General features: G+C 56.8%; 37 protein-coding genes and 1 pseudogene. 12 read left to right on the plus strand and 26 right to left on the minus strand.

The features are described 5' to 3' along the window. Positions 1–91: pseudogene (locus tag BSF44_RS30835) on the plus strand (glutamine cyclotransferase); the annotation flags it as partial. Positions 92–764: 673 nt separating this feature from the next. Here the strand turns inward: BSF44_RS30835 and BSF44_RS24630 are convergent. From BSF44_RS24630 to BSF44_RS24660, 7 genes are all read right to left on the minus strand, one after another. Next, entirely contained in the window at positions 765–1,625 is an 861-nt protein-coding gene (locus BSF44_RS24630; RefSeq protein WP_095945724.1) for a CAP domain-containing protein, read from the minus strand. 268 nt (positions 1,626–1,893) lie between these two features. Continuing rightward, positions 1,894–2,268, minus strand: coding sequence for a RidA family protein (locus BSF44_RS24635; protein WP_095945725.1), 375 nt, complete (start codon positions 2,266–2,268; stop codon positions 1,894–1,896). 29 nt (positions 2,269–2,297) lie between these two features. Beyond that, positions 2,298–3,020: a DUF3726 domain-containing protein gene (locus BSF44_RS24640; RefSeq protein ID WP_095945726.1), complete on the minus strand. Its 723-nt coding sequence runs from the start codon at positions 3,018–3,020 to the stop codon at positions 2,298–2,300. A 1-nt stretch (position 3,021) separates the two neighbouring features. Continuing rightward, complete coding sequence (locus BSF44_RS24645; protein ID WP_095945727.1) at positions 3,022–4,734, minus strand: hypothetical protein; 1,713 nt, start codon at positions 4,732–4,734, stop codon at positions 3,022–3,024. Between the two features lie 25 nt (positions 4,735–4,759). Continuing rightward, a complete protein-coding gene (locus BSF44_RS24650) occupies positions 4,760–6,313 on the minus strand; it encodes a BCCT family transporter (protein WP_095945728.1) in 1,554 nt (517 codons plus the stop codon). A gap of 106 nt (positions 6,314–6,419) precedes the next feature. Beyond that, entirely contained in the window at positions 6,420–7,406 is a 987-nt protein-coding gene (locus tag BSF44_RS24655) for a dipeptidase (protein ID WP_095945729.1), read from the minus strand. Positions 7,407–7,419: 13 nt separating this feature from the next. Then, positions 7,420–8,862 (minus strand): aldehyde dehydrogenase family protein, encoded by a 1,443-nt coding sequence (locus BSF44_RS24660; RefSeq protein WP_095945730.1) that lies wholly within the window; start codon positions 8,860–8,862, stop codon positions 7,420–7,422. A gap of 91 nt (positions 8,863–8,953) precedes the next feature. Between BSF44_RS24660 and BSF44_RS24665 the strand changes: the two genes are divergently transcribed. Continuing rightward, a complete protein-coding gene (locus BSF44_RS24665) occupies positions 8,954–9,841 on the plus strand; it encodes a LysR family transcriptional regulator (RefSeq protein WP_095945731.1) in 888 nt (295 codons plus the stop codon). 2 nt (positions 9,842–9,843) lie between these two features. On the opposite strand, the gene BSF44_RS24670 is transcribed toward BSF44_RS24665, so the two are convergent. From BSF44_RS24670 to BSF44_RS24700, 8 genes are all read right to left on the minus strand, one after another. Beyond that, positions 9,844–10,482 carry a metalloregulator ArsR/SmtB family transcription factor gene (locus BSF44_RS24670; RefSeq protein ID WP_095945732.1) on the minus strand — a complete coding sequence of 213 codons (639 nt, stop codon included), beginning with the start codon at positions 10,480–10,482 and terminating at the stop codon, positions 9,844–9,846. 19 nt (positions 10,483–10,501) lie between these two features. Beyond that, complete coding sequence (locus BSF44_RS24675; protein WP_095945733.1) at positions 10,502–11,131, minus strand: hypothetical protein; 630 nt, start codon at positions 11,129–11,131, stop codon at positions 10,502–10,504. A gap of 200 nt (positions 11,132–11,331) precedes the next feature. Further along, positions 11,332–13,266, minus strand: coding sequence for a TniQ family protein (locus tag BSF44_RS24680; RefSeq protein ID WP_095945734.1), 1,935 nt, complete (start codon positions 13,264–13,266; stop codon positions 11,332–11,334). Further along, positions 13,259–14,191 carry a TniB family NTP-binding protein gene (locus tag BSF44_RS24685; RefSeq protein WP_095945735.1) on the minus strand — a complete coding sequence of 311 codons (933 nt, stop codon included), beginning with the start codon at positions 14,189–14,191 and terminating at the stop codon, positions 13,259–13,261. Before BSF44_RS24685 ends, BSF44_RS24680 begins: the two co-directional genes overlap by 8 nt. Before the next feature lie 4 nt (positions 14,192–14,195). After that, on the minus strand, positions 14,196–16,115 hold the full coding sequence (locus BSF44_RS24690) for a DDE-type integrase/transposase/recombinase (protein ID WP_172435397.1): 1,920 nt from the start codon (positions 16,113–16,115) through the stop codon (positions 14,196–14,198). Between the two features lie 296 nt (positions 16,116–16,411). Continuing rightward, the gene (locus BSF44_RS24695) at positions 16,412–17,131 is read right to left on the minus strand and encodes a TnsA endonuclease N-terminal domain-containing protein (protein ID WP_141250088.1); all 720 of its coding nucleotides are present in this window, start codon (positions 17,129–17,131) and stop codon (positions 16,412–16,414) included. Positions 17,132–17,790: 659 nt separating this feature from the next. Continuing rightward, on the minus strand, positions 17,791–18,048 hold the full coding sequence (locus BSF44_RS30080; RefSeq protein ID WP_141250089.1) for a hypothetical protein: 258 nt from the start codon (positions 18,046–18,048) through the stop codon (positions 17,791–17,793). Between the two features lie 68 nt (positions 18,049–18,116). Next, positions 18,117–18,797, minus strand: a complete 681-nt coding sequence (locus tag BSF44_RS24700) for a hypothetical protein (protein ID WP_095945738.1) — start codon at positions 18,795–18,797, stop codon at positions 18,117–18,119. A gap of 442 nt (positions 18,798–19,239) precedes the next feature. Between BSF44_RS24700 and BSF44_RS24705 the strand changes: the two genes are divergently transcribed. Next, positions 19,240–20,073 carry a hypothetical protein gene (locus BSF44_RS24705; protein ID WP_141250090.1) on the plus strand — a complete coding sequence of 278 codons (834 nt, stop codon included), beginning with the start codon at positions 19,240–19,242 and terminating at the stop codon, positions 20,071–20,073. Between the two features lie 910 nt (positions 20,074–20,983). On the opposite strand, the gene BSF44_RS24715 is transcribed toward BSF44_RS24705, so the two are convergent. Beyond that, positions 20,984–21,634, minus strand: coding sequence for a hypothetical protein (locus tag BSF44_RS24715; RefSeq protein WP_095945741.1), 651 nt, complete (start codon positions 21,632–21,634; stop codon positions 20,984–20,986). 809 nt (positions 21,635–22,443) lie between these two features. Here BSF44_RS24715 and BSF44_RS30085 point away from each other — a divergent pair. The 4 genes from BSF44_RS30085 (at position 22,444) to BSF44_RS24730 (ending at position 24,796) form a co-directional block, all read left to right on the plus strand. Further along, positions 22,444–22,593, plus strand: coding sequence for a type II toxin-antitoxin system Phd/YefM family antitoxin (locus tag BSF44_RS30085; protein ID WP_141250091.1), 150 nt, complete (start codon positions 22,444–22,446; stop codon positions 22,591–22,593). Positions 22,594–22,877: 284 nt separating this feature from the next. Beyond that, positions 22,878–23,702, plus strand: coding sequence for an inositol monophosphatase family protein (locus tag BSF44_RS24720; protein WP_095945742.1), 825 nt, complete (start codon positions 22,878–22,880; stop codon positions 23,700–23,702). Between the two features lie 296 nt (positions 23,703–23,998). Next, a complete protein-coding gene (locus BSF44_RS24725; protein ID WP_095945743.1) occupies positions 23,999–24,223 on the plus strand; it encodes a hypothetical protein in 225 nt (74 codons plus the stop codon). A 123-nt stretch (positions 24,224–24,346) separates the two neighbouring features. After that, the gene (locus BSF44_RS24730; RefSeq protein ID WP_095945744.1) at positions 24,347–24,796 is read left to right on the plus strand and encodes an antitoxin Xre/MbcA/ParS toxin-binding domain-containing protein; all 450 of its coding nucleotides are present in this window, start codon (positions 24,347–24,349) and stop codon (positions 24,794–24,796) included. A gap of 139 nt (positions 24,797–24,935) precedes the next feature. On the opposite strand, the gene BSF44_RS24735 is transcribed toward BSF44_RS24730, so the two are convergent. Then, positions 24,936–25,886 carry a DNA-binding protein gene (locus tag BSF44_RS24735; protein WP_095945745.1) on the minus strand — a complete coding sequence of 317 codons (951 nt, stop codon included), beginning with the start codon at positions 25,884–25,886 and terminating at the stop codon, positions 24,936–24,938. A gap of 109 nt (positions 25,887–25,995) precedes the next feature. Here BSF44_RS24735 and BSF44_RS24740 point away from each other — a divergent pair, with 109 nt between their 5' ends. The 4 genes from BSF44_RS24740 (at position 25,996) to BSF44_RS24755 (ending at position 30,907) form a co-directional block, all read left to right on the plus strand. After that, complete coding sequence (locus tag BSF44_RS24740) at positions 25,996–26,922, plus strand: site-specific integrase (protein ID WP_095945746.1); 927 nt, start codon at positions 25,996–25,998, stop codon at positions 26,920–26,922. A gap of 171 nt (positions 26,923–27,093) precedes the next feature. After that, complete coding sequence (locus tag BSF44_RS24745) at positions 27,094–28,002, plus strand: site-specific integrase (RefSeq protein ID WP_095945747.1); 909 nt, start codon at positions 27,094–27,096, stop codon at positions 28,000–28,002. A 738-nt stretch (positions 28,003–28,740) separates the two neighbouring features. Then, the gene (locus BSF44_RS24750; RefSeq protein ID WP_095945748.1) at positions 28,741–29,361 is read left to right on the plus strand and encodes a tyrosine-type recombinase/integrase; all 621 of its coding nucleotides are present in this window, start codon (positions 28,741–28,743) and stop codon (positions 29,359–29,361) included. A 109-nt stretch (positions 29,362–29,470) separates the two neighbouring features. Beyond that, on the plus strand, positions 29,471–30,907 hold the full coding sequence (locus BSF44_RS24755) for an IS1182 family transposase (protein WP_095945757.1): 1,437 nt from the start codon (positions 29,471–29,473) through the stop codon (positions 30,905–30,907). Positions 30,908–31,575: 668 nt separating this feature from the next. Here the strand turns inward: BSF44_RS24755 and BSF44_RS24760 are convergent. The 9 genes from BSF44_RS24760 to BSF44_RS24800 all read right to left on the minus strand — a co-directional run bounded on the left by BSF44_RS24760 (position 31,576) and on the right by BSF44_RS24800 (position 41,829). Next, complete coding sequence (locus tag BSF44_RS24760) at positions 31,576–32,172, minus strand: cytochrome c3 family protein (protein ID WP_095945749.1); 597 nt, start codon at positions 32,170–32,172, stop codon at positions 31,576–31,578. Positions 32,173–32,181: 9 nt separating this feature from the next. Further along, on the minus strand, positions 32,182–32,673 hold the full coding sequence (locus BSF44_RS24765; RefSeq protein ID WP_095945750.1) for a nitrate reductase cytochrome c-type subunit: 492 nt from the start codon (positions 32,671–32,673) through the stop codon (positions 32,182–32,184). Between the two features lie 11 nt (positions 32,674–32,684). Beyond that, positions 32,685–35,189, minus strand: coding sequence for a nitrate reductase catalytic subunit NapA (napA, locus tag BSF44_RS24770; protein ID WP_095945751.1), 2,505 nt, complete (start codon positions 35,187–35,189; stop codon positions 32,685–32,687). After that, a complete protein-coding gene (locus BSF44_RS24775; RefSeq protein ID WP_095945752.1) occupies positions 35,180–35,446 on the minus strand; it encodes a chaperone NapD in 267 nt (88 codons plus the stop codon). The genes napA and BSF44_RS24775 overlap by 10 nt, the downstream gene beginning before the upstream one ends. A gap of 39 nt (positions 35,447–35,485) precedes the next feature. Further along, complete coding sequence (locus tag BSF44_RS24780) at positions 35,486–35,653, minus strand: periplasmic nitrate reductase, NapE protein (protein ID WP_095945753.1); 168 nt, start codon at positions 35,651–35,653, stop codon at positions 35,486–35,488. 433 nt (positions 35,654–36,086) lie between these two features. After that, positions 36,087–37,043 carry an agmatinase gene (speB, locus tag BSF44_RS24785; RefSeq protein ID WP_095945754.1) on the minus strand — a complete coding sequence of 319 codons (957 nt, stop codon included), beginning with the start codon at positions 37,041–37,043 and terminating at the stop codon, positions 36,087–36,089. Between the two features lie 146 nt (positions 37,044–37,189). Next, entirely contained in the window at positions 37,190–38,899 is a 1,710-nt protein-coding gene (locus BSF44_RS24790; RefSeq protein WP_095945755.1) for an amidase, read from the minus strand. A gap of 118 nt (positions 38,900–39,017) precedes the next feature. Then, entirely contained in the window at positions 39,018–40,307 is a 1,290-nt protein-coding gene (locus tag BSF44_RS24795) for a polyamine ABC transporter substrate-binding protein (RefSeq protein WP_256589153.1), read from the minus strand. Between the two features lie 322 nt (positions 40,308–40,629). After that, on the minus strand, positions 40,630–41,829 hold the full coding sequence (locus BSF44_RS24800; RefSeq protein ID WP_256589154.1) for an agmatine deiminase family protein: 1,200 nt from the start codon (positions 41,827–41,829) through the stop codon (positions 40,630–40,632). A gap of 290 nt (positions 41,830–42,119) precedes the next feature. On the opposite strand from BSF44_RS24800, the gene BSF44_RS24805 reads away from it, so the two are divergent. Further along, positions 42,120–43,022 (plus strand): LysR substrate-binding domain-containing protein, encoded by a 903-nt coding sequence (locus BSF44_RS24805; RefSeq protein WP_095945756.1) that lies wholly within the window; start codon positions 42,120–42,122, stop codon positions 43,020–43,022. The last annotated feature ends 217 nt before the right edge of the window (positions 43,023–43,239 follow it).

Raw genomic sequence — 43,239 nt, forward strand, 5'->3', positions numbered from 1 at the left:
CGTGTCGGGACTGGAGTCCGATGGCGGCGAACGGTTGTTCTGCGGTGGCGGCGATAGCGGCAAGGTGAGGGTGGTGCGCCGGCCTTCGTGAGGCGCTGCTGCCAGGTCACCAGGTACAACCTTTGTGGGAGCGAGCTTGCTCGCGAATGCAGAGTGTCAGGCAACATTGATGTTGACTGATTTGACGCTATCGCGAGCAGGCTCGCTCCCACAGGGTTGGTGGGTGTACGCAAAAGCTGCGAGCAGCCGAAATCACTGTGGGAGCGAGCTTGCTCGCGATGGCGGTGGTTCAGTCGATATCAATGTTGAATGTGTTGGCCTCATCGCGAGCAGGCTCGCTCTCACAAAGGCAACTGCCTTGGCGAAATTCATCCATATACAGTCATCTGCACACCGATAGCATTTTTCCGTCCTGCCATGTTTTCTGCTGGTCAAAATCGGTCTAAAAGCCCGGTTGGCAATCGCTCCTGTTTTGCTATCCTCAACCCTGTAGGTGAAGACGCAGACTGATGCGCAAAAGGATAGCAAGGAGACGTGGGGCGCGTTCCGAAGGGTACACGGTTAGAAAGATCCCCGCGCTGGGATCCAGCCCTTATGCCGTGTGAAGCAGAAGAGTTCCATTACAGTTTCACGACTCTTTTGTGGGAGGCCTGATAAACCTTGTAAGCCGGAGACCAGCACCGGCCACCTACTTATTACATTCACCCACAAAGCCCGCTCAGTGCGGGCTTTTTAATGCCCGCAAAGTGAGTCCGGTCAGCGGCTCAAGGCGCGCCAAACAGCATCGTCCAGTAGACACCGTTGTCGCTGCGCGCGTTGGCGGCGTAAGCGGCACCGACCTGGGTGAACATCGGGTTCATCAGGTTGGCGCAGTGCCCGGGGCTGGCGAGCCAGCCGGCCATGGCCTTGCTGGGTGAACCTTGCCCGGCGGCGATGTTTTCACCGATCTGCCGGCCACGGTAGCCGGCGGCCTTGGCGCGGTCGGAGGGCATGTCACCGTCGGGGTCTTGGTGGGCGAAATAGTTGCCGTAGGCCATATCCTTGCTGTGGCTTTGTGCTGCGGAGCCCAAGGCTGCACTCCAGGACAGCGGCCGTGCGGCGGCGAACCGCTGGCGACCGCACAGGCGCGGCTTGGCCCGGGCTGCGTTGACCTGCGCCAGCAACGCCTGTGCGGCGCTGCGTGGATCGCCGGTTTTCCCGTCGAGCACCGGGCGTGCCAGCACCACTTGCCACTCACTCCCGGCACGGCTGACGCCGATGTCGGCGTATTGATTGTCGAGCAGTGCGGCGCAGTGCTCGTCCTGGAACATATCGAAAGCTTCTTCGGCATCCCGTGCACCCACCACGCGGATGGACCGCACCATGGTGGCCTGATAGCCGGAAGCCTTCAACCGGTCCCGCAACCCACCGCCATAGCCAACGGGCAGGGCCAGGTTCGACTTGAGCGTCAGGGGGGATAAGCGTTGCGTCGGCCGCCGGTCGCAGCGTTGCGGATGGGCGCGGTAGTCGTTGATGGCGTCTACCAGTTGCCGTTGCCCATCGGCGTGGGCGGGGCTTGCAAAAACGGGGAGTAGGGAAAACAGGCACAGCGAAGAAAAGCGCAAGGCAACGACAGTTTGGCGCATGGACGGACAACTCTGATGAGATGACAACGAGGAAAGTGGGGAAAAGCGCTGGGCTATGACTGGTGCCTTGAAACAAGGTTCACGGCGGGCGTGAACCTGTTTATTGCCGGAGCCGAATGTCCGACGAAGGGTATTGAAACGGGCGGGCAACGCGGACCCCTGTAGGAGCGAGCCTGCTCGCGATGGACGTTAACGATGACGCGTGCTTGCTGATTCAACGCGTTGTATTTGAGTTCATCGCGAGCAGGCTCGCTCTTACAGGGCCGGATCAGTCCATGCAGGCGTAAACCACCAGCTCCACCAGCATTTCTTCCCGGGCCAGGCCCGCCACGACCACGGCGGCGCGGTTAGGGTAGGGCGCCTGGAAGTACTCGGCGTAGACCGCATTCACGGTTGCCAGGTAGCTGCGGTCAGTGACGTAGATCAGCACCTGGGTGACTGCGTCCAGCGAGCTGCCGGCGGCTTGCAGGGTATGGCGCAGGTTGTCCAGGGTCTGCCGGGTTTGTGCTTCGATGCCGCCGCTCACCACCTGGCCCTGGCGGTCGATGGGGATTTGCGCGGTGTACAGCGTGCCGTTGCCGACAACGGCCCATTCCAATGGCGCGCGCGAGGCAAAGAGGTCGGTCTTGATCGCCTGTTTCATTGATGATTCCTGATGCGGGTTTGAGGGGATTACCGGGCGTCGCTGCCTTCACCGGCACCACGGCGACGGGATTCTTCGGTGCTTTCCACCAGCACCCGCTCACCCAGTTTTTTCAACTGGGCCCAGACTTCATCATTGACCTGCAGCCCGCCCGCGACTGCTGGCTGACTGAATTCAAGCGTCGGGGCCGCGTCTTCGGCACTCAGGCGTGGCAGCAGCGCGAAGTGTCTGGAAATCAGCACGTTGATGCTTTGCTCATCGCCCTGCGCCGGTTGCGGCAGGTCATACACCCGCAAGGCCGGGTGGGTGTTCCCGGCACTGAAGGTGGCCACCAGTTCCTGCCGGGCATCGCGCCAGTACACACAAAAATTCAGACCCTCTCCGGCACAGCGCGCCAGGTAGCCCAGCAGCAGGATGCGGTTGTGGCAATGGCGGACGCGGATCAGCGCGCTGCCGCCGCGCAAGGCCTTGCCTACCCCCAGTTCGATGGCCTGGGCGGCGCAGCGCAACACGCTCTGGCCATGGGCATCGAGGGTCAGTTGCGTGGCGTCTTCGTAGCAGGTTTCGATGGGGCGATCGACTTCATCGTGAAGGAAGTCCAACGCTTTTTTCAGCGCGCCGATACCGTCGAGGCCTTGCTGTTGCAGCCTGGCAATCATCTCGGCGGCGTCGTCGCAATCACCGGGCGCAAAACCGATGCCTTCGAAGGCCTTGCGGCAGATCACCTGGATTTCATTGAGCGATACACGCATTTCAGAGTGCTCCGGCAGCGTTGGTCAGTTCAGGCATGACCGCAAAATTCCAGTCGTCGGCGAACGGCTGGCCGATCTCGCTGACCAGCGGTGCCCCCTGAAACAGGGTGATGCGCACCCAGCGGCTGGACTTGGGGTCGAACTTGCCGGCGCCGAAGAACGCCAGCTTGCAGCGCAGCAAATGGATCGGCAGCATGCCGCGGTCCATCAGGTTGGCGCGGATCTCCCCGAAGGCGCAGCGGGCCATGCCTTGCAGGCGGCAGACCGTGCCTTTGAACTGCGGCTGCGCCAGCAGAAAGTGCGCGGTCAATTGCCGTGGGTATTGCTCGCGATAGGCCAGCAGGGCGCGATGACAGCGCTGAATGTTGTGCGCGATCCCCAACTGCATTTCCTTCTCGGCGCCTGGCTCCATGGCCCGTTCGCCCAGGCGTGGTTCTTCCTTTTCCGCCGAGCGATACCAGAAAAAGTGGTTGGCCTCGGCGCCGCTCAAGTCGTAGTCGAGCGCCCAGCGGTACTTGGTCTCGATGAGATCGCACAGCTCATCCAATGGCATCTCGGCGTTCAGGCGAAACCCCTCGTTGACCGACATCTGCTCGGCCAGCGGATCGACCTGTTCGGGGTACAACTCCAGCAGCAGGCTGACCAGCAGTTCCTGGCAACCGGCGCCGACGTTCACCTCGGCCCAGGCTTGCAGGCGCGACCACAAACCCGCGTTGACCGACTGGCCCGCGAACCACTCGGCCAGTTGTTCGAGGTCGGCCAGCGTCTGCTGGTCGATGGCGCTTTGCCGTGGGTCCTCGGTGCTGGTTTGCTGCAAGTGCCGACGGGCCCGTAGCAGCAACGCCTGAAAGCGTTGGGCATGAGGCAAGTCAGCCGCTTGCACCACAACCTGCGCCAGTGCGGTTTCCCTGGCCCACAGCCATTGGTTGACCAGTTGCGGGTGATTGATCAGGAACGGCGCCATCCCCAGCCCCGTGGAATTGCCGACCCCAAGGTAACGCTGCAGGGCAGGGTCCAGGCCCACCGCCCGCTGTGGGTTGCGCGCCCGGGCCATGTGTTCGATCTGCTCGATGCTGAAATGCCGCAGCAGGTACACGGTAAACATCTGGGCGCTGAAGGGTTGCGTGAAGTCCGCAGTGCCTTGCAGGCAACTGAAGTCGGCGATGCCGAACTTGCCGTTGCCGTACACCGCGGTGGTGCGATACAGGTAGCCGACCTCGGCCAGTTGCCGCGGGTCTGGCTGACAACCTTCGGCCAGCGCTTCGAGGAAGCGCTCGAAGTTGCGCAGGCTGCGGTTGGCCCGCGACAGCACCAGCACTCGTGAATCAAAACGCCCGGCTTCCTGCAACGGCACATTGCGCCGCAGGTCAGCCAATTGCTGCTCATCGACATCGCCGGCGAGCAGGACAAAAGTGACATCCCACTGATCGGCGATGACCCGGTCGCTGCGCTTCTCCGGCGGCAGGTACATGGAGAAAATCACGCAGTGATAGTGGGCATTGGTGGTGTCGATGCGGTAGATCGCCGTACCGAAGCCCTCGGCATCCAGGTCGAAGCAGGTGCGCTGGATGCGCCACTGCTCGTTCATCATCCGCCGCATGCTGCTGCGCACGAAACTCAAGCGGCTTTGAAAGTGGCTACCCAGCTGCTCCAGGTCCATGACCCGAGCGGCGGGTCGCAAGGCCGAAGCGGTGTTTGTGTCGGTGTGCGACATCGTTGCGATTCCTGAACGGTTCATATCAGACTGCCTGTTCGCGAGCCATCTGCCGGGCGATGCGCAGAGCATCCCAGAGCGACGGCAGGATCAGCAGTGAAACCGGTACGGCAGTGATCACGATAAAGGATTGCAGCGCCGTGACCCCGCCCGAACCAATGGTGATCAACACCACGGCGGCCAGGCCCATACCGATGGCCCAGAATGCACGCAGCCATGGTTTCGGCTTGTCATTGCGGGACATCGCCATCGCCACGGTGAACGCCATCGCATCGCCGTTGGTGGCCACGGAAATGAAACTCAGGAACAGGAACAGCGCTGAGATCAGTCCTCCCAGTGGCAGGTTCTGGGTCACGCCTAGCAGCAGGTCTTCGGGCTGCGCGCCGTGGGCGGTGACGATGCCCGGCGTCTGCAACTCCATGCCGATGCCGGCGCCGCCGACCACGGTGAACCAGAACATGGTCACCAGCGGGGCGATGATCGACAGGGTCATGATCACTTCGCGGATGGTCCGGCCACGGGAGATCTTCGCCACATACAGGGCGACCATCGGCGCGTAGCCAATGAACCAGCCCCAGTAGAACACCGTCCACCAGTCGAGCCATTTCGGGTCGGCGCGGAACAGGGTCATCGGAATGAACTGCTCCAGATGCAAAGCGAACGCGCTGGGAAAGCCGCCGAGAATGAACGCGGTGGGCCCCAGCAACACCATGAACACCGCCAGGCCGATCATCAGCCAGACGTTGATTTCACTGACGAAACGGATGCCCTTGAGCCCGACCAGGCAGGACGTGGTGTACATCACCGTGACCAGCACGATGGTGATGGACTGCACCATCAGGTCATTGGGAATGCCCCAGACCGAATGCAATGCACTGCTGATTTGCAGGCCGAGGAAACCGATCGGGCCGATGGTGCCGGCGACGACGGCGATGATCGAGGTGGCGTCCGCCAGGGTGCCGATCGGTCCCTTGAGCGCACGTTCACCGAACAACGGGTAGAGCAGGGTACGCGGTGCCAGTGGCAAGCCTTTGTCGTAGTGCAAATGCATCAGCACGATGGCCAGCAGACTGCCCAACACTGCCCAGGCCAGGAAGCCCCAGTGCACGAACGATTGCGCGAGCGCAGCGTGTGCGGCGGCTTCGGTGTGAGGCTGCACCCCCGCGAACAACGGTGGTGGGCTGGCGAAGTGCATCATCGGTTCCGCTGCCGCCCAGAATGCGCCGCCCCCGGCGAGCAGGGCGCACATGATCACGGCGATCCAGTTGAAGGTGCTGGAATCGGGCCTCTGGTCGACGCCGCCCAGCCTGACGCGTCCGCACTTGCTGAAGCAGATGATCAGGCTCATGGCAAAGGTCGCCAGCATCAGGATCTGCCAGTACAACCCGAAGAACTTCGTCGACCAGGCGAACAGCGTGTTCACCAACAGCGATACGCCATCGATGTCGATCAGTGCCGCGATCAGGAAGGCGCCGAGGAAGCCGCCACTGATTAAAAACAGCGGCCAGTCGATGTCTTTTTTCGGCGGTGCAAGGTCCAGTGGCTGGACGTCGGCTTGCAGGGAGTCGGATGTTTTCATGATGCCTCCAAAATACGCGCCTGGGGCTGTGCATCGCCGGTCGGGGAGATGAACGGGAGGCTATTGTTGTTATTTTTCATGCTGTCCTCACGGTGTCGATCAAGAGTCAGTCTTGCGCCGTCGAAGCGTTTTCCAGCAGGCGCAACCAGTTGAGTCCCATGATGTTGCGTACCTCGTCCTCGGCGAAGCCACGGTCGCGCAGGCCCTGGGCGATGATCGGGAAATCCCGGCTGTCGCGGAACCATTGCAGCGGTGTCGGCCAGTTGGCGTTGTCCTTTGATCCTTCGCCGTAATCCTTGTCTTTGCTCCAGCGCCCGTTGCGCATCCATTCGAGCACTTGCAGGGGTTGTTGCTGGCACAGGTCAGTGCCGATGCCGATGTGTTCGACGCCCATCAGCTCCGCCGTGCTGGCAACCATGTCGCAGAACGATTCCAGGGTGCAGCCCGACGCACCCTTGAGGTGGAACGGGTAAGTGCTGAAACCCAGCAGGCCGCCGGACTCGGCGATGCCGCGCAACACCGCGTTGGACTTGTTGCGTTTGGCCGCATGGAAACTCGATGGGTTGGCGTGGGAGACGATCACCGGCCGGCTCGACAACTCGATGGCTTCCAGGGTGCTGCGCTCGGCGCTGTGGGACATGTCGATCAGCATGCCGACGCGGTTCATCTCGCGGATCACCTGGCGGCCGAAACGGCTGATGCCATTGTCTTCGGTCTCGTAGCAACCGCTGGCCAGCAGGCTCTGGTTGTTGTAGGTGAGCTGCATGATCAGCACGCCGAGCTGGCGGAAAACCTCCACCAGGCTGATGTCGTCTTCAATCGGCGAGCAGTTCTGGAAGCCGAAGAAAATCCCGACGCGACCTTCCTGATGCGCCAGACGAATGTCCGAAGCCTCGCGCACCGGACGAATCAGCTCGGGCCAGGTTTCGAAGCGGCGGTACCATTCGCCGATGCGCGACAGGGTTTCCCGGGCGTTCTCGTGATAGGCGATGGTGGCGTGCACCGCGCTCAGGCCACCGGCCTGCATCTGGCGAAAGATCTCTTCGTTCCAGTGGGAATATTGCAGGCCGTCGATCATCAATAAATCGTGCATGGCGATCTCCTGTTCAAGGACGCACGTAGGTGGTCTTGACCACGGTGTAGAACTCGCGGGCGTATTGCCCTTGCTCGCGCGGCCCGAAGCTGGAGGCTTTGCGGCCGCCGAACGGCACGTGGTAATCGGTGCCGGCGGTGGGCAGGTTGACCATGACGCAACCGGTGCGGGCACGGCGCTTGAAGTCGCTGGCATAACGCAGCGATTGGGTGATGATCCCGGCGGTGAGGCCGTATTCGGTGTCGTTCAACACGGCGAGGGCTTCTTCGTAATCGCTGACCCGGATCACACAGGCAATCGGCCCGAAAACCTCTTCGCGATTGATGCGCATGGTGTTGTGGGTGTTGGTGAACAGGGCGGGTCGCATGTAGTACCCGGCCGGTTGCAGGTTCAGCAGTTCGCCGCCCTCGACCAGGGTTGCGCCTTCGTCTTTGGCCAGTTGCAGGTAATGCAGGTTCTGCTCCAGTTGCCGGGCTTCGGCCACCGGGCCGATCTGCACCCCTTGTCCGAGGGCATGACCGACCTTCAATTGACGCATGCGTGCCACCAGCGCCTCGACGAACCGGTCATGGATGCCGTCGCAGACGATCAATCGCGAAGAGGCCGTACACTTTTGCCCGGTACCGAAGAAGGCGCCGTTCAACGCGCATTCCACGGCGATTTCGAGGTCGGCGTCATCGAGCACCACCAAGGCGTTCTTGCTGCCCATTTCCAGTTGGCAACGCACCAGATTACTGGCGGTGGCGACCGCGACGCGGCGACCGGTCTGCAGGGAACCGGTGAAGGTCAACGCATCGATGTCGGCGGACTGGATCAGGCTTTCGCCGACCACAGCGCCGCTGCCCATGACCAGATTGAAGGTACCGGCGGGCAAGGCCTGGCGGCTGATGATTTCAGTCAGGGCCCAGGCGCTGGCCGGTACCAGGTTTGCCGGTTTGAACACCACGGCGTTGCCGAAGGCCAGGGCCGGGGCAATCTTCCACGCGGCGGTGGCCATGGGGAAATTCCACGGCGTGATGATGCCGATCACGCCGACCGGTTCACGCTGGACTTCGATCTCGATGCCGGGGCGTACCGAGGCGGCTGTCTCGCCCATCTGACGCAGCACTTCAGCCGCGTAGTAGTGGAAGAACTGCGCGCAGCGATTGACCTCGCCGATGCCCTCGGCCAGAGGCTTGCCTTCTTCCCGGGAGAGCAGTTCGCCGAGTTCTTCCTTGCGCGCCATCAACTCGTTGCCGATGGCCATCAATACGTGCTGGCGCTGTTCCAGGCCACTGGTCGCCCATTGCGGCTGGGCGTCGCGGGCGGCGGCGATGGCATCCAGTGTCTGTTCGGCGCTGGCCTGGTGGTAATGGCCAATGAGGTCTTGAACATCCGAAGGGCTGTGGTTGGCGATGACGCCCTGGCCTTCGCACCAGTTGCCGCCGATGTAGTTTTTGTAGGGTTGCAGTGCCATGGGAACCTCCGATTGCGTTGGTCCCATCTTGAGAGTATTAATCTGCAAATAAAAATTAATAATAAATATGAAATGATAAGGAAAACTTACCGTGCTTCCCGAGCTCAAGATTACCCAGCTGCGCTATTTCGTCCTGGTTGCCCAGCTGAAAAGCTTCCACGGCGCGGCAAGGCAGGCCTATCGCACGCAACCGGCGCTGTCCCTGGCTGTGCGCGAGCTGGAGCAGAAGCTCGGCCAGCCATTGTTCGAAAAGGGCGGCAAAACCGAACTGACGCCATTCGGCGAGCACTGTTTGCCGCTGTTCCAGGATTTGCTGGCGCATCACGACCGCATCGCCCGCGAAGTCAGTTTGCTGGCAAGGCATGAAATCGGTCAGGTGAGCATCGCTACGGTGCCGTCGGTGGCCAGTCGGTTGTTGCCGCATCTGCTCGCACGGTTTGTCAGCGAGCACCCGAAAATGCACATCAGCATGCAGGACGGCAATGCCGACAGCGTGCAGCAGCTGTTGGTCCAGGGGCAGGTGGATTTTGCGATCAGCAGCGTGTGGGCGGCGGACGAAAACATTGAGTTCGTGCCGATTCTGAGTGATCGGGTGGGGGTGGTCTGCCGCCACGATCATCCGTTGGTGGCCAAAGGCGAGGCATTGCATTGGTCGAGCCTGCAAGCCTGGCCGCTGGTGCGCAATGGCACCTCGCGCTTGCTTGCAGGCACGGAAGCGGCGGGGTTGCTGGACAGCAGTCTGCTGTTCGTCTCCAACATGATTTCGCTGATCGCGATGCTTGAAGAGGGCATTGGCATCACGACGCTGCCGTCCCTGGCGTTCCCACAGGGCAATGAGAAACTGACGTTCCTGCCGCTTTCAGAGCCGCGACTGGAACGCCAGATCGGCATTCTGTGCCGCAAGGGGCACAGCCTGTCGCCAGCGGCAGCCGAGCTGATGGGCTTTCTCAAAGCGAACATGCAGATGGTCGATCTGTAAGGTCAGTGTTCGAGTGGTGGTTCAGGGGCTTCTGTCGGTCGCAGCCTGAAGCGACAGACATGCCCGCCGCGCACCATGCACTCGCTGTGCTCGACTTCACCGCCGCCCAACGCGCCGATCAAGGCCAGGTCCAGTTCGCAGACCACCGGGTGCTCGGCGGCCAGGCGATGGAACACGCAGTTATGGGCGACGATTTCCGGGGTGCCGCCTGAGCGAAAAAACACCTCGGCTTCGTAGCCCGTCTGGGTCATGTGCTGCACGATCCTGGCTTCATCCACGACCTGTTGTTCCAGGTCCGAAGCCAGCTTGCGGCCCATGCTGCGCATCAGCGAGGCCAGGGCTTCGGGGCCGATGATGGTGGCGACTTCATCAATCAGTACGCTGGCCAGTAGCTGATAGTGGCGAGGGAACTGCTCCCGCGCGTGGTCGGTGAGCCGATACAGCTGCTCCGGACGACGGCCCGTCGGCCGGGTGTCGCCGCGCAGCACCAGGCCGTCACGCTCCAGCGCCGCCAGGTGTTGGCGGATCGCCGTGCGCGTGACTGCCAAGTGCTCAGCCAACTCGTCAATGCTCATGCCGCCCCCATGGTGCAGCAGTGCATTGAGCAGGTCCTGCTGTGTTCGGCCCAGTCCTTCCAGCATGGGATGCCCTCGCGCGGTATCAGAACTTGTCCGGGAATTGCTTGACCAGCGCACCGGTCAAGGCGTCGGCCAGGGCCAGGATGTGCGTGCGCATCATCGCCCAGGTGCGGGCTTCGCCAGCGTAATCGTGCGCGGCAAACTCGTCGATCTGGGCAACGTGGTGACCGCCATGGGCCGACAACATGTTGACCAGCGTGGCTTCAGGCAGATTGGGGTTCGCCGTAGCGAGAAACGCCGCAATCGCCTTGGCGTTGGCGGTCAACTCGGTGACGGCGGCCTGCTTGCCCTTGGCGTCCTTGGCCACAGTGGCATCACTGTAGTGTTTCACCGCGCCCCAGTGACCGGCAAGCAGCTTGAGCAGTTGATCCGCCGCCGGTTGACCGTAGAGCGGGGCGATGCTGTTGGCGATTTTGGTGGCGTTGTCGACGACCTGGTCCGCCGCGACTTTGGCTTGTTTTTTGTCGGCGGATTGATTGGCCAGCGCGTAGTTTCTGATCCAGAAAATGTGTTCGACCCAAAGGTCACGCTCGGCCAGGCGCGTGGTCAGCGCGGGGCTGTCGGCAGTGGCGGGTGAGGCGGCAGGCGTCTGGCTCCAGACCGGTTGCGCACACAACGCCAGCAGGAGCAAAGCCAGGGTTTTGATATTCATCGTTGAAAACCTTTAGATGTTGAACCCGATTAACTGGGTAGAGCCGCTGTAGTAAACAAAAAATCATACAGTTGAAAATTATAATCATCAGAAGGCGAATTTTTCGGATATAGAGTCAGCAGATAACGAACTCTGCAGCTTATCGGTTTCGACATGAGAGGGAGCGAATTTTTGGGGGAAGAAGTATGACGATGAACTGGTCAGGAAAGGCTGTCCGAAAGTGAAAGTATATCCGAAAGACAATATAGTTTTACTGACGGGCAATACGCGGGGTGGTCAGAGGGAATAGGCCTGATTATCTTTGTTTCAATTAGGCGTTTAAGGCCTCCAGAGGTCAGATTAGCCAATAGCCACGCTTTGTACTGCGGAATATACATTTTTAACTGACGCTCTATTTCCTTGGCAATACTGGTGCTATAAAATTTTTGATTGCCGATGAATAACGGTTTTGTATTGTCTTTAACCTCGAAGCGTCGTCTTATAATATAGGCGTTAGTGTCAAGTTTGGTGGCGAGTTCATAGTGGGTATAATGGTCTTTGCGCCATTCCATGAGTAGCTTAAGGGCTGCGTCCGGATCCGTGAAAGAATTGGTTTTAGCGTTGTATTGCGATGTAAGTTGTGGGATGACGTTTGACTGAATAAGCCGAATGATTGTTTTTCTTTTAATGTGTATTAGTGAGGCGAACTCCCAAATGGTGTGTTTTTTTCTTGCGCGTAAGATCTTCAAATCATCGTGTCGAGATTCTATGGATTTTTTTATGTCCGGTGTAATTTGTTTTCGGTAATAAAGATAGGGGAAGTTGTCGTGCGGCGGTATAATGTTATTTTTAATGAGGATGGACTTGATGGCTTTGCCGGATATTCCAAATTCTCTGGACAACGCCGGGGTGGTGGTGAATTTTTCAGCAAATAATTTAAGACAATCTATGTGTATGAATTTTGCGCGAGTTTTTCCTCGAGTAATTTTTCCCAGAATAATCTCTCCTGGAATGAATCCATTTGAAACGAGTTCCTCGACTTGGTGTGGCAAAATCCCCCAGTTAGATTGAATTTTATGTATCGATTCATAATCTTTGCGTGTATATCCGGTAGGGGTTTCTCCTCTAGTTCGTTCTTGTTTAAATTTGTTTATAACCTCGCACATTTGATCCTTGTGGTAAAAGATTCTGTTGGCGATGCATATTTTTTGAAAAGAATTATTTTTTATAATGGATCGTGTGGTTTCAAGTGCACCGACAGTGCCGAACGAGGATTTTAATTCAGCAAAGGTGAATGCGAGAGATTTACAGCAGTTTTGCACGGCGCAAGTGTGCGGTTGGAGTGAATTGTATTTAAAGTAATCCAATGCTGTGCTACTGATCCATTGGTCATGACTGTGAATCCATGGAGTTAGCAATGTTTGTGTTGGGAAGTTTGGATAGGTGTTGGCTAAATGCGAGAGGTAAGTCTTAAAAAAAATTTTATCCTTTATTCCTATGTTTACCGCTATGCTAATTGCGCAATTAGTGTCGGGATCGGAAAGTAGTTTAAATTGCATGCAATCAAATGCAGCGAACGTTCGAGTAATTGCATCTTGATTAATGTTCAGAAATAATTCTAATAATCTTATTGTGGCAGTGTCCTGGGTGGGTATGGCTAACGCGTTGCGTAGGTCAAATTGACATTTGCAAAACGGTCCATTGGTATATGACCATTGATAGAGCCTATCACATGAGGGGCAGTTGCTCAGGTAAAAGAGATGATGGTAGGGGCATACAGCCACATAGTCGATATCTTGGATAAATCGCCAGTAACCTTCGGCTAAGCAGGCCGGACAAAATCGGGAGTGATGCCGACATTTTCTGAAAGGGATCTCAATTTTTGCTATTATGGTGTTACGCAAGCCTGTCGCTAAAGGAGACGATCGCTTATAGAATACGCTTTGAGAGGCGAATGGATTATCGTCATTTTTTAAAAAAAAATCGCTAATGACTTCTCCTTCGAACAAGTTTTTAAAGCTTATAAAAGCATCTACTCCAAGTGCGCGCGAAAAGCTCCTGACGTTGGTATATCCATTAAGGAAAGCCGTCCGTGAAACCAGGCTAGACGGACTTTCATGCGGGTAGGGCCTTGGCCAAAAAGGTAATTCACGCATCTTTCAGTTGCTCCATAAGTGTTTGAATTGTTCCAGCAGATACTTCAAAGGGATTTGTGTAGGGTTCGATCCCATCGTTTAGTAGTCGCGCCGCCGTTGCACAATCCGAAACTGTGACTTCGTCGCCTTCACGGGTTAATACGATGTGCATGATTTCATAAAGTAGTGTTCGTAAAGACCGCATATTCCCAAGTGTGTGCAAGTAGAACGCACATGAAATTTTGCTATCGGTAATGTGTAACGGTTTAGAGAAGTTTCCGATTCTGCTCATTTCAGTATTCAATTTGAGCAATACCGCCATGAAAATTGAATCGTACTTCAAGTTACTCAGTCTGGCGCGATATGGATAGCGACCAGCCAGTTCTTCGTGCTTGTCTATCAGTGACTCTGTGCTGGTTTTTCCTGAAAGAATAATCGGGATAGCAGTGCTGTTAGCCACGTATTTTATCCACTTGCATACATTTTGCCACGTCTTTACAGCACTTGGATTCAGCAGGTCGTGCACCTCGTCGATAATAATGAGTTTGGTTCCACATGTTTTCAGCAAACGGAAAAGCCGATTTTGTAATGTGGCGAGTTTGGCTACAGGAGGGTCGTCTCCAAGCGCCTTGAGCATTTCGGTGCACAAGTCTATAATTGAGTACGTGGCAGGTACAGGACAATCAAAGGCGAGAACTTGTTTGAATTGCCCACCTTCAAGTAAGACTGTGCGCTGTCCACCGACCATATTGATTAGCTGCGTACAGGCGGTACTTTTCCCCGTTCCTGGGTCACCCAATAAGAGTGCGCAGCAGGGTTCCTTTCTCAACCGCGTGGCTTCCATGCCGTGAAGCAGTTTTTCGATGGCCGCCGCATATTGAGGGTGCATAATAATAGTATTTGAGAACTCGATCATCTTCGATTCCATGGCAGTGGATAGTGGCATGAGATTAACTCCTGATCACGTAGGTAGGCAGATTCTGTAAGGGAAGGCTGGCGGAATCGGTCGGTAACTTGGCTGACGGGGGTGCGCCGTTTTTGCCTGTGGATCGCGAAGTGTTCGATGAAAGGCCGAGTTTTTCCGCGGCCACCAACAGTCGTTTGTTTTTCCGCAGATTATGGCGAGACTGAGGTGTTGAGTTGTGTTTAATTTCCCAAAGTTCGTTATAGATTTTTAACAGTGCTTGACGTGCTGCGCTTTCATCGAACTTGATTTTGTGTTCTTTGAGTTCATCCAAAACACGCTGATGCGCGTACATGGTCAACTTGTTTTGGTAGGGGGCTGTTGCCACCGCTTCAACTAGTTCAGTGGGTTTATCCGGGTGACAAACCCACACACGTGAGAGGTCGGTAATGTCTATGTAGACTCTAGCTTTTCGGCTCTTGCCTAGTGCGGCTGCAATCGCGGGCAGGGTGGGACCGGTCCATGAGAGAGATTTGTGTGTAACCCTCCCGCCGTTTATTCTTTTGTATACAATCTGCCGACATACGCTCTTCAGCGCATCTTGGGTGTAACGTTCCGGTGGTAGCTGATCTAATGTCTCTGTCAGCCACGCTTGATGCGGTGATGTATGAATGGATTGGTGGTACTCATGGTGATAAACGCCATGGATGAACCAATCAAAAAGCTCATTCAGCTTGCTCATCTGTATGCAGGCGCCATCTTCGGCCTTGTAATGTTTGCCAATGACGGGGTTTGATCCGGTAGAGCCTTCCATTGCGTGGATGAGTTGACTGTTAAGCGTACCAAAAAAGCGTTCAATAATTGCTTTGGCGTTCGGCGTGCGGGGTGGTGCATAATGTATTTTTATACAAAGCAAATCACCAGCATTTTTAACCGTTTCATTAGCGGCTTCTGCACCATTATCAACGGTAATTTCGACCGGGCGACCACCGAAGTATTCGGGGTTTTCAGCCGATAATGCCATCCGTAACGACTTCAGGAATTTTTCGGCGCAGGGAGGGGTCAGGGAAAGTTCGTATCCGATGACATAGCGCGTGGAGGTTTCAATCAGCAAGTGTAACCATGGCCGCCCAAGCACTCGTCCCTTTTCATCAACCACGATAATATCCATCTCGTGTGAATCTCCTTCGACGAGTCTTAGTAATAGTCGCGAAATTTTTTGTTTCCTGCTGTAGTTGTTGACCCTTTGCGCCTCCTGTTTGCCGAGTTGTTGCACATCTTTATAATATTGACTGATGCGATTGATCTCCCGAGTCACGGTGGAGAGCGAGGGGGTACTGATCTTAATTACAGAGTAGCTGCTGCGGTCCGCATTTTCGTTATCAATGTGCGCCCTAATTAGCTTGTGAAGGGTTTTGATCGTAGGATGCTTGGGTTGTAAATAAAACTTATAAATAAACGTTGAGATAATGTCGCGTGTTTCATTTTTGAGTTGCTTGCCGCGAGGGAGAATGCTTTTTCGTTTGATCAGCGAAAATGGATTGAAATTTGACTCGCGGTAAGTTCTGGACCATGAGTAAACGCTGGTGTAGCAGGGGGGCTTGTCGTCCCCATAGCATTTCGCTAACCGCTCTAATTCTGCCTCAACGGCATCATGAGGCAGAGAACCTTGAAAGCGTTCCGTCAGTTCTCGAATATAGTATACTTTACGTAAATATGTTTTCTTCTGGGCCTGGGGTATGGTGTGTAAAATAGCCTCGTACGATGAATCAATTGTTGCGATTGCGTGCAGGCGCACTTCTCCTTTCAGTAGAAGGTTATTCAGCAAATCCGGCGTGAAGAATAGTATTTGTTTGTATTGGGTCGAGCGCATTGTAATCCGAGTGTCTTCTGTTGAAACCACCTCGTAAATTTTCCCGTAAATGTTGTATTGGCTACCGGGCTTGATTGTCTTGATGTTGTCCATAGATGGCAATCCACAGTTGGGACAAAATACTATAAGCATGGCGTCGCATTATTTTAATGCAGTATAAAGTTTCACTAAATTTGTCGGGATGCCTCTGCAGTGCGTTTGGGTTGTGTGCTCAGTTATTACTTTCCTGATTAAGTTATGCATCCTGTCTATGCAAGTACTAGGGGCGTGCCCGTCGGCACTGTCAGGCGGACGGTCTCTGGTTAATGGCGCATTGGCTTGGAATGTTGAATCTATCGCCACCTCGGGTAAGGCGGCTATACATAAATTTTGGGGGGGGCGACATTTCTTTAGATGTTGGGAGAGGAAAGCGATTGATTAAGGGAAACCAAGCTTGGCCAGGCAGGGTTGTGTTTTTCATGTTTCACCTCACTGTAAAGCGGGGTGTGCAAGTTGAGCATGGTAGTGAGATCACAATTCAGTTTTTGTTGAAAAATGGCAGCACACACCGCTCTCATTGAGGGCGATGGATTGTGCGCGAGCAATAGAGAGATTGTCAGTGGTCCGTTCCATGTGCTAAGGCATTGCATGAGTTGACGCTGCTCAAAGGCAGTGACCTGATGAGAGCGCGAATACAGGAGCCCGAGATTGTCCAGAGTTTCGTCAGTGGGGAAGTCGGAAAGGACGAAGACTTCAAATCCGTAACCTAACGCGCCGGCTGTGGCCGCGAAATTATCTAAAGTGTGCTGATAAGAACTGGTCTGATCCGAATACCCTCCTTTTATCTCGATAAAATAACTGCGCTCGTCGCGTTGGATAAAAAAATCAGGTGTATATGTATAAGGCTTGTTGCCGTCATTATAAGTGTGGCTGACTGGCTGGATGTAATACTGAATGACTGCAGGTAGATATTCCAGGATCAAGCACATATCGGCTTCATTATGACTTTCGCAGATAAGCTGGGTGTGATTTTTTCGTGATGGAAAATAGACTAGTGACTTTCCATAGCGGTTTTTACGCACGTCGCGCGCCGGTGAAAAATGTGACGGAACCCAGTTTTTATCCAGCATGATGGTAGCCCTTTAGCCTAGTTGTCATACGCTAACCCCAATGACGGGCAGCGTATGGGGAGTACGAACTTGACAAGGATTAGGTCGAACTGCTCGACTCGCTTGAGTGGTTTTTTGTGAACGTATCTAACTCCTGTGTTGATCGCGAGCATAGTGTGTCTCGGAACGAAACGTGTTCGCGGGTCACATTGATGACCTCATACAGCCGGCCGTCGTCCATCCGGTAGCGTCCGCCGACGCCAGGCGGCGGCACGCTAACCGCCTTCACAGGTCCCCTGCTGGATCAGTGAGCGCCGGTTCAGCGGCAGGCTCGGATCGGTACTCAGCTCGCCCCGCAACAGCCAGTGGTTCTGGCCCGCAAGCTCGGAGGGTGAGCACTGCTGAGCAATTCACCCAGGGTGAAAGACTTTTTGTAGCAGGACAGGAAATCCAGGAGATACGCTTGCTCAAAATCGTTAACGCCGAAGCCGTGAAAGTACCGGTACCGCCGGTTGGTGAAGACATGGGGGCATGAACTGTTGCTTTTCGGCGCGACGCCACTCGATTTGCCATGCCTGACACTGCACCACAAAGCTGTCGAGTTTGAACCGGGTGCGTGCCTTCAATTGTTGGAAATCCGGTTTGACCTCGGTGAAATGGTTGGCACGCTTGCGCGTGCATCACGTAAAAGTCCGGGGTGTAACGCATCGGCCCGCGTTCCGTTTCCCAGGTGAAGGTGTAGGGTGCGGGTAATAGGCAATGACATCGTTGTCCCATTCCAGCCACACGCAGTACGCCGCCTCCACCGACCCTTCGCAGAGCACGACTTTGTGGTTTTTCAGGGAAGGGAAAAAGATCATGTAGTAACCCGGCAACCCGCGATGAATGTCGCGCACCGGTGCACGATCGCCGGCCAGCCCCGCCTGTTCATTCCACATCACGCGCCTCTGCGTCCAGCGCGGAATTACGCCCGCGCTCAGCTGTGGCCCGTCGTAACCCGGGCCGTTCAACGGCGACGCCGCAACGTGATGAAGGTCCAGGCGGGCGTCTTCGGGCGACGGCCAGCCGGTGCTGTTGCCGCGGCCCAGCTTCGGCGCTCGGACAGCCAGCGATCCTCGCTCGGAGGATGGTCCCCGACTGGGGCTGGTTGGAGCATGGCGCGCCCGCTGCCACCGCTTTCCGGGCACAGCTTCAGCGCCTGCGTATCGACTTTAAGCCGTGCCAGCAATCGCGCCCGAGTCACCGCGTCAAGAGGCTGGTAACGATTGAACTCATCCTGGAGGATCGATCGCACGTGCGCCGTCTGGCGATCGACCAGGCGGGCCGAGCGCTCGTAAATCCCCTGCTGTCGCGTAGCGCAACGACAGTAACGCTGCTCCGTGCCTCTGCGCAGCGCATCCTCCGCCGCAGCGTGGTTTGGGCTTATGGTGGGCTGGCGGGCCGTCGGCTTCGGCGGATTGACCATTTCTGCCAGCATTTGAACGGAATGTTGCGACACCGGGGGGCTGATGATGATCAGGTCCTGCTGCACGAGCATTTGAAACGCTTCGTCTTGTGTGAAGGACAAACAGTGCCCGTCCTGCACGTCTTCCAGACGCACGTGCTTCTGGAAGAACGCCACCAGACGGTAGTGACGGCCCCCAACGCTGCACAACGCTGGCGCATAGCGAGTTTTTAACGTGCTCATCGTGTGTCTCCTCTGAATCGCAGAGCGGATCTGCCTGGGACTGAGACCGACCGACATCAATTGGGCCAAGTGTGTGGGCAAGATCGCGTTGCTGACGTGGACATGTTGAGGAAGGAAAGGCGCAGCTCCAAAGGGGGGAAGAAAATGCTGCCGTTCGTAAGTATGGAAATCATCCGCGTTGAGGGTTTCAGTATTCCCCCCGAAGCTTCTATTAGACAGTGCTACTGTTAATATTATTATCTCAATAATGGATCTTAATGTTATGGATTTTCAGGGATTTTCGTTTAAACGATTGTTTGTTTATGCGAAACGTTAATTATGTTTGCCGTCGTTGTTGCAGAAATGGATGTAATCTTTTGGGAGTGTGCAGAGTCATCAATAGCGGATCGCCGTCGTGGAGATAAACGTGATGGCTGTTTGTGAAGGCAAAATGTGTCGACACTTGAAAATGCAAGTGGCGTTGTTAGTGTTTTGCGAGGAGGTGGGAATTGCCGCGACTGGCAGTGCCTCAGCGCGTGCCTTCGAGGAGATGATGGATAGAGCACGGTTAAGTGAAAATAACGAACGCTGGTGGGCAGCCTTAACGGGCTACAGCTACTGCGAAGGCCACCTTCGTGCCATCGTGAACCGGGTGCCTGCGGTGCAGCGGCTAGTGGATCACCCCTTTTGGCGCGTATTGGAACTGAGTGTGATTGAGGGTCAGGTAAACGCGGACACCTTGCTGAACCGGTATTATCCGGATTTTCTACGCGTGGGCTTAATTAAGCAAAAACAATGGCTGTCACGGTGTAACAACCTTGAATGCCTGACCCTGTGTCTGTTATTGGTTGCGAGTTATCGTTGCTCAGCAGTGCATCTAGAGTCCATTGCCAGAGCATTAAATCGTCTTTGCGCCGAGAACATTTGGAGTCCCGCGCGGTATGCACTCGTAGGACTTGTTCGTTGCTGGCTGGAGTATTTTTCCGGGTTTAACCTGCTGCCTCGCATGCTTAGTAATAATGAGGAACTGAACTTTCGCATGATGTACTGGCAAGCTCTTCACGAACTCTGCTGGAGAACACCGCTAGTGCAAAACGAACAGCAATGGCGAGCGGTTTGTCATGTGTTGGAGAACGCAGATCAAGCCAGGCAAGAGAAAATTCTGCAGAGTTTGACGCAGCTGGACGCGGCGGGAGGCTCGATTTTTGGCGACGCTACGCTACATTCGTTGTATCGATGCCGCAGTGGCGTGTTGCGTGGGTGGGGTTGTGAACCTGACGATGTTAACTTGGCTTAATACTCTCTGGGCTGGGAGACGGCTTGAGTGACCAATCTTTGGTCTTGGCCAGTTGAACCCCAACTCGCAAGTTCTGTCTCCAGGTGCTTGCAGTGCAACGTGCGCAGCTGCAGCGAGTGCTGCGTGTCGCTCAATTGTTTGGACAGCCGCTGGTTGATGTCCTACTGCTGATCTTGCTGGGATCGGAGACTGTCATGGATTGCAGTTACGGCGCGCAACTGTTTGTCCCGCTGATGCTCCCATTGCTGTTGGGTCGTCAGTTGCTGGATCAATCGTCCAACCATCATCCTCCGAGCCCCTCTGGCGCCAATTGTGGTAGATCCCGTAATGTTCAGCGTTGTTCGGTTTGGCTGGCGGATCGCGGCGTGGGCTAATGGGGCGCGTGCAGTCAGTAACGAAAGGGAACTGGAAGGGGGGGTAGAGGCGTGCGGGACAGCGAAGACGCCCGTCGGGCGAGGGGGAGGGCAACGTGTCCGTGTTTAGCGGTGCTGTTGCACCGCCGACGTGTGGATTCGTCGACCACTTGACCCTGGCGGGCGGTGGCTGACGAAGCCGTTTATTAGAAATTATAGAGCGCACCTCACAGCGTACGGAATAGGCTATCAGGGCCTAGCCGAGCCATGTGTTTGTTGGTGTTTAGCGGCGCAACGCCGGCGCGCGCCGTCTCAATCGTGCCGGTCGAAGTGGCGGCACAGGGGCTCATGCGCTGCGGGGCGCGCTCCCGACTCGGCGCGAGGGCGCTTGCGGCCAGCGCCGCGGGCGGCGGGTCCCTACCAGTGATCGCGGGCGATTCGCGTTTTGCTTAAGCTCCGAGGCACGCCTGGTGCGGCGCGGATGTTCGATGATCTACCGACGGTGAGTCACCCTCTCAGCTATTTGCCTTACTGCTGCCGTGTACACGATTGCCGGTCTAACCATGCAGTATCCCCGCCACCTCTTCTTCCGCCGCGCGGCGCACACACTCCGATGACGATCGCAGCAGGTCTTTCGGACGTTTGCCACCCAAGTAGTGATTGCTCGAAGCAAACCAGAACGCCATTCCCCAGCCATCCTTTTTTTCTCTCAGCACGTTGATCACGGCGCCGAATTCGGCGGTGGGCCGCTGCATTGTTGCTTCGCCAAAGGCGAACGCTGGGAAGTACTCTTGGCTCCGGTCACTCACGCTGATGAGCGAGCCGTCGTTCAGCCACGCCCGGAGCCTTGCCGCGAGCGCTGCAGGCTCGAGTCCGGTGAGTTGGGACAAGCCCGCCGCAGTGATCCAGTCGCCGTCTTGCAGGATCAACTGTCGCGCCTCCGCCAACATGGCCGCCTCCCTGAACAAAATGCGCAGATGCAGCGTGCTGGGAGCGCTGCGGCTCGAGGCTGGCTCCTCTGAATCGGCTGCCTGAGGCAGGGCACCGAGAAACACATGGTTCAAGACGTCGAGGCAATCGAGGTACACGTTTATTGCGTGCCTGCTCATTGTGGGCAGTTCGATGCGCAAGTGAATGCCCGCTGCCTCTTCATACGTCTGTACGTGCCCGTCTGAACCGCTGTAGACCTCGATTTTCATTGCAGACATGCTGCCTCCTTGAAAGCTCGGCGATGAGGTTTACCAACCGTATTGAACGATAGGCGTTTTGCCGTGCAGGGTGCGTTGGCGCTGACGCAAGGTCGGCCAAGGCCAAAGCCGCTCGGGAAATTCGTCTATGGATGTTACTGCTTCAGTCGCGGTCATAACGCCCCTTTTGTCTCTGTCCGACTGACGCCGCTTATTATCAATCGGCGCGTACCTATCCGCTGACGCGGTCGCACTGATCCAAGCTGCATTGAACGTCCACACCATGGATGACGACCAAGTGGGCGTTGGGGGCGTATTTGCCTGTCGTGGGGCAGGGCCTTGAGGTTTTTGAGCACGAGGGCCAACGAAAAAAGGTGAGGGTGTTGAGTCTTACAAGTGTTGCACGCAGGCCTTTAAGCCTCGCCGCATCGAACTCCTGCCTCTTGGCCACTTTGCAGGCGCATGTGGTCAGAACAACAGGTGAAATAACACGTGAAGAGTGCGGCGCTTTCGAAGCGGTGTGTGCGTCGTAAATCACCGAGCGAGAGCGGTCGTTTCAGGGGCATGAACGTCCGAAATGTCTGCGGGCAGCCGCCCGTTTTGTTTTCGTGGCGATCCGACCATCGGGCAACCCAACACTTCGTCGAGCGAATGCCTAAGATTTTAGGCGCAGCGACAGGCTTATCCCTGTAGCGCCTAGAATCCCGGACGTTATTAACTCGCGAACTTGTTGTTGCCAACCCCAAGTGTTGGGGGGCGTGCATGCGTTGAGGTCGGAGCATGGAGTGAAAAGGCTACGCTATATCCAGATACAGTCAGGGGTATCTGCCATGCGTACCACCTACAGCAAAAGCCAGGCTCGCCGTCGGTTGCGTCGTCTGCTGGTGTTAATTGCGCAAGGACATGCTTTCGTCATCACCCGGCATGGCAAAGCGGCTTGCTTACTGGTACAGGTCGAGGCACAAGGGCGTACACATTGAACAGTGATTCGACAATCCTCAACTCTCGAAGAGGTTGTATCTTGATGTCAACGCAACCCTTTCACAGCGGTTACGTGATCAGGTAACAGCAGTCAGTTCAGGCGTAGATGGAGGGCGAGGCCCATTGTCGTCCTGCGGCAAGAGGCAGAGTGGCGCACACGAATTTTGAGCGATGCTGTTGCCCGTCTGGCTGACCGCTGATTAGACGGCTGAGGGGCGACTCGCTGCGCGCCTCAGTCGAGTACCCTCGTATTACCCCACCCAACTTCAAGGCATCCCATTTCGTGCAAAAGACCAACCTTGAACCGCTGCTCACTCAGACTATTGAGGTCGTTATTCGCGCCGGCCAGTTGCTGATTGCCGAGTGGGCGAGAGTTGACGGACCACGAGGTGAAGGTGACAAGGCCGCTGTAGACGAAGAAATCGAACAGTTTTTGCGCCAGCACCTGCTACAGCTTTACCCTTGCGACTTCTGGGGAGAGGAAACCGGACATCGTCTAACCGGCCATCCATGGTGCTGGGTCGTTGACCCGAACGACGGGACCACGGACTTCCTCAAAGGGCTCAAAGGCTCAGCCCTGTCCATCGGTCTGTTGCACAAACAAACGCCGGTATTAGGTGTGGTATATGCCCCCGTCACCGTTGAGGGCGCGCCTGATTGCATTGCTTGGGCAGAAGGCATGGTCGAGGTGAGCCGCAATGGACAATCGGTGCTGTCACAGCTTTCTACCAAGACCTTGTCGAGCGACGAGTTCGTGATGGTCAGTGCCGCTGCGATCAACAAGCCTGAACTTAACAGCGCCCTCTGCCAACCCAGCACCTTTGTCGCAATGCCATCCATTGCCTACAGGCTCGCCAAAGTCGCCGCCGGTGAGGGGGTCTGTGGCATCTCGCTTTACCCAGTTTCTGCACATGACGTTGTCGCAGGCCACGCACTTTTGAGAGGAGCAGGCGGCGTTTTAGTCGATGAGCGTGGGCAAACGATTACCTATGTAACTGAAGCCAATATGCAAACGGTTTCACAACGCTGCTTCGGTGGTTCAGTGTCGGCGTGCCGGATCCTGCTCGCCCGAGAATGGGGCCGCATTTTCACGGACGTCTCCAACTGAGACCAGTCGTCGGACTCAATTCGAGCGACCAGCATCGTCATCTCTTTGGCCGCTAACTGCGCACAGTCCGACGGGCGCTAAATTGGCAACTTCTGGACTTGCATTTTTCATCCTGTTTTCAAGCATGGAGCTTCAGGTCCGAAGCCTGCGTCTAAGAGCTGCGCGGCCCACCCTGAGCAGATAGTGCGTGGTATCTTTTGGACGACGAGAGTAGAGACTGCAGGAATCCAAGGCACTCTGCTCATTGCTCACGTCTGCCAGGGCATAGACATGCGTGACTCACTACGAGAGCCGTGATGAAAGGTAAGCGCAAAGTCAAAATTAACCAATGGCTGCTCGCTGAGCAGTTTCAGGTCGAAGCACAGGCAGTGCTCAGGGCGCGCACGGCCCGTGCAAGTCGATTCTTGGACATCGCACTGGTGGCGGGTAGAGACGTGGAGCCGGTCGGATTGCTGGCAGGTAGCCGGACGGCCACATCGGCCTGCATTCACCAGCGTAGGCAGCCAGCAAAAGACGTTTAACAATTAAAAAGGGGCCCCGGTCTGAGCATTAGAAAGGGTGACCACCGTGGATTTCCGACCACCCCAACTTCACACTGAGTGAAGATAGCCAAAGAGCCCGATGCCAAACCCAAAAGGCGACTCATGTTTGCTGAAGTCATGCGCAATGATGTTTACCGAGCCTACCGGGTCCGGCTGGAAATGTTTTTGCCTATTCCCACCGATGCCTCTGACCTGGACATCCATGCGTTGATCGAGGCGGGGTTCTCGCCGGGGAGTATTAAGTCGCTCTGCGACTTGGGGGTATTCAACCTCGACGCGTGCAACCACATCATTTCGCTCAAGACCCTTAAAACCCGCTTGACTCACGGTCAGCGCCTGAGCGTGGCTGAGAGTGATCACCTGTTTCGTCTTGCGCATATCACGGCCATGGCCGAGGCGGTCTTTGGGGACACCCACAAAGCCCAGCGATGGCTGAACAAATCCAAGGCGCGCTTTTCAGGTGAAAATCCCATTGCACTGCTCTCCACCAGCCCGGGCACTCGCTTGGTTGAAGAAATGTTGATTCAGGTCGCAGAGGGATTGGCGTTTTAACGGTGTTGCTTGTCAGCGTTTTTTCAGGGGGCCACAGAGCCCGCCTCGGTAGCAACACCGCATGCGCCTGATCTCCGGCGCCAACCAGTTTTTCGATAACGATCTTGTAGGCACCGGCTTCCGAGCGGAACCTCCGGTCCTAGCCGGGGGGCGTCAATTGGCGCAGTAGCGTTTGTAACGTTTCAATCTGGCGTGCCTGCTCCCGCATCTGCCGGCGGTTTTCGCGGTGTTGAAGCAGGTACGGTTTGACCCGTTCCCGTAATACGGCGTACTCGGTCTGCAATTGTTGCAGCTTTGTCGTCTGCGCGTCGTGGGCCTGCTGGGTATCGCGCAGGGTCTGGGATTGTTGACGCAATTGTGCGTGCAGCACCCGATGCTCGTTGCGCAAGCGTTCCTGCTCACGGTACACCGTGACCAATTCTTCCTGTTTGGCCAGTTGCGCATTTTGCAGGGACCGCAGTTCCTGGCGTAACTGATTAGTCTGCTCGTCATGCCGGTGCAGTTCCTGCCCGCGCTGAGCCAGTTGCTCTTGCCGATAGTGTTCGAGCCCCTCCCGAGCATGCTGATGTTTGTCCTCCAGTGATTGCAGTTGCTGGGCCCGTTCTTCGAGGATCTGTTGCTGGCCGGCCACTAGCTGTCGCAATTGCTGGCGTTCCCCCTCGCTGTCTTGTAACTGTTCGCGCAGCATACGTTCGCACTGCCGCTGCTGTTCTAGCTCGCCGGTGAGATGGGTGATGGTGGTTTGCGACTGCTCCAACCGCTCGCCTAGCTGCGCGTGCGCCTGCGCATAGCTGGCCTGTTGCCGCTCAAGCTGCTCTTGCTCGTCGGCTACGGCGTCCCGCGCCTCCTGCTTTAGTTGCTCGGCTAGACTACTCACCAAGGTGGTCAATTTTTCATTGAGGGTGGGCGGCGGCGCAGGATTGGCGGCCAGACTACCGTTAAGTTCTTTCAAGTAGCGCTGGATCGTACTCTTTGAACCGGTGTTGCCCAGCTCAACGCGGACCAGGTCGATGCTCGGATGCAGCCCACGCCCTAACAAGGCGTCACGCGCCGCGTGCACCAAGGCTTTGTTGATACCGCCACGGGCCATGTCAGGAGCTCCTGTAGGATTTCCGGATCTTAAGCAGTATGACGCATGCCATTTGACTTGCCTGGTTTCTGATCAGGACGACAAGCCCGCCGGGCGAGGAGGGTAGGGGATGACCACTGCCGCGGAGCGGTACCTGCAGGCGGCGCGGCGGGAAAGCACCACGCGCCGCTACCAGCAGGCCGTGGCGCATTTTGAGGTGGGCTGGGGTGGGTTTCTCCCCGCGTCGAGTGGCAGCATCGTGCGTTACCTGGCTGAGCACGCTGACGCCCTGTCGATCAGCACCTTGCGCGGTCATCTGGCGGCCTTGGCGCGTTGGCATCTGAAGCATGGTTTTGTCGACCCGACCAAAGCCCCGCAAGTGCGCGACGTGTTGCGCGGCATTCAGGCGCTGCACCCGCGGCAGGTCCGGCAAGCCGAACCGTTGCAACTGCGCGAACTGGAGCAGTGCGTGGCTGCATTACAAGTCGAGGCAGCATCGCCGGACCTGGCCGTGCGCCTGCGCGCCGGTCGCGATCAGGCCTTGCTGCTCCTGGGTTTTTGGCGTGCGTTTCGCAGTGATGACCTGTGCCGCCTGCGCATTGAAGCCAATCAGCTCGTGCCGGGCGAAGGGCTGAGTCTGTTCCTAGCCAGCAGCAAGTCCGACCGTGAGCATCAGGGCCGCAGCGTCAGTGTGCCGGCGTTAAAACGGCTGTGTCCGGTTCAGGCGTATGAGGAGTGGCTGAGCCTCAGTCAATTGCAGCAGGGGCCGGTGTTTTGTGGCATCGATCGCTGGGGCCACCTGTCCACCGAGGCCCTGCACCCGTACAGCGTGGCGCGGGTGGTGCGCCGGGCTTTGACCCGCGGCGGGGTCGCGGGGGAGCGCTACAGCGGGCATTCCTTGCGCCGCGGTTTTGCTACCTGGGCCACGCGTAACCAATGGAGCACCAAGGCCTTGATGGAGTACGTCGGCTGGCGCGACGTGCACAGCGCGCTGCGCTACGTGGAGGCCGACGCGCCGTTCGGTGACTGGCGGCGTCATGCAGGAGAGTCAAAATGACTGCGTGGCGACGATTTCGTACCGCGCTACGGCCTACGTTATTACAGCTGTACAACGTGCTCAGTTCACCTTTGAAATGGGTGATTCAACAGGTATGAGAAACCAAGATTCTTGAACGTGATAAGCCTTTCTCGATGCAGAGCTCCGGAAAGGCGGTATGCGGGAGGTGGGATGAGCGATTCAGCCGAGCGATACCTGCAAGCAGCTAGACGCGACAGCACCCAGCGCCGCTATGCGCAAGCCGTTGAACACTTTGAAGCGGAGTGGGGCGGGGTGCTGCCGGCCTCCAGTGAAAACGTCGTGCGTTACCTGGCCGCCTATGGTGCAAAGCTGTCCAGCAACACCCTGCGCACGCACCTGGCGGCCTTAGCCCAATGGCACCAGCAGCACGGCTTCAATGACCCGACCAAGGCGTCGCGGGTACGCGATGTCCTGCGCGGCATTCAGGCGCTGCATCCGCAATCCATCAAGCAGGCCGAAGTGCTGCAGTTACAGCGGCTGGAAGCATGCATCGAGGGTCTGGCCGGGCAATTGACTGCCGATCAGATGGCGCTGCGGCTGCGTGCCGCGCGGGACCAAGCGTTGATCCTGATGGGTTTCTGGCGTGCGCTGCGGGGGGACGAATTGTGTCGACTGCGGGTCGAGCACATTCAGCTGCGCGAAGGACAAGAGTTGGAAATCTTTCTCGCCAGCAGCAAGACCGATCGCGACCACCGCGGCCGTACCTTGGTGGTCCCGGCCCTGAAGCGTCTCTGCCCAGTGGATGCCTACCAGTACTGGCTGGCGGTCAGCGGCATCAACCAAGGGCCGGTATTTCGCGCCATTGATCGCTGGGGCCATCTAGCGGAGGGGCGAGTCAATCCGAATAGCCTCTCGCGTATTTTGCGGCTGGCGTTTATGCGCAGCGGTGTGGCTGGCGAGGGTTACACCGCGCATTCACTGCGCCGCGGCTTTGCTACGTGGGCTAGTCGCAACCAATGGAGCAGCAAGGCGTTGATGGAGTATGTCGGCTGGCGCGATGTGCAGTCGGCAGCGCGTTACATTGACGCTGATGCTCCTTTCGGCGATTGGATTCGTTGAGCGCTCCGACTGCCAAAGCGTTCGTTCAGTCGGGAAGAGGAAAGGCACAGTGTCGTGACTGATCCTGGGGGGATTTCGATCGTATTGTTTCGCGGAATGGCTAGCCGATTTTTGCCTGTCACCACCGTCAACCTTGAGTCGTTTACAGCCCTTTACGGCAGGCAGCAATCCGCCAATAGCCGTAAGTGAAGGAATATTGTCTTTATGGCTATTTTAAGCACTTAAAGGAAACATTTCTTTTCCTTACTGCTGGTAATTTTGGACAAAGTTTAAGCGAGGGAGAGCATTCGCGCGTGCGGCCATGAACCGTCGCCGTTCAGAGTTGCCCGACGCGCCTTGTATTCTGACCGGTAGAAAACGCCCCAAAGGCCTAGGATATTGAGAGACGGTTTTATCCACCCTTTTTTGCGGGCCTACTGCACGCTTGGTTTTTCGTCGCCGAGAGATGCATGCAGGGAAGTTATGGATTTTTGCATAAAAGCGCATAAGGTTATATTTCTAGATTTTTATGCTAGCTGCGACGCGTAAGTGGCAAAAATATATCTAAAATACCTAGAATTTAAACTATTCTGGCATTCACCTTTTTGCCCTTGCTCCGCGTATTTTAACTATTGCTCTGGCTACAGCGGCTTGTTTGGTCGATTTCTGTCTATCGCAACAGTCAGCTTTGGGTCGGGTAGCGACCCCCCCCATTGTGACTGATCCACCCTTGCCCTCCCTCAACGTGGAGGACGAGCCATGAACACTATTGCTACATACCGCCATCAGACTTGGAACAAGGGGAAGCTTGTCGGGCAGAAAGCTCCGCTTCGAGTAAGAGATATCTGGGCTATGTGCGTAAGACTTCAGGTTGCTGAGAAGACGCGTCATTTGGCGCTCTTCAACTTGGCCATCGATAGCAAGCTGTGTGTCTGTGACTTAACCAAGTTGCGAGTCCGAGACATCGCCCATGGGGAGCATGTGTCGTCACGGGCCATCGTGATGCAGCAAAAAACTCAGCACCCAGTGCAATTTGAAATCACTGAGCAAACCCGAACGGTTCTGGAGGCTTGGATGCGCCAGGCGCGTCTCCGCAGCGAGGACTTCTTGTTCCCGAGTCGGTTGCACGCCTCAGACCATCTTTCCACCAGGCAATACACTCGAATAGTCAAAGCTTGGGTGACAGCCATTGGCCTTGATCCAACCATTTACGGTACCCAGACGCTACGGAGAAGCAAGGCCTCGTTGATCTATCGCAGGACGAAGAACCTGAGAGCCGTCCAACTCCTGCTTGGTCATACGAAGCTTGAAAGCACTGTCAGATACCTGGGAATCGAGGTCGATGATGCCTTGGAAATGTTGGAGCAGACGGAGGTCTGATCATCCATAGTGACGGTCGACGCTAGACCGTCGCTGTCCGACCCAGGCTGTGTGAAAACACCTGCAATTGTCTAATCTTCTGATCGTTGAGATCGTAGCGGGGGCGATCATGAAGCGATTTATTGAAGGTGAGGCTCGGACGCAAGTCACCTTGCTGCCGGAGTGTCTGGACGATTACGTAGCCGAAGAAAATCCAGTGCGCGTGGTCGATGTTTTCGTCGATGAACTCGACCTGGGCGCACTTGGTTTTGAAGGCGTCGATCCTGCCGCAACTGGTCGTCCGGCCTATCACCCAGCGGTGTTGCTGAAGATCTATATCTACGGCTATCTCAATCGAATTCAGTCCAGCCGCCGGCTTGAGCGTGAGGCCGAGCGCAACGTCGAGTTGATGTGGCTAGCGGGGCGTTTGGCTCCGGACTTCAAAACCATTGCCGACTTTCGCAAAGACAACGGCAAAGCCATTCGCAGCGTATGCCGCCAGTTCGTAGTTCTTTGCCGCAACCTCAATCTCTTCTCTCAGTCGATCATCGCCATCGACGGCAGCAAATTCAAAGCCGTCAATAATCGCGACCGCAACTTCACTCAGGGCAAGGTGAAGGCACGCATGCAGCAGATCGAGCAGAGCATTGATCGCTATCTGGCGGCGATGGATTCGGCGGATCGGGCAACGCCCGAAGTGGCCGAGGCCAAAGCAGAGCGGCTTAAAGAAAAGATAGAAACACTGAAAAAGCAGATGCAGAAACTCAAGGAAGTCGAGGTGCAGCTCCACGAAAGTCCAGACCAGCAGATCTCCCTCACAGACCCAGATGCACGCTCAATGGCCACGAGCAGCCGAGGCACCGGAACGGTTGGCTACAACGTACAAACAGCTGTCGACGACAAACACCATCTGATCATTGCCCATGAGGTGACCAACGTTGGTAATGATCGTGGGCAACTGAGCAATATGGCGAACCAGGCGCGTGAAGAAATCGAGGCTGAATCGCTAACGGTGGTGGCCGACCGAGGCTATTACAAAGGTCTGGAAATCCTTGCTTGCGAGCAAGCCGGCATCACTACCTACGTACCGAAACCCCTCACATCTGGCAGCAAAGCCGAAGGCAGAGTCGGCAAGCAGGACTTCATCTATCTTATTGCGTCGGACGAGTATCGATGCCCTGCGGGGCAGTTACTAACCAGGCGGCATTCGTCGATGGAAGACGGCATGTTATTGCATTGTTACTACTTCTCGGGCTGCCAGTCCTGCTCAATGCAAAAGCAATGTACGACGGGAAAGGAGCGCCGTGTGAAGCGCTGGGAACATGAGGCTGTAGTCGACGCGATGCAGGTTCGGCTAGAACATGATCCAGCGATGATGAGGGTTCGTCGACAGACCGTTGAACATCCTTTCGGAACGCTCAAGTCCTGGATGGGAAGTACCCACTTCCTGACCAAAACCCTGCCGAGGGTGAGCACTGAGATGAGCCTTCATGTGCTCGCCTACAACCTCAAACGAATGATGAGCATCTTCGGCATCGCAGGACTGCTTGAGGCGATCAGGGCGTGAATCCAGCCGTTTGGCTCGCCAGTTAGTAGCCGTTTGGGCCGCTGACGCGGCCCAAACGGCATTACGAACGTCTATGTAACTGACTAAGGTTATTCGCGCTTCCGCCCGCTGATTCCACAGGCAACCCTCGCAACTTTCAGTTTTCGACGTATTTAGTGCGTTTTCACACAGCCTGGACCCATAGCTGCCCTTCGCGAAGGGCGGAGGTCGGCCGTTCTCTGCCTGTCGACTCTTGTGTGTGCATTGGTCAACCGTATGCAAACGGCGGTCACCGCGAATGCAAATGTCTTGTGAATGGCAATGGATTGGGTGGCCATGTGCGATGCAATTAAGCGTTTAGGAACACTTGAGAACTCACCGAACTCGACGTGTCGCATGAGGCTAAACGCTCCACGACGACTTCTTCGCTTCGATAAAAGAGGCCGACCTGCGTTGCTGCCTGCCTGAGCGTGGACCGGATCAATGAGAGATCGCTGTCCAAGTGTTTGTAGAATGGGCGTCAAAGTGCGCGTGGAATCCGCAGACCAACTTGCGCACAGAGGCTAAACCCCTTGAAACATTGGTTTTGGGGGGTTATCAGAGAGGGAGATAGAATTGTGTCAAAGTCGAAAAACCGGCGCGGTTATGCCGCTTGACGGCAATACGCCGGGAAAACTCGGCGGGGTCGGCTACCAGCCTTTGACCCCGCTCATGTCGGGCAGCTTGTGGGCAATGCCCTTATGACAGTCAATACAGGTGGCCTGCCCGCTGGCCAGTGATGTGGAATGCATATTGGCGGCGCGTTTGCCCTGACGGGTAAAGTCCATGAATTCAAAGTTATGGCAATTGCGGCATTCTCGGGAGTCGTTTGCCTTGAGCCGCCCCCACTCGTGCTCGGCCAGTTCACGGCGCATATCGAGAAATTTTTCCCGGGTATCGATCGTTCCGAACACCTTGCCCCACACCTCCTTGGAAGCCTGCATTTTGCGGGCAATCTTGTGCGTCCACTCATGCGGGACGTGACAGTCCGGACAGGTGGCTCGTACGCCGGAGCGATTGGTGTAGTGAATGGTTTCCTGTAGTTCGACAAAAACGTTGTCGCGCATTTCATGACAGGAAATGCAGAACTTCTCGGTATTGGTGGCTTCCAGCGCAGTGTTGAAACCACCCCAGAAAATCACCCCGGCGATGAACCCGCCGAGTGTCAGAAAGCCCAGGCTGTAATGCACGCTGGGGCGACGCAGAATGCCCCAATAGTCTTTGAGCAGCGCACGCAAGGATTTCATGGCCTCTCCTTAAGGTTTCTGCTGGCCGTTGATTTCGTCTTGCAGCACCTGGTCAATGTTCTTGAAGTTGTTGCCCACCAGAGGCTTTACGTCTTTCTGTGGCACATGACACTGAGTACAGAAATACCGACGCGGCGAAACAGCGGCCAGCGCCTGACCATCACGGTCCATGTAGTGGGTGATACTGATCATCGGCGCCTGAGTGCGGGCACTATTGGCACGGCTGTGACAGGACAGGCACTTGTTGCTGTTCTTGTCGATCGGATACCCCCGAATACTGTGGGGGATGGTGGGCGGCTGGTCAGGATAATTACGCTCGCGCTTGAGGTCCTTGTTCTCGTCATCAGCCATCAGCGGTGCCGCAAACTCCTGGGTCAAGGTCCCTCCGGGTCGCCGGCCATCCGGCGCAGGAGCATCCAGCGGGTAATCGGGCTGAGCCGCGAATGCCAGTGGCACCCACAGCAACAGAGCAGCAAGCAAAGACAGCGAATGACTCTTCATCTGAGCGCTCCTTATGCCGTCTTGATCAACTCAATCCTGATCGCACATTTTTTATAATCAGTCTGCTTGGAGATGGGGTCCGTCGCATCGAGAGTGACCTTGTTGATCAGCTTGTTGGCATCGAAGAACGGTACGAACACCAGGCCTTGGGGTGGCTTGTTGCGCCCTCGGGTTTCAATGCGCGCACGCATCTCACCGCGTCGGCTGATCAGCTTCACTTCGCTGCCTCGACGGGCATTCAAGGCTTTGGCATCGGCCGGGTGCATGTAGACCAACGCGTCGGGGACAGCCTTATGAAGTTCCTCGACACGCTGGGTCATGGACCCGGTGTGCCAGTGCTCAAGCACTCGTCCGGTGCTCAACCAGAATGGAAACTCCGCGTCGGGGGTTTCCGCAGGGGGTTCGTAGGGCAGCGCGAAGATAATCGCCTTCTTGTCGGGATAGCCATAGAACTGCACACCGCTGCCCTTCTCCACGTAGGGGTCATAGCCTTCCCGGAAACGCCAGCGTGTTTCCTTGCCATCGACGACGGGCCATCGCAACCCTCGTTCGGTGTGATAGAGATCGAACGGGGCGAGGTCATGACCGTGGCCACGGCCGAATTGGGCATATTCTTCGAACAAGCCTTTTTGCAGGTAAAAACCAAAATCCCGGGCCTCATCATTTTTATAGCCCGCCGCCATCTGATCAAGCGGGAACTGATCGACCTGACCGTTCTTGAACAACACCTCGTACAGGGTTTTGCCCTTGTACTGCGGTGAGGCAGACAATATTTCCTCGGACCAGACCTCGTCCGTTTTAAAGCGTTTGGAAAACTCCACGAGTTGCCAGAGATCGGACTTGGCGTCACCCGGCGCCGAAACCAATTGGTGCCAGAACTGCGTACGTCGTTCCGCGTTGCCGTAAGCGCCCTCTTTCTCGACCCACATCGCGGTGGGCAGAATCAGATCGGCCGCCTGGGCCGAGACGGTGGGATACACATCCGAGACAATCACAAAGTTCTCGGGATTGCGCCAACCCGGCAACACTTCCTGCATGATATTGGGGCCGGCCTGCATGTTGTTGCTGGCCATCGTCCAATACACATTGAGCACGCCGTCCTTGAGCATTCGGCTCTGCTGCACGGCATGGAACCCGACTTTTTCGTTGATGGTGCCCGGCGGCAGTTTCCAGATTTTCTCCGCCGTGGCGCGATGCTTTGGATTGGTGACCACCAGATCAGCGGGCAAGCGATGGGAGAAGGTCCCCACTTCCCGCGCCGTGCCGCAAGCCGAAGGCTGCCCCGTCAGGGAGAAAGGACTGTTGCCCGGCTCGCTGATTTTACCGGTCAGCAGGTGGATGTTGTAAATCAGGTTATTGGCCCAGACGCCCCGAGTGTGCTGGTTAAAGCCCATGGTCCAGAAGGAGACCACCTTGCGCTTCGGGTCGGCATACAGCTCGGCCAAGGCCTTGAGTTGCTCGGTCGGTACGCCGGTTTCCTTGGCGGTGCGCTCAAGGGTGTAAGGTTTTACGAACGCCGCGAATTGCTCAAAGTCGATGTCACTCCAGGTGTTCGCCTTGGCCGCATTACTGGCCTTCATCTCCAGTGGATTATCAGGACGCAGGCCGTAGCCGATGTCATCCGTACCTTTGGCAAACCTGGTGTGTTTGCTGACAAAGTCTTTGTTGACCGAACCGCTTTCAATGATGTGGTTGGCTATGTAATTGAGGATAAACAGGTCCGTCTGTGGCTTGAACACCATGGGGATGTCAGCCAACTCAAAACTGCGATGCTCGAAGGTCGACAGTACGGCCACCTTGACGTTGGGCTGACTCAATCGGCGATCCGCCACCCGGCTCCAAAGTATCGGGTGCATCTCCGCCATGTTTGAGCCCCACAGCACGAACGCATCGGTGACTTCAATATCGTCATAACACCCCATCGGCTCATCCATACCGAAGGTACGCATAAAGCCCATGACCGCTGAGGCCATGCAATGACGCGCATTGGGGTCAATGTTATTGGAGCGAAAACCCGCCTTCATCAACTTGTTGGCCGCGTACCCTTCCCAGACGGTCCACTGACCTGATCCGAACATGGCGATTGACTCGGAGCCCTTGTTTTTTATCGCCTCCTTGAACTTCAACTCCATCACATCAAACGCTTGATCCCAGGACACCGGTTGAAACTCGCCTTGCTTGTCATATTGCCCGTTGGTCATGCGCAACAGCGGCTGGGTCAGGCGATCAACGCCGTACATGATTTTCGACAGGAAATAGCCTTTGACGCAGTTCAATCCGCGATTGACCTCGGCTTTCACATCACCATGAGTGGCGACCACCCGATTGTCCTTGGTCGCCACCATGACGCTGCACCCGGTTCCGCAAAAACGGCAAGGCGCTTTATTCCAGTCCAGGGCCACCCGGTCTTCTTCGGTGATCAGGTTGCTGGCAGAGGTAAACACCGGGAGCCCCGCCGCCGCTGCGGCGATCCCGGCAGCCTGGGCTTTGACAAACTCGCGTCGAGTCATAGGCATGTGCTTTCTCCCGTCACATCGAGAGTCTCGTGATAAACGAGGGCGGCATTGAGCACACCCGGCAAGCCGTTGATCTCACTGATGCGCCGGGAAATCTCACTTTCATCCTCCATCTCCAGCACCACAACCAGCTTGCCGGCGGGACTTTCCTGGTGCAGTTCAACGCCTTCGAGCAACCGCAAGTTGGCTTTCACCGCCTCGAACAATTCAGGGTGGGCAAGGACCACCAGACTGGCAATATGCAGCGTCTTTTCCATGACCCGTACTCCCCGTCTTTTGCTAAAGATGGACAACGATCAATTAGGTGGACCAGGAGGGCCGAGCAGCATTTGCAGAAACCAGACAAAGAAGCCGTAACCACCCACTATCGCCACGGACAGCAATGGAAAAAAAATGACAATCAGAAAAAAGAACAGGCGGGTTTCTTTGCGCGCGCGCTGTGGAGAGTCATCCGTTAGTGGCATGCTGATCACTCCTGCCAAACTTTGAATTCAGCCTAGACGGCCCACATCACAAATTCCACGAAACGGATTAACGGCAGAGCTAAGGAAGGTCTGAGCCAAGAGACAGATATTTTCAGATGGCGAGTCGAACGACAGGCTGACACAACCAATTCAAGCTCACGTGACCGGCGGCAAGCGAGAAGCGGAGGGAGGTAACAGGTAGTATCGACCCAAATTTGATGTTTTCCCCAGTCAACTGGAGCCCAACCCATTAGCGACGCCATATCGCTGATATTGCATTTTTTGAAAATCGAGCGTCCACTTTGGCCGTTTTCTGCCTGTCACGATGGGCAGAAATCGACCCAAGGCTGCCCATCGCGAGAGGCAGAAAACGGCCAGTTGCTGTCATGAGAGCAACTGGTCGAAATTGTTGGTACCTGTCCAGACCACTGGTTTACAGCTTATGCCGCGCGGCATACAGGCAGATCATCTCCATCGCCAACGCGGCCCCGGCAAGCGCAGTAATTTCCGCGTGGTCATAGGGCGGTGCTACCTCCACCACGTCCATGCCGATCAGGTTGATACCGCGCAGACCTCGCAGAATCGCCAAGGCCTGATGGCTCGATAGTCCACCGCAGACCGGCGTCCCCGTGCCTGGGGCAAATGCCGGGTCGAGGCAGTCGATATCGAAGGTGAGATAGACTGGGTGGTCGCCAACGCGCGCCCGGATAATCTCCGCCAGTTCCTTGGTAGAGCGATCATGCACTTCACTGGCATTCAGCACCTGAAAGCCCATGACGTCGTCATTGGTCGTGCGCTGGCCAATCTGGATGGATCGTGCAGGATCAACCAGCCCTTCGCGGACGGCGTGATAGAACATCGAACCGTGGTCGATGCGCTTGTCCTCGCCGTCGGACTCCAGGTCATGGTGCGCATCGAAATGGATCAGGGACAGCGGACCATACTTGGCCGCGTGAGCTTGCAGCAGCGGATAGCTGATGAAGTGATCGCCGCCCAGGGTCAGCATCGCAGTACCTGCCGCCAGGATCCGCTCGGCATGGGCCCTGATCGCCGCCGGGGTCTGCTCCGGGGCGCCGTAATCGAAATAGCAATCGCCATAATCGACACAAGCCAGCAGATCGAACGGGTCAAATTCCCACGGCCAGTGACGCGCCCAGGCAGACTGGACCGATGCCTCGCGGATGGCCCGCGGTCCGAAGCGGCTGCCCGGTCGATTGCTGGTCGCGGTATCGAATGGGATGCCGCTGATGGCGATATCCACGCCACGTAAATCGCGGGTGTAGCGACGCCGCATAAAGCTGGTGATACCACCGTAGGTCGGTTCACCCTCGGTGCCATACAGGCTGTCACGTGTCATCGCCTGATCGATTATCGAATTGTCATTTAGCATGGGATTCTCAATGCGGGTTACTGAAGCTGACCCAGGCATGCGTACGCTCACGCAGTGCTCGCTGGGGCAAAGGTTGGTTTCTGTTGCTCGGGCTTGCCGTGAATAGGCAGGATTGGCGCTTTATCGCGCCAGACCCATTACGGTTTTCAGCCGCCTGGCGAGGGTGGGGTTCGCACCGGGATCAAGCGCTTCGATCCGGTGGCCTCAAACGCCGACGCCAGGCGCAGCAGTGCTGAGTCGTCGTAGGCGCGCCCGGCAAACGTCAGACCGACGGGCATGCCGATGTCCGGCATCACGCCCATCGGCACGGTGACCGTTGGCACGCCGAGGTGGCGGATGGCGAGGTTGCCGTTGGCGACCCAGACGCCGTTGCTCCAGGCGATATCCGCCGATTGCGGATCGACATCGGCATTCGCCGGGCCTACGTCGGCGACCGCCGGGAAGATCACCGCGTCGAGCCCCAGCCGATCCATCCACTCCTCAAGATCGATACGCCGGGTCTGTTCCAGCCCGCGCAGGCCATCGGGCAGTGTGGTGATCTGATCCCACGGGGTGATGCCACGCTCGGCCATGCGCACGTATTCGTCCATGCCAATGGCCGGGCCATCTTCGCGGTCAGGCAGTGCGCCTGGGTCGTGCGGGAAAATCTGCGGGCCGTCGACGTCAGCCAGACGGTTCAGTCCGGGATCGTCATTGGCCTGCAGGAAATCATCGAACGCCCAGACGGTCAGGTCCCACAGTTCATGCTGTAAAAATTCTTTGGAGACGATGCCGCGATTGAACACGGTCGGCGCGCCAGGACGATCGCCCTCGCAATTGGAGACCAGTGGGAAGTCCGTCTCGACCACTTCGGCACCGGCCGCTTCCAGAGTCTTTCGCGCGTTTTCCCAGAGGGCAATCACCGAGGGGCGAGTGTTGATCCGCTGGCCTGTCGCCCACCCGATACCCGGCGCTTCGCTGGTGCCCGCGTCGGGGTCGGCGTTGATGTACATGCGCGGTACGCCCAAGCGCTTGCCGGCGAGTGCGGCGGGCCTGGCAGCCAATTCCAGGTAGGAAGCGGGACGCACCGAGGCGACGCTGGGGATCGGCACCCAAGGCTGCAAGCGCCATAGGTCGCCACGTTTGTCGGCGTCTTCGGCCACCACCACGTCGAGCACTTCGAGCAGGTCGGCCATGGTCCTGGCATAGGGCACGACCACATCCATGGTTGGCGTCAGTGGCCAGTTGCCGCGCACCGAGATCACCCCGCGCGACGGTGTATAGGCGCACAGACCATTGTTTGAGGCCGGCCCGCGACCGCTCGACCAGGTTTCCTCAGCAAGGCCGAAGGCGGCGAAACTGGCAGCGGTGGCCGTGCCTGCGCCATTGGAGGAACCCGAGGCGAAAGGTGCAGTGAGGTAGTCCGCGTTGTACGGGCTCTCGGCACGGCCATACACGCCGCGCTGCATGCCGCCATTGGCCATGGGCGGCATATTGGTCTTGCCCAGGCAGATCGCACCGGCGCCGCGCAAGCGCTCGATGGTGAACGCATCGCGATAGGCAACCAGGTCCTTGAAGGCCGGGCTGCCGGACGCCGCGCTCAGGCCTTTGATCAGATAGCTGTCCTTGGCTGTATAGGGAATACCATCGAGCGGGCCGAGGGTCTCACCACGGGCACGACGGGCGTCGGAGGCCTGCGCTTCTTCAAGCGCATTCGGGTTGCGCACCACCACTGCGTTGAGGGCGGTGGGCGTGTCGGGGCCGTCGTAGGCATCGATCCGTGAGAGATAGGCCTGGACCAGCTCAACTGCCGTGGTTCGGCCAGCATCGAGGGCTGCGCGCAGCTCGGCAATAGAAACCTCAGTTACTTCAATCATGTTGTTACCACTGGCTACTGGGTCTGCAAGGTGACTAGATTGGCGCCGCGTGCTAGCGAAACCGCATCGGCCATGTGCCTGGTTCCGTTGAGTTTCACTGGCGCAGCGCAATTTACTGTCAGGTTCCCGACTTGAGCTTGGTCCATGCACGGGTGCGAGCGCGTTCTGCACTGGACGGCAGAGGCACCAGCGCGAATAGAGAAGTCTGGATGTCGGCGGCGGGGTAGAGATTGGGGTTGTTGCGGATTTCCGGGCTGACCAGGGCAGTGGCGTCCTTGTTCGGGTTGGGATAACCGACGAAGTCGCTGATCGGAGCAATCACCTGCGGTTGCAGCAGGTAGTTGATCAAGGCATGGGCATCATCCGGGTTCTTCGCATCCTTGGGGATGGCCAGCACGTCGAACCAGACCGGTGCGCCTTCCTTGGGCAAGCGCATGTCCACCACCACGCCGTTACCGGCCTCCTTGGCGCGATTGGCCGCCTGGGAGAAACTGCCGGAGTAACCCACGGCCACGCAGATGTCACCATTGGCGATATCGGTCATGTATTTTGAGGAGTGGAAGTAGGCGACGTTGGGGCGGATCTTTTTCAGCAGTTCTTCGGCCTTCGCGTAGTCCTTGGCCTGAGTGCTGTTGGGCGGCAGGCCCAGGTAGTGGAGGGCGATGGGGATCATATCCGTCGGCGAATCGAGAAGGGCCACGCCGCACTGCTTGAGCTTGGCAATGTTCTCTTCCTTGAAGATCAGATCCCAGCTGTCCACCGGCGCGTTTTCGCCGAGCGCAGCCTTGACCTTGGCCGGGTTGAAACCGATCAGTACGGTTCCGTACAAATAAGGCACGGCGAAACGGTTACCCGGATCGTTGGCTTCGATCAGCTTCATCAGTTGCGGGTCCAGATGCTTCCAGTTGGGTAGCTTGCTGCGGTCAAGTGGCTGGAAAGCGTCGGCCTGAATCTGCTTGGCGAGGAAACTGTCGGACGGCACCACCACGTCATAGCCGGAGTTGCCGGTGAGCAGTTTGGCCTCCAGGGTTTCGTTGCTGTCGAAGATGTCGTAGACCAGTTTTGCGCCGTTCTCCTTCTTGAAGTTGTCCAGGGTCTGCGGGGCGACGTAGTCGAACCAGTTGTAGACACGCAGGGTGCGCTCCTCCGCATTCGCGTTAGCGGTCAGCAGGCCCAGGCTGCAGATCGTAGCGAGGAGCGAGCGGGGGAGTTGATGCTTGATCCATTTCTCACAGTTTTGGGAGATGGTGCCCACTCGTTCGGCTGCCAGCGCCGGGCCAGCAAGCATCGTCAGAGCTTTCAGCAGGACGGCACGCAGGCTGCCGACTCCAACGCGGGCGGTGCGCCAGGACACCGAGTCCGCTCCCATATCGATTTTTTGCCACGGCTGTTGCTGCTTGTACTTCATAGGACCACCTTTTGAATTATTGTCTTTGGCCTAGCTCCAAATGAATTGTTACGGCTGCTTTAATCACAATCAACCTATATAAACTACAAGTAACTCAAGCAAAAAAACTAAACGATATGGTCTGACGCCGATGTCTCCTACGCTTCGTGCAGGCGCTGATGGGATGCACCAGGCAGCGGCATGCACAAACGCGGGCACGTCATCTTTTGGAGTTAGGCGGTGATTCCCCGCGCAGGGCTGGATCAGCCGAACTGGCCCAACCCTGCGAGGGAAAGCAGTCTGGCTATTGCTTGCGTCTCATAGGCGGCAATTCTTTTCAGCGCTAACCGACACTAGGAATGTGTTGGGTGATGCAATGCACACCACCGCCATTGTTGGCAAGGATGGTGCCATCGACACCCACGACTGGCCGTCCCGGAAAAATCTCCCGGAAGAGATTCAAGGCAATCTCATCTGCAGGAGTGTTTGAAGTAGGAACCACGATGCCGACGTTGGATTTGTAGAAGTTGATGTAGCTGAAGTTCTCCACCGTCAGGCCTGACACTTTGAATGTTGGCTGAACGGGCATCTTGGTAATCTTGAAGGGGCGGCCCCTTGCATCGGTGCTTTGTTGCAGCACTGTCAGGTTTGCCGCCATCCTGGGCACGTTGGGGTTGCTTGGGTCCGACGGGTAATTCAATAACAGATGAGCTGGCTCGATGTAGGCAGCAACCAGGTCGACATGCCCATCGGTAGCGGCAGCGCCATCGTCGCCGTACACCCCATACGGCAGCCAGATCATCTTGGTCGCGTTATAGGCACGCAGTAGCGTGGTCTCGATCTGTGCCTTGGTCATGCTCGGGTTGCGATTGGGATTGAGCAGGCACTGTTCGGTGGTAATGAGCGTGCCCTGCCCATCGGTAATCACCGCGCCACCTTCAAACACCATATTGATTGGTGATTTAGACACGTTAAGGGTGGCGCACACACCAACGGGCAATTGATCATCCAGGGTGGCCGACCACCTGTTGCCCCAGCCGTTGAAAATGAAATCGCGTCCCAGCATGTCGTGCCCTGATGGGCTCAGCGCGAATACTGGCGCGGTATCACGGGTCCAGCAATCGTTGTATGGATACTCGATGACAGTAACGTTAGGGCCGCAGCGCTTGCGTACAACCTCGGTATTGCCGGTCATCGCCATCATCAAGACCGGCTCGAACTGCGCAATGGCATTCGCTACGTTGATGACAGAATCCTGCATGGGTTTCAGCTGGTCCTTGTAGCTCTTGTCATAGGGATACGCCATCAACACGCTCTGGTGTGGCTCCCACTCTGCCGGCACCCGATAGCCATCGGAGGCTGGGTTGGGCTCCGCCGCTCGGGCCAAGCGTCCAAGCCCTGATGTACCGATGGCAGTTGCAGTAATAGCCACCAACGCGCCCATATTGAACCGGCGCCTTCCCGGGTTCGTAGGCCCCTCCATTGCGGCTTGATCTGCTATCAATGGCTCTGTTGCCAACTGAATGTCTTGTTCTTTATCCATGTAACGAGTTCCCCAGGTTATCCAGCCAGATATTTCATTTACCAAGGCACACGAGCGAAACAGGCAGTAGTGCAAGGAACCGACTCTCGCGCTGACAGTGCACCAAAGCACCGAGTCCACCCGCCTCATAGCTTCCTTGCCACGCCTGTTGTTGCCTGTGCGTCGTAGGGCCACCTATTGAATTGTTGTCTTTGGCCTCCCTCCGCTGGATCTTTGCGGTTGCTGAAGGCGCAATCAACCTATATAAATTGCCAACAAAACAGGCAGAAAAACTAAATGGTAGACCCCACATGCCCTTGCCTCCGCTCCATGCGTTTCGCGTATTTGAATGTGTTGCAAGGCTGGGCCATGTCGGCGCTGCCGCCGCTGAACTGCATGTGACTGCGGGCGCCGTCAGCCAGCAAATCAGAGCCTTGCAAGGTTCACTTGGCATCAAACTGTTCTATAAGCAGGGGCGCCACCTGGTGCTGACGGAGCGTGGTTTGGCACTACAACGTTCGGTAGCGCGAGGCATCGGCGAAATCACTGAAGGGGTGCGACAGATCTGCGAGGCGGACTTCCAGGAGCCGGCGGCGAAAGTCCTGACCATTTCGACAGAGCCGGTTTTTGGCGCGGCCTGGCTGATGCCGAAGTTGTTCACCTTTCGTGCAGAACATCCGCACATTCATCTGCGCGTCATTACTGCCGACGACATCAGCGAGGTGGACTGGCGCAGGGCTGATGTTGCCGTGCTCTATGACGCCCCGATCTGGGAAGGTTTCTGGTGGCGACCATTGCAGAACCTGCACATGTTTCCGGTTTGCTGCCCGCAATTGCTGCGCGGCCCCCACGCGCTCAAACAACCCTCTGACCTGATTCACCATCGTCTTTTGCATGAGGATGACGGCACTCAATGGCGGCGCTGGTTGCTTGAGGCACGCCTGCCCTATCCGGGCGATGCCGATGTCCATCTGGAAGACCTCGGCATTGCCCTGCAGGCCGCTCGTGATGGCTATGGTGTTGCACTCAGCGATGAGATCAACTCGTCACGCGACCTGGATGAGGGACGCCTAGTGCAGCCCTTTGCACTGAAGGTGCCGACAGGGATGGATTATTTCTGCATCTGCAACGAGGAAAGTCGCGATATCCCTGAGATAGCTTTGCTCATCGATTGGCTGATTGAGCAGGCAAAGATAGTCCCGGCCTACCCGTAAGCGTTGTGGGGGCGGTTAAAACTTCACGTGGCTCAGCACAATACTGAATGACCTCTGGATTTTTAGGCGTCTTGAACGGCTGCTTGTGGCCGTTCTCTGCCGATCATGGTTACAAAGCGTGCTGGTCAAATCCGATGCAATCGGTGGTCAGAACGAATGCAAATGACTGGTCAGGTCGAATGCAAGCGGGTGATCAAGTAGAGTGCAATTTCGCAGC

It is taken from the genome of Pseudomonas sp. ACN8, assembly GCF_002303925.1.
Classification (GTDB): domain Bacteria; phylum Pseudomonadota; class Gammaproteobacteria; order Pseudomonadales; family Pseudomonadaceae; genus Aquipseudomonas.

Excerpts from the sequence above, each read along its gene's own strand:
- BSF44_RS24765 (WP_095945750.1), bottom strand. The coding sequence starts at position 32,673 with ATGAAGAGTCATTCGCTGTCTTTGCTTGCTGCTCTGTTGCTGTGGGTG.
- BSF44_RS24805 (WP_095945756.1), top strand. The coding sequence starts at position 42,120 with ATGCCCTTGCCTCCGCTCCATGCGTTTCGCGTATTTGAATGTGTTGCA.
- BSF44_RS24695 (WP_141250088.1), bottom strand. The coding sequence starts at position 17,131 with ATGCTGGATAAAAACTGGGTTCCGTCACATTTTTCACCGGCGCGCGAC.
- BSF44_RS24645 (WP_095945727.1), bottom strand. The coding sequence starts at position 4,734 with ATGTCGCACACCGACACAAACACCGCTTCGGCCTTGCGACCCGCCGCT.
- BSF44_RS24655 (WP_095945729.1), bottom strand. The coding sequence starts at position 7,406 with ATGCACGATTTATTGATGATCGACGGCCTGCAATATTCCCACTGGAAC.
- BSF44_RS30080 (WP_141250089.1), bottom strand. The coding sequence starts at position 18,048 with ATGTGGAATGAACAGGCGGGGCTGGCCGGCGATCGTGCACCGGTGCGC.
- BSF44_RS24760 (WP_095945749.1), bottom strand. The coding sequence starts at position 32,172 with ATGAAATCCTTGCGTGCGCTGCTCAAAGACTATTGGGGCATTCTGCGT.
- BSF44_RS24670 (WP_095945732.1), bottom strand. The coding sequence starts at position 10,482 with ATGCTGGAAGGACTGGGCCGAACACAGCAGGACCTGCTCAATGCACTG.
- BSF44_RS24800 (WP_256589154.1), bottom strand. The coding sequence starts at position 41,829 with ATGGATAAAGAACAAGACATTCAGTTGGCAACAGAGCCATTGATAGCA.
- BSF44_RS24640 (WP_095945726.1), bottom strand. The coding sequence starts at position 3,020 with ATGCGTGTATCGCTCAATGAAATCCAGGTGATCTGCCGCAAGGCCTTC.
- BSF44_RS24725 (WP_095945743.1), top strand. The coding sequence starts at position 23,999 with ATGAAAGGTAAGCGCAAAGTCAAAATTAACCAATGGCTGCTCGCTGAG.
- BSF44_RS24715 (WP_095945741.1), bottom strand. The coding sequence starts at position 21,634 with ATGTCTGCAATGAAAATCGAGGTCTACAGCGGTTCAGACGGGCACGTA.
- BSF44_RS24675 (WP_095945733.1), bottom strand. The coding sequence starts at position 11,131 with ATGAATATCAAAACCCTGGCTTTGCTCCTGCTGGCGTTGTGTGCGCAA.
- BSF44_RS24755 (WP_095945757.1), top strand. The coding sequence starts at position 29,471 with ATGAAGCGATTTATTGAAGGTGAGGCTCGGACGCAAGTCACCTTGCTG.
- speB (WP_095945754.1), bottom strand. The coding sequence starts at position 37,043 with ATGCTAAATGACAATTCGATAATCGATCAGGCGATGACACGTGACAGC.
- BSF44_RS24775 (WP_095945752.1), bottom strand. The coding sequence starts at position 35,446 with ATGGAAAAGACGCTGCATATTGCCAGTCTGGTGGTCCTTGCCCACCCT.
- BSF44_RS24790 (WP_095945755.1), bottom strand. The coding sequence starts at position 38,899 with ATGATTGAAGTAACTGAGGTTTCTATTGCCGAGCTGCGCGCAGCCCTC.
- BSF44_RS30085 (WP_141250091.1), top strand. The coding sequence starts at position 22,444 with ATGCGTACCACCTACAGCAAAAGCCAGGCTCGCCGTCGGTTGCGTCGT.
- BSF44_RS24660 (WP_095945730.1), bottom strand. The coding sequence starts at position 8,862 with ATGGCACTGCAACCCTACAAAAACTACATCGGCGGCAACTGGTGCGAA.
- BSF44_RS24635 (WP_095945725.1), bottom strand. The coding sequence starts at position 2,268 with ATGAAACAGGCGATCAAGACCGACCTCTTTGCCTCGCGCGCGCCATTG.
- BSF44_RS24740 (WP_095945746.1), top strand. The coding sequence starts at position 25,996 with ATGACCACTGCCGCGGAGCGGTACCTGCAGGCGGCGCGGCGGGAAAGC.
- BSF44_RS24685 (WP_095945735.1), bottom strand. The coding sequence starts at position 14,191 with ATGCCACTATCCACTGCCATGGAATCGAAGATGATCGAGTTCTCAAAT.
- BSF44_RS24690 (WP_172435397.1), bottom strand. The coding sequence starts at position 16,115 with ATGGACAACATCAAGACAATCAAGCCCGGTAGCCAATACAACATTTAC.
- napA (WP_095945751.1), bottom strand. The coding sequence starts at position 35,189 with ATGCCTATGACTCGACGCGAGTTTGTCAAAGCCCAGGCTGCCGGGATC.
- BSF44_RS24795 (WP_256589153.1), bottom strand. The coding sequence starts at position 40,307 with ATGAAGTACAAGCAGCAACAGCCGTGGCAAAAAATCGATATGGGAGCG.
- BSF44_RS24750 (WP_095945748.1), top strand. The coding sequence starts at position 28,741 with ATGAACACTATTGCTACATACCGCCATCAGACTTGGAACAAGGGGAAG.
- BSF44_RS24680 (WP_095945734.1), bottom strand. The coding sequence starts at position 13,266 with ATGCGTGAATTACCTTTTTGGCCAAGGCCCTACCCGCATGAAAGTCCG.
- BSF44_RS24780 (WP_095945753.1), bottom strand. The coding sequence starts at position 35,653 with ATGCCACTAACGGATGACTCTCCACAGCGCGCGCGCAAAGAAACCCGC.
- BSF44_RS24730 (WP_095945744.1), top strand. The coding sequence starts at position 24,347 with ATGTTTGCTGAAGTCATGCGCAATGATGTTTACCGAGCCTACCGGGTC.
- BSF44_RS24735 (WP_095945745.1), bottom strand. The coding sequence starts at position 25,886 with ATGGCCCGTGGCGGTATCAACAAAGCCTTGGTGCACGCGGCGCGTGAC.
- BSF44_RS24630 (WP_095945724.1), bottom strand. The coding sequence starts at position 1,625 with ATGCGCCAAACTGTCGTTGCCTTGCGCTTTTCTTCGCTGTGCCTGTTT.
- BSF44_RS24745 (WP_095945747.1), top strand. The coding sequence starts at position 27,094 with ATGAGCGATTCAGCCGAGCGATACCTGCAAGCAGCTAGACGCGACAGC.
- BSF44_RS24700 (WP_095945738.1), bottom strand. The coding sequence starts at position 18,797 with ATGAGCACGTTAAAAACTCGCTATGCGCCAGCGTTGTGCAGCGTTGGG.
- BSF44_RS24650 (WP_095945728.1), bottom strand. The coding sequence starts at position 6,313 with ATGAAAACATCCGACTCCCTGCAAGCCGACGTCCAGCCACTGGACCTT.